At 42.4% G+C, this 57,671-nt stretch carries 47 protein-coding genes (1 of these 47 running past the window's edge); 24 read left to right on the forward strand and 23 right to left on the reverse strand.

The features are described 5' to 3' along the window. Positions 1–248 precede the first annotated feature (248 nt). From BUC07_RS13270 to BUC07_RS13280, 3 genes are all read right to left on the reverse strand, one after another. Positions 249–905, reverse strand: coding sequence for a NigD1/NigD2 family lipoprotein (locus BUC07_RS13270; RefSeq protein WP_073170266.1), 657 nt, complete (start codon positions 903–905; stop codon positions 249–251). Between the two features lie 66 nt (positions 906–971). Further along, complete coding sequence (locus BUC07_RS13275; RefSeq protein ID WP_073170269.1) at positions 972–2,213, reverse strand: serpin family protein; 1,242 nt, start codon at positions 2,211–2,213, stop codon at positions 972–974. An 86-nt stretch (positions 2,214–2,299) separates the two neighbouring features. Beyond that, complete coding sequence (locus tag BUC07_RS13280) at positions 2,300–3,529, reverse strand: serpin family protein (RefSeq protein WP_083578254.1); 1,230 nt, start codon at positions 3,527–3,529, stop codon at positions 2,300–2,302. 217 nt (positions 3,530–3,746) lie between these two features. Between BUC07_RS13280 and BUC07_RS13285 the strand changes: the two genes are divergently transcribed. The 9 genes from BUC07_RS13285 to BUC07_RS13325 all read left to right on the forward strand — a co-directional run bounded on the left by BUC07_RS13285 (position 3,747) and on the right by BUC07_RS13325 (position 17,860). Further along, positions 3,747–4,331, forward strand: coding sequence for an RNA polymerase sigma factor (locus BUC07_RS13285; RefSeq protein ID WP_139279584.1), 585 nt, complete (start codon positions 3,747–3,749; stop codon positions 4,329–4,331). Continuing rightward, positions 4,331–5,731 carry an outer membrane beta-barrel protein gene (locus tag BUC07_RS13290; protein WP_073170271.1) on the forward strand — a complete coding sequence of 467 codons (1,401 nt, stop codon included), beginning with the start codon at positions 4,331–4,333 and terminating at the stop codon, positions 5,729–5,731. The genes BUC07_RS13285 and BUC07_RS13290 overlap by 1 nt, the downstream gene beginning before the upstream one ends. A 118-nt stretch (positions 5,732–5,849) precedes the next feature. Beyond that, positions 5,850–8,597 carry a TonB-dependent receptor gene (locus BUC07_RS13295; RefSeq protein ID WP_083578255.1) on the forward strand — a complete coding sequence of 916 codons (2,748 nt, stop codon included), beginning with the start codon at positions 5,850–5,852 and terminating at the stop codon, positions 8,595–8,597. After that, positions 8,597–9,655, forward strand: a complete 1,059-nt coding sequence (locus tag BUC07_RS13300) for a DUF4249 domain-containing protein (protein ID WP_073170276.1) — start codon at positions 8,597–8,599, stop codon at positions 9,653–9,655. The genes BUC07_RS13295 and BUC07_RS13300 overlap by 1 nt, the downstream gene beginning before the upstream one ends. A 10-nt stretch (positions 9,656–9,665) precedes the next feature. Further along, on the forward strand, positions 9,666–11,333 hold the full coding sequence (locus BUC07_RS13305) for a hypothetical protein (protein WP_073170278.1): 1,668 nt from the start codon (positions 9,666–9,668) through the stop codon (positions 11,331–11,333). Beyond that, a complete protein-coding gene (locus tag BUC07_RS13310) occupies positions 11,330–12,064 on the forward strand; it encodes a hypothetical protein (protein WP_073170280.1) in 735 nt (244 codons plus the stop codon). Before BUC07_RS13305 ends, BUC07_RS13310 begins: the two co-directional genes overlap by 4 nt. 106 nt (positions 12,065–12,170) lie before the next feature. Beyond that, complete coding sequence (locus BUC07_RS13315; protein WP_073170282.1) at positions 12,171–13,091, forward strand: lytic transglycosylase domain-containing protein; 921 nt, start codon at positions 12,171–12,173, stop codon at positions 13,089–13,091. A gap of 14 nt (positions 13,092–13,105) precedes the next feature. Next, complete coding sequence (gene uvrA, locus BUC07_RS13320) at positions 13,106–15,979, forward strand: excinuclease ABC subunit UvrA (protein ID WP_217652702.1); 2,874 nt, start codon at positions 13,106–13,108, stop codon at positions 15,977–15,979. 216 nt (positions 15,980–16,195) lie between these two features. Beyond that, a complete protein-coding gene (locus tag BUC07_RS13325) occupies positions 16,196–17,860 on the forward strand; it encodes a nucleoside kinase (RefSeq protein ID WP_073170284.1) in 1,665 nt (554 codons plus the stop codon). Positions 17,861–17,862: 2 nt separating this feature from the next. Here the strand turns inward: BUC07_RS13325 and BUC07_RS13330 are convergent, their stop codons facing one another. From BUC07_RS13330 to BUC07_RS13345, 4 genes are all read right to left on the reverse strand, one after another. Further along, positions 17,863–19,131 (reverse strand): serine hydrolase domain-containing protein, encoded by a 1,269-nt coding sequence (locus tag BUC07_RS13330; RefSeq protein ID WP_175552534.1) that lies wholly within the window; start codon positions 19,129–19,131, stop codon positions 17,863–17,865. A 209-nt stretch (positions 19,132–19,340) separates the two neighbouring features. Further along, entirely contained in the window at positions 19,341–20,456 is a 1,116-nt protein-coding gene (locus tag BUC07_RS13335; protein WP_073170288.1) for a DUF6544 family protein, read from the reverse strand. A 6-nt stretch (positions 20,457–20,462) separates the two neighbouring features. Further along, positions 20,463–21,155 (reverse strand): aspartate/glutamate racemase family protein, encoded by a 693-nt coding sequence (locus BUC07_RS13340; RefSeq protein WP_073170290.1) that lies wholly within the window; start codon positions 21,153–21,155, stop codon positions 20,463–20,465. A 6-nt stretch (positions 21,156–21,161) separates the two neighbouring features. Beyond that, positions 21,162–22,253, reverse strand: a complete 1,092-nt coding sequence (locus BUC07_RS13345; protein ID WP_073170291.1) for a glycoside hydrolase family protein — start codon at positions 22,251–22,253, stop codon at positions 21,162–21,164. A gap of 86 nt (positions 22,254–22,339) precedes the next feature. Between BUC07_RS13345 and BUC07_RS13350 the strand changes: the two genes are divergently transcribed. Next, positions 22,340–22,987, forward strand: coding sequence for an O-methyltransferase (locus BUC07_RS13350; protein ID WP_083578256.1), 648 nt, complete (start codon positions 22,340–22,342; stop codon positions 22,985–22,987). A gap of 8 nt (positions 22,988–22,995) precedes the next feature. Next, positions 22,996–24,372: an APC family permease gene (locus BUC07_RS13355; protein WP_073170296.1), complete on the forward strand. Its 1,377-nt coding sequence runs from the start codon at positions 22,996–22,998 to the stop codon at positions 24,370–24,372. Here BUC07_RS13355 and BUC07_RS13360 read toward each other — a convergent pair. Further along, positions 24,358–25,110, reverse strand: a complete 753-nt coding sequence (locus BUC07_RS13360; RefSeq protein ID WP_073170297.1) for a lysophospholipid acyltransferase family protein — start codon at positions 25,108–25,110, stop codon at positions 24,358–24,360. The two genes, BUC07_RS13355 and BUC07_RS13360, sit on opposite strands and share 15 nt — an antisense overlap. Positions 25,111–25,489: 379 nt before the next feature. Here BUC07_RS13360 and BUC07_RS20950 point away from each other — a divergent pair, with 379 nt between their 5' ends. The 4 genes from BUC07_RS20950 (at position 25,490) to BUC07_RS13380 (ending at position 27,981) form a co-directional block, all read left to right on the forward strand. Next, positions 25,490–25,648 (forward strand): hypothetical protein, encoded by a 159-nt coding sequence (locus tag BUC07_RS20950; protein ID WP_175552535.1) that lies wholly within the window; start codon positions 25,490–25,492, stop codon positions 25,646–25,648. Between the two features lie 360 nt (positions 25,649–26,008). Further along, positions 26,009–26,236: a hypothetical protein gene (locus BUC07_RS13365; RefSeq protein WP_073170299.1), complete on the forward strand. Its 228-nt coding sequence runs from the start codon at positions 26,009–26,011 to the stop codon at positions 26,234–26,236. A gap of 236 nt (positions 26,237–26,472) precedes the next feature. Further along, complete coding sequence (locus BUC07_RS13370) at positions 26,473–26,928, forward strand: hypothetical protein (protein ID WP_073170301.1); 456 nt, start codon at positions 26,473–26,475, stop codon at positions 26,926–26,928. A 291-nt stretch (positions 26,929–27,219) separates the two neighbouring features. After that, positions 27,220–27,981: a Fic family protein gene (locus BUC07_RS13380; protein ID WP_073170313.1), complete on the forward strand. Its 762-nt coding sequence runs from the start codon at positions 27,220–27,222 to the stop codon at positions 27,979–27,981. A 57-nt stretch (positions 27,982–28,038) separates the two neighbouring features. On the opposite strand, the gene BUC07_RS13385 is transcribed toward BUC07_RS13380, so the two are convergent. Continuing rightward, on the reverse strand, positions 28,039–28,638 hold the full coding sequence (locus BUC07_RS13385) for a class I SAM-dependent methyltransferase (protein WP_073170326.1): 600 nt from the start codon (positions 28,636–28,638) through the stop codon (positions 28,039–28,041). Between the two features lie 92 nt (positions 28,639–28,730). On the opposite strand from BUC07_RS13385, the gene BUC07_RS13390 reads away from it, so the two are divergent. After that, on the forward strand, positions 28,731–29,597 hold the full coding sequence (locus BUC07_RS13390) for a ChaN family lipoprotein (RefSeq protein WP_073170333.1): 867 nt from the start codon (positions 28,731–28,733) through the stop codon (positions 29,595–29,597). Between the two features lie 103 nt (positions 29,598–29,700). Here the strand turns inward: BUC07_RS13390 and BUC07_RS21660 are convergent, their stop codons facing one another. The 7 genes from BUC07_RS21660 to mnmA form a co-directional block, all read right to left on the reverse strand. Continuing rightward, positions 29,701–29,853 (reverse strand): DUF6722 family protein, encoded by a 153-nt coding sequence (locus tag BUC07_RS21660; RefSeq protein ID WP_394333214.1) that lies wholly within the window; start codon positions 29,851–29,853, stop codon positions 29,701–29,703. Between the two features lie 85 nt (positions 29,854–29,938). Then, a complete protein-coding gene (gene nadD / locus BUC07_RS13395) occupies positions 29,939–30,553 on the reverse strand; it encodes a nicotinate (nicotinamide) nucleotide adenylyltransferase (RefSeq protein ID WP_073170340.1) in 615 nt (204 codons plus the stop codon). A 45-nt stretch (positions 30,554–30,598) separates the two neighbouring features. Then, entirely contained in the window at positions 30,599–31,162 is a 564-nt protein-coding gene (gene gmk, locus BUC07_RS13400; RefSeq protein ID WP_073170346.1) for a guanylate kinase, read from the reverse strand. Then, positions 31,162–31,548 (reverse strand): HEPN domain-containing protein, encoded by a 387-nt coding sequence (locus tag BUC07_RS13405; protein WP_073170348.1) that lies wholly within the window; start codon positions 31,546–31,548, stop codon positions 31,162–31,164. Before BUC07_RS13405 ends, gmk begins: the two co-directional genes overlap by 1 nt. Continuing rightward, on the reverse strand, positions 31,548–31,862 hold the full coding sequence (locus BUC07_RS13410) for a nucleotidyltransferase domain-containing protein (RefSeq protein WP_073170476.1): 315 nt from the start codon (positions 31,860–31,862) through the stop codon (positions 31,548–31,550). Before BUC07_RS13410 ends, BUC07_RS13405 begins: the two co-directional genes overlap by 1 nt. Before the next feature lie 74 nt (positions 31,863–31,936). Further along, positions 31,937–32,818 (reverse strand): YicC/YloC family endoribonuclease, encoded by an 882-nt coding sequence (locus tag BUC07_RS13415; RefSeq protein WP_073170351.1) that lies wholly within the window; start codon positions 32,816–32,818, stop codon positions 31,937–31,939. 100 nt (positions 32,819–32,918) lie between these two features. Beyond that, on the reverse strand, positions 32,919–34,097 hold the full coding sequence (gene mnmA, locus BUC07_RS13420) for a tRNA 2-thiouridine(34) synthase MnmA (RefSeq protein WP_073170352.1): 1,179 nt from the start codon (positions 34,095–34,097) through the stop codon (positions 32,919–32,921). Between the two features lie 205 nt (positions 34,098–34,302). Here mnmA and BUC07_RS13425 point away from each other — a divergent pair, with 205 nt between their 5' ends. From BUC07_RS13425 to BUC07_RS13445, 5 genes are all read left to right on the forward strand, one after another. Then, entirely contained in the window at positions 34,303–37,239 is a 2,937-nt protein-coding gene (locus BUC07_RS13425) for a serine hydrolase domain-containing protein (RefSeq protein ID WP_073170353.1), read from the forward strand. Between the two features lie 257 nt (positions 37,240–37,496). Continuing rightward, complete coding sequence (locus BUC07_RS13430) at positions 37,497–37,751, forward strand: DNA-binding protein (RefSeq protein ID WP_073170354.1); 255 nt, start codon at positions 37,497–37,499, stop codon at positions 37,749–37,751. Positions 37,752–37,838: 87 nt separating this feature from the next. Next, on the forward strand, positions 37,839–38,657 hold the full coding sequence (locus tag BUC07_RS13435; RefSeq protein ID WP_073170356.1) for a 3-keto-disaccharide hydrolase: 819 nt from the start codon (positions 37,839–37,841) through the stop codon (positions 38,655–38,657). 210 nt (positions 38,658–38,867) lie between these two features. Further along, complete coding sequence (locus tag BUC07_RS13440) at positions 38,868–40,070, forward strand: uracil-xanthine permease family protein (RefSeq protein ID WP_073170479.1); 1,203 nt, start codon at positions 38,868–38,870, stop codon at positions 40,068–40,070. Positions 40,071–40,367: 297 nt separating this feature from the next. Next, positions 40,368–41,048, forward strand: coding sequence for a hypothetical protein (locus tag BUC07_RS13445; protein ID WP_073170359.1), 681 nt, complete (start codon positions 40,368–40,370; stop codon positions 41,046–41,048). Between the two features lie 63 nt (positions 41,049–41,111). Here the strand turns inward: BUC07_RS13445 and BUC07_RS13450 are convergent, their stop codons facing one another. The 7 genes from BUC07_RS13450 to BUC07_RS13480 all read right to left on the reverse strand — a co-directional run bounded on the left by BUC07_RS13450 (position 41,112) and on the right by BUC07_RS13480 (position 51,440). Then, positions 41,112–44,591 carry a PPi-type phosphoenolpyruvate carboxykinase family protein gene (locus tag BUC07_RS13450; RefSeq protein ID WP_073170362.1) on the reverse strand — a complete coding sequence of 1,160 codons (3,480 nt, stop codon included), beginning with the start codon at positions 44,589–44,591 and terminating at the stop codon, positions 41,112–41,114. Between the two features lie 153 nt (positions 44,592–44,744). After that, positions 44,745–45,218 carry a DUF4494 domain-containing protein gene (locus BUC07_RS13455; protein WP_073170366.1) on the reverse strand — a complete coding sequence of 158 codons (474 nt, stop codon included), beginning with the start codon at positions 45,216–45,218 and terminating at the stop codon, positions 44,745–44,747. Between the two features lie 248 nt (positions 45,219–45,466). Continuing rightward, positions 45,467–46,681, reverse strand: a complete 1,215-nt coding sequence (locus BUC07_RS13460) for an ammonium transporter (protein WP_073170369.1) — start codon at positions 46,679–46,681, stop codon at positions 45,467–45,469. A 24-nt stretch (positions 46,682–46,705) separates the two neighbouring features. Then, complete coding sequence (locus BUC07_RS13465; RefSeq protein ID WP_073170371.1) at positions 46,706–47,062, reverse strand: P-II family nitrogen regulator; 357 nt, start codon at positions 47,060–47,062, stop codon at positions 46,706–46,708. An 18-nt stretch (positions 47,063–47,080) separates the two neighbouring features. After that, positions 47,081–47,725, reverse strand: a complete 645-nt coding sequence (locus BUC07_RS13470; protein ID WP_073170375.1) for a TorF family putative porin — start codon at positions 47,723–47,725, stop codon at positions 47,081–47,083. A gap of 397 nt (positions 47,726–48,122) precedes the next feature. Beyond that, positions 48,123–49,784, reverse strand: coding sequence for an ArnT family glycosyltransferase (locus BUC07_RS13475; RefSeq protein ID WP_073170379.1), 1,662 nt, complete (start codon positions 49,782–49,784; stop codon positions 48,123–48,125). 30 nt (positions 49,785–49,814) lie between these two features. After that, complete coding sequence (locus tag BUC07_RS13480; RefSeq protein WP_073170382.1) at positions 49,815–51,440, reverse strand: ArnT family glycosyltransferase; 1,626 nt, start codon at positions 51,438–51,440, stop codon at positions 49,815–49,817. Positions 51,441–51,522: 82 nt separating this feature from the next. On the opposite strand from BUC07_RS13480, the gene BUC07_RS13485 reads away from it, so the two are divergent. From BUC07_RS13485 to gltB, 3 genes are all read left to right on the forward strand, one after another. Further along, complete coding sequence (locus tag BUC07_RS13485; protein WP_073170385.1) at positions 51,523–52,206, forward strand: hypothetical protein; 684 nt, start codon at positions 51,523–51,525, stop codon at positions 52,204–52,206. 102 nt (positions 52,207–52,308) lie between these two features. After that, positions 52,309–53,640: an argininosuccinate lyase gene (gene argH, locus BUC07_RS13490; RefSeq protein WP_073170483.1), complete on the forward strand. Its 1,332-nt coding sequence runs from the start codon at positions 52,309–52,311 to the stop codon at positions 53,638–53,640. A gap of 227 nt (positions 53,641–53,867) precedes the next feature. Continuing rightward, positions 53,868–57,671: the 5' portion of a glutamate synthase large subunit gene (gltB, locus tag BUC07_RS13495; protein ID WP_073170486.1), read on the forward strand. Its footprint extends 717 nt past the window's final position; 3,804 of the gene's 4,521 nt are visible here — the first part of the coding sequence; the start codon lies at positions 53,868–53,870; its stop codon lies beyond the right edge, outside the window.

Raw genomic sequence — 57,671 nt, forward strand, 5'->3', positions numbered from 1 at the left:
AACCAAGCAGCATTTAAAGAAAAGCGTATTAAATTTCTTGAGAATCAACTCGCACAATTAAACAACGTTGCATGATTGTGTATAAGGTAGGTTAGGTTTTGTTTAGAATAAAATTCACGTTTCTGATGGTTAAGTTGTTAATAATAAATTTGCTGAGCCGGTTTCTGAAATACAAAAAGCTGCCTGTCATCCGACAGACAGCTCTTACAGAACTAACTAGTACAGCAAAATTAACTGAAATGCTGTTTTTATTTTATCTCAAATATTTCATTGTACACTTCGCCATTGTATAACCTGGCTTTCAGCACAAATTTTTTTTCACCTTCAATTATCAGTGGAGTTAAATCGAATCTGAACTCCCTGGTAACCAGTGCTTCGCAAACATCTCCGTTGGCATCGTGCCTGATTTCAAATGTGGGAATGTCGTTGCCGCCCGGGTTCCACTGGTGCATGTAGGCCAAATCAACGGTGTGATTTTTGCAACCACCACTGTACGAAATTTTTAGCTGGAGACAGTCGCCGTCAATAAAAGCTTCGTGCAGAAATATCGGGTCGCGGGCCAGGCTGTCGTAATTTTCAAAATAGAGATCTATCCAGGGTGCACAACTCAGTTCTTCAATGTAAGTAACGTCGGATGGGGTTCCGCGGTCGCAGGCAGGTATAACATTTTCGAGTTCTGAATATTCTACCAGAACGCGTTGGCCGTGGGCAAAATCAAAATCATCGGGTGAATGCAGCGGCTGGATGCGGTTGCCGTTGTCGAGTTCAATTACAAAACTGCAGTTTCCGGCACCGGCGTAGTCAATAACCACCCCGGTTTCCTGAAATGTTGTAACCTCGTTATTCTGCTGGCAACCAATAACCACGGCTGCAATTAACGACAAAAACACTATGAATCGTTTCATGGCTTATTGTTTTCTAATTTTCTTAGTTATAACGTGTTAATTGCCGGTTTAGTCTTTCGGTTTTTATTATTCATCGTATTCCGGATTTTGTACTTCTCCGATAAAAAGAATCGCATCCGTATTATTTTCAGTAATCGCAAACACAAACGGTTTGTTTACAAAAAATGGTACTTTTTGCGGTTCGTTACCAATGCTTGTTGTTGTAAATGTAATGGAAGTAACAGCCGCAGCTTCAGTGCCGGTTTCATTTACATCGATAAATGATTTGTGTTTCACCGCGCTGATGTATAATTCGACATCTGAAATTTTTGAAAAATCGGCCACTTCCGGGATAAATGCTTTTTGCATGCCCATTTTTTTCAGCAGATCGTTTAACCCGGCCTCGAATTCAAACTTAAATCGCGGCATGGTAATATCCACGCGGTCGGTTTTTTCAAACTCATCCATCCACTTTTTCCAACTGGCAGCCGACAATTCGTCGATTACATTCTGCGAATTTTTCCCGGTTTCGGGCAGAAAAATTACCATGTTGTACTGCCCGTTTCCGTAAGGCATTTTAATGGCTTTAAACAAACTGTTGGCGGTGTAGTCCAGGTTTTCCAGTTTGTTCATCATCGGAACTTTTATAGTTGTGCCGTCTGGTTTGTTGAAATCCAGTTCGTGGGTGCCTTCCTCGTCGAATTCGTTTGTCCAGATGCCGTTGAAATAAATGGCGTTTAGAAGCACCATCCGGTCAAGCGGATCAAGCAGCTCAATAATTTTTGTGATTTTGTCGTTGGTTTTTTCAGTCACCCAATCGTTTATTGTATTTACAGCTCCGGGCGAACTGAAATCGAGTCGTTCAATTTCTGCTTCGTAAACCGTTTTGTTTACATCGAGAAAACCGGGTTTTACCTCCATAATGTCAGCATAAAAAATGGCGTTGGCAATTTCAAAAAACACATCTTCATCCAGCGACTGCAACGCACTAATGAGCATTTTATACGAAGTGTTGATTTCATCGGTTGTCAATCCGTTCAGTTTCATTGCTTTTTCCATTTCAGTTTTTGTGTCACCATCGGCACCTTTATACGCCATGGCCAGTGCCACCGAAATGCTCAGCGGCGAAATCATGATGTTTTCGTCGTCGTTGTCTTCACGCACTTTCTGAAACATTTCCAACCCAAATTCATTGTCGGCTTCAATCAGTTTTGCCGATTTTTCATCCAGATCGATGATGTTGTTTTCCGGGGGCTGAACGTCGTTTTTCTGGCACGAACTAATCGATGTCAGCATAAATGCCAGCAACAGTAAAATAATTGTTTTCATAACTTTCTGTATTTTAATGTTTTTATTTTTTTGTCTTCTTGTCTTGGTACTTGTGTCTAATCGTCTTGAAGCTTCTATTTAAACCTCTAATTCTTCTGTGGATTTTTCACCGTTCCAACAAACAATATGGCACCGGTGCTTTTTTCCGTAATGGCGAAAAGAAACGGTCGGTTTGCGTTAAACGGAATACTACCACCGCCTCCGGCCGATAATTCGTTAACTGCCACAACCGTTACGGCAGCGGCCTCGGTCCCTTCCTCGTTTACTTCTATAAACGATTTATGTTTCACATAGTCAATGTACAAATCCGCATTTTTATTGATTCCTGTAAAATCTGCTCCGCCTGTAAAAGCAATTCTCATGCCCATTTCAGATAAAATATCGTTTAGCTTGATTTCATATTCGTACTTAAATTTGGGAAGTTGAATTTTTACATTGCGTTCTGAAAAATTTTCCATCCACGATTTCCAGTTTTCTTTATCAAGATTTTCCATAACATCCTGCAACGATTTATTTACTTGCGGAAGGAAAACCGACATGGAAAAGTTTCCCTGTCCGTAAGGAAGTTGAATTGCCTGAAACAAATCATTTTCATTGTACAAAACAGGATTTTCCTGTTGCATAAAATCGGTTTGAATGGCGGCACCGTTTTCCAGATGGAAATCTCTTTCCACTGTGTTTTTCTTTTCAAATTCCGAGGCCCAGATTCCTTTAAAATAGATGGCATTCAAAAGGAACATTACATTATCGGGGGTGATTCTATCCAAAATGCTTTCAATTTTATCTTTTGTCTTTTCGGCCACCCAACCGTTAATGGTTTTCAATGCATCAGGCGATTCAAAATCGAGCGCGGAAACTTCGGCATCGTAATAATTCTGATTGACACTCACAAAGTCGGGCTCCACCGAAAAATCGTCGCGATAAAAAATGGCATTGGCAATTTCGAGTACCACCTTTTTGTCGAGCGATTTCAGCGCCTCAATCAATGTTTGGTACGAGGTGTTGATTTCATCGGGTGTCAGTCCGTAAAGTTTCAGGGTTTCTTCCATGGCAATTTTTGTTTCGGCATTTGCCCCGTTGTAAGTCATTGCCAGCGCAAGTGAAACACTGAGCGGCGATACCATAATATTTTCGTATTTTTTTTCAGCACTATAAACTTTCTGAAAAAGTTCAAAACCAAATTCATTGTCGGCTTCCACCAGTTGAGCCGATTTTTCTGTGAGCTCAATTTCGGTATAAATGCCCTCGTCGTCTGCAATATTGCAGGCTGTAAAGAGAAGTGTCGCAATTAGGATAATGATTGTTCTCCGTTTCATTTTTACTTGTTTTTAAATTATTGAAAAGGCACACAAAACCATAGATGGTTTGGAAAGGAATAAGGTTGCGTAAATTTTTTTATTTTTTCACGCAACCATTGTTTAACCTGTTTCATCTAACAAGTGTTTTCATCGTAATCGAAAAAATTAATGTTACAGAACATTGGCGTGGTTTAAGGATGAATTTTAAAATAGAAGGCAGAATTTATCCTTACTTTTGAAGGAACATTTAAAGCTGGGTTTGGAAGAACTGAAAGACATTATAAAACAAAGTGCCTCGGGTGATGTGCGTGCGCAGGAAAAGCTTTACCGGATGTTTGCACCGAAAATGTTCGGGGTGTGCATGCGGTATGCAAAAGACCGCACCGAAGCCGAAGACAATTTACAGGATGGGTTTGTTAACGTGTTTACAAATCTGAAAAAATTTAGGCACGAAGGTTCTTTTGAAGGTTGGGTCCGCCGGATTATGGTGAATGTTTCGCTCAGCAAATACCGGAAACAGCATATTTTGTACCCGGTTGAAGATGTTGGGAAATACGAAACGCAATCGTTTACCGGCAATATTCTGGAAAAAATTTCGGCTGACGAACTGATAAATTTAATCCAGGAACTACCACCGCGGTACCGCATGGTGTTCAACCTTTTTGTAATGGAAGGATTGAGCCATCAGGAAATTGGTGAAGCAATGAAGATTACGGAGGGAACTTCGAAATCGAACCTTGCGCGGGCTAGGGATATTTTAAAACGTAAGGTGGAAAAACTTTACGGAAAGCGTAAAACAAATGCAAATTACACTGCATAATGAAAGAGGATAAAAATATGGATAATGCATTCCGCGATAAACTGGAAGGTTTTAAAGCGGAGCCACCTGCCTATCTCTGGGATGGCATACAGGGGCAGCTGGCTGCACAGCGCCGTAAAAAGCGGATAGCCCTCTACAGCTGGGTTTCTGTTGCTGCACTGCTGGTTCTTGCATTCTTGGCCGGTTGGTATTTCAATGAATCAGCTGAAAAACAGGTTCCGCAAATGGCCGAAACGGAAAAGGTAAGTCCTGAAGAAAAATCGAATATTGGGGAACAAGGCGGAATAGTTCCTGAAAAAGATAACCAACAAATGGATTTGGAACCGGTTGCATCTGAACAGTTTTTGGCCGAAGCAGGAAAAAGGAACCCAGAAACTCAACAGTCAGAAGAAGTTACATCGGGCTCAGAAGTGGATGAGGGAAACAGAATGCTTGCCGCGGCAGATTTGGAATTTATTCAACCCATTGAAATCAGTGAAATAAAAATACTGGAGGGAGAACAACCAACTGGTTTGTCGGTAAAAAGTGAATTGGTATCTGCCAATCAAATTTTCACCTGGGACCAGCCGGTAATGAACAGAAATGAGCAACAATTTTCAGCTGCACCAAAAAATAAAACCGGCTGGAAATTTGGGCTGAACGTTTCACCCGGGTATTCGTCTTACTCAGCCAAACATGGTTCGGCTTACTCCAGTAACATGACCCGGGAAGCCGATAACGGAAATACCAACCTCAGTGGTGGAGTTTCAGTTCAGTATAAAACCGGGAAAAGAGTTAGTATTGAAAGCGGTGTTTACTATGCGCAAAACGGGCAGCAAACCGGCAGTTCGCCACAGCTTTTTGGCAACAGGGCTCAAATGGATTATGCATCGGCTCCGGTCAACAAAAATTATTTTAACACCGCCGTTACCCTTGCCGATAACCGGATGGCCATGAATAGTACCGCCGGAGTGATTGATTTTGAGGGGGTTCCCAAAGGAGCGGAAATAGCTGCCAATCTGGAATCTTTTGGTTCCTACTCCAATTCGCTGCTTACGAGTGGCGAACTTTCCCAGGTTTTCGACTTTGTGGAAATTCCCCTTTACCTCCGCTATCTGCTTTTTGAAAGTAAAATGGATGTGGAACTGGTGGGCGGTGTAAACGCTGGCCTTGTGGTTGGCAACAATGCCTACATCGATAATGAATACGGTGTGCAGAACATCGGCAAAACCCGCGATATTTCTACTGTGAATGTTTCTGGTACTGTGGGTGTTGGGCTGAACTACGCAGTAGGGAAAAATCTTTCGCTGGCTGTGGAGCCGCGGTTCAGTTACTACCTGAATTCCATCAACCGCAACCCTGAAGTGGATTTCAGGCCCTATCGTGTGGGCGTTTATACCGGTTTGTATTATGAGTTTTGAAGCATTTAAATTGCGCTTTTGGTATGGAATACTTTTTTCGAATATTTTACTTTGTTAGTCAGATTTTATTAGTAATTATGCATCAAACAACCAATATCGCTTAGAAGAAAGAAATTTCATGTATTATCGACTAATCCAAAAGGCAAAATTATTTTCAATCAGGGTGTTTGTCTGCTCAATATTTACCATTGTTTTTATTTTGGGGACTACCAGAACTGCCAATGCCCAAAATCAGGGCGAAATTCTGATTGATGGCACTTTTCGTGATCAACCCATGTCGGTTTTTTTAGATTCGCTGGGAACCAAGTACAATTTGCGTTTTTTTTACAAACAGGAATGGTTGGCCCCGCATACCATCAGTAAAGAGTTCAGAAGCACACCGCTTATTCAGGCCCTGAACAACATTTTTCTCGACAATGAACTTACTTTTCGATTTTTCCAGGATAAAGGTGTGGTGATTTATCCTGAAGTGTCTGGGAATTTTTCCCGGTTGGATGAGTCGTCTCAGTTTTTGATTATTGGCAATCCGCTCAACCTGGGCCGTTACAAACGAGCCACTTTACGCGGGCGTGTGGTGGACGGGAAAACGGGTGAAACACTGGTGGGTGCCATTGTTTACCACACCGAAACCCAAAAAGGAGCCACAACTGATGAGAGCGGTGAGTTTGAAATGGAACTGCCAACCGGAGATCACCGGCTTCAGTTTTCGTTTGTGGGCCTGCAAAGTTCAAACTGGAAGATTCGCTTAATTGAAGACGGATACGAAGAATTCCAATTGTTTGAAGAATCACACGCCATTGAAGAAGTTACTGTTGTTGGCAAGGAAGCCGATTTGCCGCGGTCGCAAATGAGCATGGTGCAAATGTCGTCGGTGGAAATAAAAAAGTTGCCTGCTTTAATGGGCGAAGTGGATATTTTAAAGGGAATGACCATGTTGCCCGGTGTACAGACCGTAGGTGAATTATCATCAGGATTTAACGTGCGGGGCGGAAATACTGACCAAAACCTGATTCTGATAAACGGCAGTCCGGTGTTCAACTCTTCGCATCTTTTCGGATTCCTTTCGCTTATAAATCCCGATGTAGTTGAAAATGTGCGCCTGTTTAAGGGAGGAATGCCTGCGAATTTTGGGGAAAGAGTAGCATCAGTTATGGAAGTTGGGTTTAAAGACGGAAACACTGAACAAATCAGGTTTTATGGCGGAATTGGCCTTATCAATTCGCGGGTAACCATGGACGGGCCGCTGAGTAAAAATAAAAAACTGACTTTTGTGGCAGGCGGCAGAAGTTCTTACACCAACTGGATTATGAAAGAAATTCCTGAACTTGATTTTGCCCGAAGCGTGACCCAATTTTACGATGTGTCCGGGAAAATAACTTACAAATTCGATAAATACAACCGAATGAGCCTGATGGGGTATGTAAGTAACGATGAATTTAACACCAGTACTGAATCGGTTACCCAATACGGAAATATTCTGGCCAATCTGGAAGTGAGTAATCAGTTGACCGGAAAACTTTATGGCGATTTTGAACTAGCCCACAGTCAATACAGCTACAGGCTGACTGATTTTGCACGACAAAACCCACTGGAATCCTATTTCCTCGACAACCGGCTGATGTATTCTTCTGCAGGATACACCGTGCGCTGGCATCCGAACATTATGCATAAGGCAATTGGAGGAATAAAAGTGGTTGATTACCGAATCAATCCCGGAAAAATTTCCCCGGTGGAAGATACAACACGCATCGTTTCGCGTGAGTTGCCGGCAGAAAATGCCCTGGAAGCTGCTGTCTTTGTTGGCGACGAATTTGAGATCTCACCACAGTTTTCTGTTTCAGCCGGATTGCGTTTTAGTTTCTTCAAAAACAGAGGCTCAGCAGAAAATCCGGAAAACAATGAATCGGATGGATTTACCACTTTGGATCCTTCTCCTGATATTCCTGAAAAAGAAATCCGGGAAAAACATTACACAGGTTTTGAACCGAGGCTCTCTGCCCGGTACGATGTAAATGCAAATACCACCGTTAAGTGGAATTATCAGCGGGTACGCCAGTATATGTTTCAGTTGAGCAACAATGCGGTTGTTTCTCCGGCCGAAACCTGGAAACCTGCCAGCCCGGGGTTGAAGCCGCTTATCAGCGACCAGGTTGCGTTTGGCATGGAAAAAGATTCGTGGCTGAGAGGCATCGATTTTTCGTCGGAAGTTTATTTCAAATACTTACAAAATTTGGTTGAATATAAAAATGGTGCGCAGTTAATTATGAATGAAAACATAGAAGATGATTTGATTTCGGCCAGCGGATATTCAGCAGGAATTGAACTGAGCGCCCGGAAAAACACAGGCCGGCTCACGGGGTCTGTCAGTTATGTGCTTTCGCGAACCATGCAAAAAACAAATGCTGAAAACGCAGAAGATAACTTCTGGGATGGGAAATATTATTCTTCGTTGTACGACAAGCCGCACGATTTTTCGCTCGTTGGCACTTACAACATCAGCCGGCGGTGGCGTTTTTCTGCCAACTTTGTGTTTGTTTCCGGGAGGCCGGTTACGCTTCCTGAAATAAAATACAAATATGCCGGCGAAACGATGGTTTATTATTCCGACCGAAATAAATACCGCATGCCTCCCTATCACCGGCTCGACATTTCCATCACTTTCGATGAAAACCTGCGCCGTAAACGCATGTGGAAAGGAAGCTGGACACTTTCGGTTTACAATGCGTACGGCAGGGAAAATCCGTACTCGGTGTACTACCGGAAATCGGGACCGGGAGCTGGAAACGATTCCCGGAAATATTCGCTCTACAAACTTTCGGTTATCGGAATTCCGGTACCGTCATTAACCTATAATTTTAAATTCTGATGCTGAAGTCATTAAAATATCTGACAATACTGTTGGTGCTTTTTGCAGGCTGTGAGTCGGTTTATGAAGCCGAACTTGACGAGGTGGAGAGTGCTCTGGCTGTGGATGCACGCCTGGTTTACGGAGAGCCTCCCTATCAAATTATTCTGCAAAAATCAGCCGGTTTTAACGAGGCCGATTCTTTTGAACCCTTCACCAATGCCTTGGTGCAGTTGCTCGACAGCAGAGGTGAAGGGTACCTGACGCAGCAAGTGCAGCCCGGAGTTTATGAGTTGACCGGAACAATTGATTCAACCGAACAATACAAACTGCACATCATCGCCGAAGGTGAAACTTTTTCGTCAGACTATGAATCCGTTCCCGAAACTCCGGACATTGATAATTTTTATAGTGAAGAGTTGGAAAGATGGAGCCAGCCCGGAGGTGAAACCAATGTGGAAGAATTCAAAAAAACATTGGGACATCAGGTTTACGCCGACATAAGCAATGGAAACAAAAAAACGTATTACCGCTTCGATGCAAGAAAGGTTTTTCAATATACCTTTCCCTTCGATACTGTGATTAATGGTTTGCCCGCTACCCGTATGAAATACGGGTGGGAATCGTTTTATCCGGATGGTAATTTTAACATTGCTGCGCCCCCCGAATATGCAACGGATTTTAAAATCACAAATCACCCATTGGAATTTTTTCAATACAGCAATTCAGGAATTCTCGACTCAATTTCTGCACAGCGTGGGTGGATTTATATAATTTATCAGCACGCCATTTCTCAATCGGCCTGGAATTTTTATAAGGACCTGAACAGCCAGCTTGGTGCCGACGGGAAAATATTTGACCCGCTTTATGTGCAGGCACGAAGCAATTTAAAATGCACGTCCAATTCCAAAAAAATAGTACTGGGTAATTTTGAGATTTCCCGCCGCCGCGAGCATAGGGTGTATATTTACCTCAATCCCCACAGCGGAAATCATACCCTGCGCAGGATTAATGATTTATATGATATTCCTGAGCGGGGTGTGAAGTCGTTGTACCCGCCCGTGTTTTGGCAGAATTAAATAGGAAAGAATGAAGGTAAACTGGCAAAATATTAAATTGGTACTGCTCTTTTCAGTGATTTCGTTTTACGGATTTTCACAATCAGAAAATGAAATTACCCGGCACTACCTGTTTACTGACCGCGACTACTGTATTTCGGGCGATACAATTTGGTTTAAAGTAGCCGCTATAAACAGCGACAGTGCAAAAAGCAATGTGGTACATGTACATCTGACCCATGCCGCAAATCAGGTAATCGCATCGGTTATCAAAAAAAGCAGCGCCGGTTGGGCCGAAGGATATTTACATGTTCCCGACTCGTTAAGTACCGGTGTCTATTTTTTATCGGCTTTCGTTTATGAAAACCTTTCTGTACCGGACTTGCCTGTTGAGAAAAAATCGTTATTTGTTTACAACCGTTTTCAGGATGACCTGACGGAAATGGAAGTCCCCGGACAAAAACAGAATATTTCCAAAACCAATCTTGATAGCCGCGTTAAAATAATACCAAACAAACAGGAGTTCAAACCCAGAGAAAGAGTTACTGTTGAACTGGGCCTGGATGCCATTGAAACAAGTGAAACTGAATTTGTTGTTGTGAGAGCATCACGTGCAGATGAGATGGCTCGCAGTTTTGGAGGCAGATTTACTTCAGTTTCCACTCCGTCGGATTTGACAGTGCCCGGTTTTGCGGAAAAGGACGGTTTTATTCTTAGCGGAAAAGTGAAAAAATCAGCCGACGGTTTGCCCCCGGGGAAAGCGGTTGTATTTCTCTCCCTCATTGACGACCCAGGGTATTTCGACTATTATGTAACAGGACAAGAAGGAACATTTCATTTTTTTCTGAAAAATGCCGAAGGAGTTGGAGACGTGGTGCTGCAGGCGGTCACAGAGGATGGTGCCGAACTTGAAATTGAACTTGCCACCAACCATATGGAAAACCGCACACCCATAACATTGCAAAAAGAACCTCTCGGGCATGACCAAACTGAATTTATCAACCAGTCAGGCGATGCCGTGTTTATCAAACGGTTGTTTGGAGAAAACTACACCATATCTCCAACTGATTTTTCGATGCCGCCTCGCTTTAACGTGCCTTTTTACGGGCATCCCGACCAGTCTGTGAATTTGGATGACTTTTTTGAATTGCCCGACTTCCGGGAAATATCGAGGGAATTGCTTCATGGTGTGCAATACCGGAATCGCGATGGAAACATAACAATCAGGATGTTGAACCTTGATGAAAATGTATATTTTGAAAACGAACCATTCAGGCTGATAAACGGAATTCCTTTTTTCAGAAACCGGCTGCTCTCTTCATTCGGCTCAGCCGAAATTGATAAAATTGATTACGCCATGGAAGAACGGCTTTTTGGCGACCTGAAATTTACCGGGGTGCTTGCCATTTATTTAAAAGACAAGTCGAATCGCTGGCTGGCTCAGCAGTCAAACATTTTCAGATTTACCGTTCCTTTTTTACAGCCTTCTCACGAGCCGGGATACTTTTCTCCTCCTGAAAACGATAAAAATGTACCTGACCTGCGTACCGTATATTTTTGGCAGCGGGTACCAACCGGCGAAAAAAAACAGATTGAATTTTTACTGTCCGATTTAAAGGGGAAAGTTGAAATTTCAGTAACCGGTGTAACTAAAGAGGGAAAAATTTTCAACTCATCTGAAATAATTGAGATAAAATGAATTTGAAAACTGCATATCTGTTTTTGGGGGTACTGTTATTGATGCTGGCCAACCCGGCCCGTGCGCAAAAATCAACCTTTAACTGGGATGCCCTGAACGAAAATTCAAACCGGCTGGAAGGAAAACTTACCGGCTCTTTGTATTATATTTCCCCATTGGCAGACAGGACTCATTTTCTTCAGGACAAATGGGAAAATGGGACTATTTTGTTTGAAGACGGAGATCGTTTTGAAAACCAGCACCTCAGGTATCTCTCTTTTCAGGATGAACTGGTGGCATACAATCCGAATTTGAAGCAGCTTTTTGTTGTTGACAAAGAAAAGGTGAACAGCTTCACAATCGAAAACGAACAGAACAAGCAACAATTCGTGAAACTTTTCTTCGATGCATTTGTGGGTGCCGGAGACCGTTATTTTGAGGTGAAATATGAGGGGACACGCTGGCTCCTGGCTTTTCATTCTGTATTGGAAGAAAAAACCAGCATTTACCGGGACCGTTACGGAAAACTGAAGGATACCAAATTTAAGCCGAAAGTCACGTATTATATGTATTTCCCTGAAGAAAAAAGATTTCAAAGAGTTCAGGACAAACGACGCTCATTTATTAAATTATTCCCTGACCAAAAAAGGGAAGTTCGCCGGCTTTTCCGCAGAAATACCCTCTGGCGGTTTAACGAAAAAGAAATGATCCGGGCTTTTCAATTGTTAGACGAAGCCGGTTTTTTTGAATAAATCATATTCCGGCGAAATGATTTTCAATCAAAACATTTGCACTTCGATTTCGTTGTAATACAACGTTTAAAAATGTAATTTTGCATTTTTAAAAAATAAAAAAATAATGCAGAATAAGGGGTGGAGAATAATATTAACACTGGTTTTGGCAGTAAATGTGGGTGTGATTGTTTTTTTAGTAATGGGTTCGGCAAACTCAACTGAACCGGCTGTTGTAAACGTAGCGGAAACGGCCAAATTCAAATCGGTTGACATTCCCGATTCGGTTTCCTTCGCTGGTGAGCCCATGCCACTTCATCGTTTCGATGTGCGCGAATCGCTCGATCGCGAATTGCTGGTGAATTCCTATTTTCATTCGCAAACCCTGCGTCTGATAAAACTGGCGCCCCGCTATTTTTCGGTTATCGAACCCATACTGGAAGAAAAGGGGATACCTGACGATTTTAAATACCTTGCTGTGGCCGAGAGCGGTTTGAATCCCAGTGCCATTTCGCCGGCGCGCGCCATTGGATTCTGGCAGTTCATGCAGGGCACTGCCCGCGATTATGGACTGGAGGTTAGCAACGAAGTGGATGAACGTTATCATGTTGAAAAAGCGACTTACGCGGCCTGCGATTATCTGCTCGATGCTTACGAAAAATACGGAAGCTGGACACTGGTGGCTGCTTCTTATAATGCCGGAATGCGTGGAATCGATCGCCAGTTGGAACGCCAAAAGGCAGATGATTATTACAACCTGCTCCTGGTGACCGAAACCGGCAGGTACGTTTTCCGGATAGCAGCACTGAAATTAATTTTGGAAAACCCAGCCGCTTACAATCTTATTGTTCCTGAAGAAGAGAAATACCCGATTATTCCAACTAAGGAAATTGAAGTTACAGGGCCGGTACTCGATTTTGCAGATTTCTCGCATGCCCACGATATTAATTACAAACTGCTGAAAGATTTTAACCCATGGTTGCGCCAGGCGTACCTGACCAATAGTTTAGGAAAAACATACACAATAAAAATTCCGCAACTGAATTAGTTGAATAGAACAGGATGCAAGATATAAAATACACTGAAGAACAGGTGCTTGAGGAGTTGGTGAAACCCGAAGAAAAAATTGAAGTGCACGGTGCACGCGTACACAACCTCCGCAATATCGATGTGGAAATTCCACGCAACAAACTTACCGTAATTACCGGTTTGAGCGGCAGCGGAAAATCATCGCTGGCATTCGATACCATTTATGCCGAAGGGCAGCGACGCTATATTGAAACTTTTTCGGCCTATGCGCGCTCTTTTCTGGGCAACCTCGAGCGGCCCGATGTGGATAAAATTACCGGGCTCAGTCCTGTAATTTCAATCGAGCAAAAAGTAACAACCCGCAACCCGCGCTCCACAGTTGGCACAGTAACCGAAATTTACGACTTCCTGCGGTTGTTGTATGCCCGTGCCGGCGAAGCATTTAGCTACAATACCGGCGAAAAAATGGTGAAATACACCGAAGAGAAAATCCTGCAGTTGATTAAAAGCGATTTTGCCGGGAAACGGATTCATATTCTGGCGCCTGTGGTTAAAGGACGAAAAGGGCATTACCGCGAATTGTTTGAACAAATCAGGCGAAAGGGATTTTTGTATGCGCGGGTTGATGGAGAAGTAACTGAAATTAAGCACAATCACAAAGTAGATCGTTACAAAAACCACTTTATTGAAATTGTGGTGGATAAGCTGGTAGCTGATGAAGGAAGTGAAAAGCGGCTGAAGGAAAGCGTGCAAACTGCCATGAAACACGGTGGCGGCATCCTAATGATTCTCGATAACGATACCAACGAAGCCAAATATTACAGCCGGTTGCTGATGTGCCCTTCCACCGGAATTTCGTATGCCGAACCCGCCCCGCACAATTTTTCGTTCAACTCGCCGCAGGGGGCATGCCCAAGGTGTAACGGATTGGGTCGCGTAACTGAAATTGATCTCGATAAAATTGTGCCCGATAAAAATAAAAGCATCGACAAAGGCGGCATAGCTCCTTTGGGAGCGTACCGCAATTCCCTGATTTTTTGGCAGATTGAAGCACTGGGTGAAAAGTACGGGTTCACCCTGAAAACCCCGGTTAAAAATATTTCAGAAGAAGGTTTGAATGCCGTCTTGTTTGGAACCAACGAGCGTATTCAGCTCAAAAACACTCCGCTCGGAAGCAGCCTCAACTATATGATGAGTTACGACGGAGTGGTGAAATACATCGACAGTTCGCGCGATGACAATCCATCGAAAAGAGCACAAAAATGGGCCAATCAGTTTGTGAAAACAACGGTTTGCCCGGAATGTAACGGGCAGCGGCTGAAAAAAGAGTCGCTGCATTTTAAAATCGACGGGAAAAATATTTCGGAACTGGCTAATTTGGATTTAAGTGAACTGGGAAACTGGTTCAACGGCCTTGAAGAAAGACTGACAGAAAAGCAGCGCAAAATCGGAACTGAAGTCATAAAAGAAATTCGCGACAGGCTGGGCTTTATGCTTGGAGTAGGATTGAACTACCTGGCACTCGACCGTCCGGCCCAGAGTTTGTCGGGCGGCGAATCACAGCGTATCAGGCTGGCCACACAAATTGGCACACAACTGGTGAATGTGCTTTATATTCTTGACGAGCCCAGCATCGGTTTGCACCACCGCGACAATATGAAACTTTTGCAATCGCTGGAACAATTGCGCGATAACGGGAATTCAATCATTGTGGTGGAACACGACAAGGAAACGATGCTCCATGCCGACTGGCTCATTGATATGGGACCACTTGCCGGCCGGCATGGCGGGGAAGTGGTTGCTGCCGGCGCTCCTGCCGAAGTGCTGAAAACAAAGACCCTCACTGCAGATTACCTGAATAACAAGAAAATGATTGCCGTTCCTGATAACCGCAGGAAAGGGAGTGGCGAAGTACTGAAAATAACCGGCTGCAAAGGAAACAACCTGAAAAATGTGACGGCTGAAATTCCGCTCGGAAAACTCATTTGTGTAACCGGAGTTTCAGGAAGCGGAAAATCAACGTTGATAAATGACACACTGCAGCCCCTGCTCAGTCAGTATTTTTATAAATCGGTGCAGGACCCGTTGCCATATAAATCGGTAAAAGGATTGGAATTGGTTGACAAAGTAATCCGTGTGGATCAGTCGCCAATAGGTCGCACCCCGCGTTCGAATCCGGTGACCTACACCGGCGTTTTTTCCGATATCCGCAGCCTGTTTGCCCAACTGCCCGAGGCCAAAATCAGGGGGTACAAGCCTGGCCGTTTTTCCTTCAATGTGAAAGGCGGCCGCTGCGAAGAATGCCAAGGCGGGGGAGTGAAACTCATCGAGATGAATTTTCTGCCTGATGTGTATGTACACTGCGATAAATGCAACGGCAAACGCTACAACCGCGAAACACTGGAGGTCCGTTACAAGGGAAAATCAATCAGCGATGTGCTGGAAATGACCATCAACCAGGGTGTGGAGTTTTTTGAGAGCATTCCGTCGATTTCGGTAAAATTAAAAACCCTCCAGGAGGTTGGGCTGGGCTACATCACGCTTGGGCAGTCGTCCACCACGCTTTCAGGAGGCGAGTCGCAGCGTGTGAAACTGGCTTCAGAACTGGCCAAACGCGACACCGGTAAAACACTTTACATTCTGGATGAACCCACTACCGGATTGCATTTCGAAGACATCCGCGTGCTGCTTGATGTGCTGAATAAACTGGTTGACAAAGGGAATACCGTGATTGTTATTGAGCACAATATGGATGTGATTAAGGTGGCCGACCATATTATTGATTTAGGCCCCGAAGGAGGGAAAAACGGGGGTAAAATTTTATGCACCGGAACACCGGAGGAGATCATCAAAGTGAAAAAATCATACACGGCAAAATACCTGAAAGAAGAGCTGAATGCCAGATGAGTGTTGAATCCCTAAGGGTTACGAAGTTCCCTTTGGGTTCACTGATTTAATTTTTCCACGCAAAATTCGCGAAATTTAAGAACGCTAAAATCGCAAAGTAGTTACTATGTTAAGGTTTAAATCTACTTTGCGTCTCCGCGCCTTAGCGGTAAGTGATTCAAATTATTTTTTTCCTGATTCAACCACAATTATTACTTTTATGAAAAATACTCAGAAATGAAGAACATTGAAATTTACTGCCACAACACACGTTCAAAACATTCATACCCGCTGGGTACTTCACTTCTCGAAATAAGCCGCGACCTGGATATTAAAATGAAAAACACGGTTTGCGGGGCCATAGTAAACCATCAGGTCAGGGAACTTTCATTTTGTCTGGTAAAACCCAAACAGGTTGAGTTTTTCGATGTGTCGCATCCCGACGGTATCCGGATGTACATCCGCAGCCTGATTTTTGTGCTGTATGCTGCTGTAAAAGAGGTTTATCCGCACGTTTCGCTGCGCATCCAAAAAGGCATTTCCAATGGCTATTTTTGTGAGTTGACAGGATTTGGAAGAGAAATTACCGACAAAGACATTGAGTTGGTGAAAGCGGAGATGAAGGAAATAATTGCCAAAGAAATTCCTTTTATTAAACGCGGATTGCTTACCGAAGACGCTGTGGAACACCTCATGCAGGAAGGCCTGGAAGATAAAGCACAGCTATTTGAACAGCAAGGGCATTTGTTTACCAGCCTCTATTTCCTTGAAAATTTGGGAAACTATTTTTACGGGCATTTGCTGCCTTCCACCAACTATATTTCAAATTTTAACCTTGAAAAGTATTTTGACGGTTTGCTGCTTCGAATTCCTGATTCCGATAATTTTGATAAGCTGATGGAGGCGCCGAAGCAAAAAAAATTGTTTGAAATTTACGAGGAACACAAAGACTGGGCGCAACTTCTGAACGTTTCCACTATCAGTAACCTGAATGAATTTACGCTGAAAAAGCAAGGTGGCGACATCATTAAAATTGCCGAGGCGCTTCATGAAAAGAAAATTGCTGAAATAGCCAATATCATCCATTCGCGCAACAGCGATATTAAGGTAGTTTTGGTTGCCGGGCCGTCGGCTTCGGGGAAAACAACCTTCAGTAAACGGCTTGGGGTGCAACTGGCTGTGAACGGTTTGCATCCCTACCAGATTTCGCTCGACAACTATTTTGTTGACCGCGAACACACGCCCCGCGACGAGCACGGCAACTACGATTTTGAAGCGCTCGATGCCATCGATATCGGTTTTTTTAATGAGCAGCTGCTGGAACTTTTCCGGGGAAAGGAAGTTCAGCTGCCCAAATTTGATTTTCACCGGGGCCGTCGTTACCTGAATGGCGACAAATTGCGGTTGAAACATGGCGATATTCTTATTGTGGAAGGAATTCACGGCATGAACCCGCGATTGCTGACCGACGTGCAGGAAAAAAATACCTTTAAAATATTCATTTCTGCTCTCACCCAGATTTCGTTCGATGAACACACCCACATCTCCACTTCCGATAACCGGCTGACCCGGCGAATTATTCGCGACAGCAAATACCGCGGCTACGGCGCTTCCGAAACGATTAAACGCTGGCCGTCGGTGCGGCGCGGAGAGGAGAAAAATATTTTTCCTTACCAGGAAAATGCCGATGTCATGTTTAATTCCGCCACGCTCTACGAACTGGCAGTATTGAAAAAATATGCTGAACCACTGCTGAAACAAGTACTCGAAAACCAGCCTGAATACATGGAAGCCATGCGGTTGCTGAAGTTTCTGTCGTATTTTAAACCCATTGATGACAACGAAATTCCACCCACATCGCTGTTGCGTGAATTCCTGGGAGGCAGTAGTTTTGTCTATTGAATTTAACTTTTATTCGTGGTTTCAAGCTCTTCGGCATCGGTAAGAATGCGCCGTGTATCCTGAAATTCGAAAAGTAAATCGAGATATTGGGGTACCGTTTTGGTTGCCAGGGTGTTGGGTGAATTGGTGAGAAATACAATGCCTGTTTTTTCATTTTCACACAAAGCAATTTCTGCTTTGTAACCGTTTACGTATCCTCCGTGATAAGCTACTTTCCGGCCTTTGTAACCAACAATCCGCCAGCCAATGCCATAGTGTTTCGATTCCACCCGGTTCCAGTTTCTGAAATATCTGCGCGAAAGGTGCGAAACAACCTGCGGGGTAAATACGGCGCGGTGGATGTCTTCGGTTAAAACGGGATCGTCCTCTTTCAGTAAAGCCATTAAAAAGTTCGACATATCCGAAATACTTGCATTCACTCCCGCTGCCGGTGCGGTGCTGTAATACCTGTCGTTTAGTTTTTGCGCCCAGTAGCCACTTCTCCCTTTTACATGTGGATAGGCCTTGTTAGGATTATTTTTAAACGAAAGAAAATCAGTTGAGGCATCAGTCATCCCGTAAGGGGCAAGTACTTTTTCATAAAGCAGTTCGCCGTAGGTTTTCGATGTTTTCGCGCGTAAAACGGTATCAATTAAACTGAACATTACGTTTTGATAACCATATAGTTGTCCGGGTTGGGCAGAAACGTCAACTTCAGCTAACCGTTGCATGATCACATCCATCGGGACTTTACTTTCAACCATATTGTCGTAAGCATGGGGCACAATTCCTGAAGTGTGGCTCAGCAGGTTTCGCACTTTGAGATTTTTTGTGCTCACCGGATTTTTCAACCTGAACCCCGGGATATAATCAACAACCCTGTCGTCGAGGCTGAGAACCTGTTCATTATCCAGAATTCCGGCCAGTACGCCGGTGATTGTTTTTGAGACCGATGCCAGGCGAAATACCGTGTGTTCGTCAATGGAATCATTTTCGCCGGCTTTTTTTACACCAAAACATTTTGTAAAAGCAACCTGATCATCATATATAATTGCTACAGCCGCGCCAACTGTTTGCGAGGCAGTAATTTCTTCGCTAAGCCAATGTGAATAATCATCAACAACTTCCTGGATTTCAAGTGGTGCCGGAGGAGGCTGAACTTTATAGCCGAAGGTGTCAATTTTTTCGTCCAAGTTTTGTGCGCTAGTTGACGAAGTGAGCTGATTTTGGCTAAAAGCCACTAAAGCCAGTAAAACTGAAATAAAAAGAATAAACGATATAGGTTTCTTCATCCAAATACTGTTTTTTGTCTCCTGAAGAAGAAGGAAAAGATCAAATTTTGTGTAATCGGAGCGCAAAATAGAAAAACTGAGTTTAATATGGAAGTATTGAATGAATTTTTTATTCAAAACCTTTTGTTTTGAACTTTTCATTTTGATTGTTTTCTGAAAACAATCCTTTTTATTGAACTAATTGACACTGGCAAAGTAACGAACATATATTAATTATCCAGCGGTTTTCCGGAAGGGGCGGTATTGTACAGAATGTCGGTTATTTCGAGGATGAGCCAGGTCCACGGGCCGCTTTCCAGCATCCAGGTCGATTCCATTTTTGTGGGAATCCTAATGCCGTTCATTTCCGATGTTTCTTTTACAGCAATTATCCATTCATGACGTTGTGCGTCAGGTTCATTTCCTTTGTAGCGGAGGGCGGTGAATTTTTCAAGATCGCCGTTTTTGTTGAAATGAAAAGTGCCTGAACCTTTGGTTTCGTTAATTTTTAAAGTAGCTCGGGCAGTAAGTGAATCAATTTCTTCCCAACTGATGTTTGGATGAAGTGCGGCAGAGGGAAACCAGACAATTTCACCCAGAAAACGCTGAAGACTGCCTTCGTCAATCTTTTCACCTGTTTCATTTACAATGTTGAATAGCGAATTCATTTTAATGCGCATTTCACCTTTTCCGCCTTCAAATTTATCGCGGCCTCTGATTTTTATCAGAGGGTTCATTTTCAGGTTAACTGTCCAGTTGAAAGCCGCTGGTTCTGTTGTAAAATACTGATCTGCTTCAGCTTCAAACCACTCGTTTTGCTCAGGTTTTAGTTTCATTTTGGCTTTTTGTTTCAGCAAAACTGTGCAGATGTTCTCTTTGCCTGTAACACCGGAGTTTTCCAGCCAGTTTTTTACGGGAACAGGCAGGTTGCTCCATTTTTCGGGACTGATTTTTTCAAAATTATGCGGCAGGCTATTCTGAAGCATGGCTGACCGTTCACTTTCAATTTTGCGGGTGAAAACCTGTCCGGAGAAAACCATAAGCGAGGCAATCAGCAAAATCACATTTGGAATGGTTCCCCAGCGGGCATCGCTCCAAAAACAGATTATCAGCAGTTGCGAAAGCAATATTCCCCCAAACATTAAAATCCACCAGTATCGGAATTTCAGCAATAAAAAAATGGCAGCGGCAACCAGGAGTAAAAAAGCGGCCAGCCAAAGCATTCCCCAATTCCTGGAAATTGGCAGCGAAAGTTCCCTGGTTTCTGCAATGCCAAATCCTTTAATAAAACCAAACAGGTGAATAAAAGCGTGTAATAGGGATAGAATGATGATGGTCAGTCTCATGATTTTTTAATTTACAGCCCATTCAGCCAAAGTTTCAGCATGAATTTTTGTGGTATCGAAAACCTCAATTTTAACATCTTTGTCCGAGATTAGCAAAGGAATTTCGGTGCATCCCAAAATTACCCCTTCGGCACCGTGAGTTTGCATGTTTGCAATAATGGTTTTCAGTTTTTCTCTCGATTCATCCCGTATTTCCCCGTGCACCAGTTCGTTGTAAATAATCTGATGAATACGTTCCCGTTCGGTTTTATACGGGACAATAACTTCGATGCCGAAATTTTTTTTCAAAACGGTTTTGAAAAAATCTTTTTCCATGGTGAATTTTGTGCCCAGCAATGCCACTTTCCCGATTTTGTTTTTTGAAATTTCGTTGCCCGTGGCTTCGGCAATATGTAAAAACGGCACCGAGATAGTTTCAGCAATAGATGAACTGCACAGGTGCATTGTGTTGGTACACAGCGCAACCACGTCAGCTCCTGCATCCTGGAGCCGCCGGGCAGACGCTGCCATGAGCGAACATAGTTTTTCCCAGTTGCCTTCGTGTTGCAGTTTTTCAATTTCGGCAAAATCCACTGAATGGAGAATAATTTCAGCCGAATGGAAACCTCCCATCAGGTCATTCACTTTGTGGTTAATGTATTCGTAATAAACTTTTGTCGACTCCCAGCTCATGCCGCCAATCAGTCCGATTGTTTTCATTGAAAATTAGTTTTTGTAGATATCTTTCATTTTTTCAACTTTCTTTTCGCTTTCGGCCATTGCCCGCGTGGTGAACATCATGACGCCCTCTGAACAGCCTGTCATTCCACCGGTTAAAACGGTTTCAAATTCTTCGGCCGAAATGGTGTACGGATTGTTGTACGCCTGAACTATGGGCCAAACTTTTGGCGAAGTTTCTTTTTCGATGTTCATCCGTTTACAAAACCAGTTGATGTTTTCTTCCACCCATTCGGGTTGCCTTCCCATGCGGGCATGGTAAACCATTGGCGAAAAAACATCGAAGTGTTCACGCAGCAAATCGTAGTCGAGCCCAAGGATGCGGCGTCGGGCACCGTCAAATTCTTCGTCGGTCCAGGGGCAGTGGTACAAACCCAGAAGCGCATCGGGTTTAAGTTCGTTTATTATGCTTCTGATTTCCAGTGTCCAGTCCAGAATTACCTGGCAACGCCAGTCGCGCCATTCCTGATCACGGTTTTTAAGAATCCAGGCAGCTTTTTCCGGGGTGTTGCCTTTGGGGATTTCAATGCCGTTGTTTTTTGAGAAAGAGGCCAGGCAATGGTCGCAAAAGCAGGTTTCCGGCAGAATGGGGTCAGGTTCTTCAAACTGGGCATGCCAGTGCACATAATCCATCCAAATGCCATCGAGGTCGAAATCGGATAGCAAAACGCGCAGCTGGTTAAAACGGTATTCCCTGAAACCGGGCTCGGTGGGGCAAACGCCTATAAACCACGAGGCTGCTTCCACTTTTTCTCCTTTTTCATTTATCGCCCATGCTTCGGGATGTTTTTCAACATAGTTTTTGCCGTTTAGGGTGGCAAATTCAGCGTAAACTTTCATGCCCTCAGCTTTTGCGCGTACCATCATCTCGTGTGTTATGGAACCGCTGTGGACAAATACCGCGTTAATACCCAGTTCAGATAATTTGTAGCCTTCTTCCCATAAAGGCCCGGGATGGCCGTATATTCCTTTGGTAAAAGCCCGGGTTTCGGTTATCTGGCCGGTTGTGGCCAAAAAAGCGAAAAGCGCGACTGAAAGAATTAAAAGTCGTTTCAGGTTATGTATTATGGCTTGCTGCATTACTAAATAAGTTTCGTATTCGGATATAAAAATAAGAGGTTTTCTTCATTTTTTTTATCTTTATGCACTATCATTTAAAAAGAAATATGGAAAGAATAAAATGTGTTGCCATTGTTTTTTTGATGATTTTCTGGGGCTGCAAAGCGCAGGGACAGTATCCTGAGATTGAAAACAACACCGACAAACGGGTTAAGGCATTTTTAGAAGAGAATGCCAATAACTGGCGCGACATGAATGTGTCAATCACCGACGGCCGGATTCTTTATGATCTTGTTTTGGAAAACGATTTTAAAAGGGCAGTAGAGATTGGTACGTCCACGGGCCATTCGGCTGTTTGGATTGCCTGGGCCCTGAGTAGAACAGGCGGCAAACTTATTACCATTGAAATTGATAAAGAACGCTACCTGAAGGCAAAAGCCAATTTTAAAAAAGCCGGACTGGAAGATTATATTGATGCACGGTTGGGCGATGCCCATCAAATTGTGCCGCGGCTGCAGGGTAAATTCGACTTTGTGTTTAACGATGCCGATAAATACTGGTATAAAAATTATTTCATCGACCTGGATCCAAAACTGAAAATTGGTGGTTGTTTTACGGCACACAACACAGCCATGCGGGTTTCCGGCATTCGTGAGTTCCTGGAATATGTGGAGGCGCTCGATAATTACGAAACCACTTTTGCTCCCAACAGCCGGTCGGGGATTTCCATCAGTTGCAAAAAATCAGATAAGTAAGATAAGTTTTGAACTTTTCAAACGATAACCTGGAGCGGAAACTGGGAATTTTCCCGGTTACCAATATTGTTGTTGCCAACATTATTGGCGCAGGAATTTTTACTACCACGGGTTATTTAATGGACTTTTTGGGAAACCCGGTACTGATGCTGGTGCTTTGGCTTGTAGGAGGAGTAGTTGCGCTATGCGGGGCAATGGCATTTGGAGAGCTGGGGGCTGCTTTTCCCGAAGCTGGCGGAGAATACACTTTTATTTCAAAACTGTTTCACCCGATGCTGGGTTTTTTAAGCGGCTGGCTTTCCCTGATTGTGGGGTTTTCGGCTCCCATTGCAGCGTCGGCCATCGGTTTCAGTAATTATTTCATCTGGGCATTTCCTTCTTTTCAGTCGTGGTTTTTGTTCGACCAAATTATGAGCCCCGATATGTTTAGCCGCCTGCTTGCGGTTTTGGTAATTGTTATTTTTTCGTTGCTTCACGCACGAGGTGTGGTTTTGGGGGCGCGAATTCAAAACGGGCTGACAATTTTAAAAGTAACCCTTGTGGTAGGTTTAATTATTGCCGGTTTTGCTTTTGGGCAGGGCGACTTTGGGCACCTGAAAGCTTTTCCGAAATCGGGGCAGGGGTTCAGTTTTAATTTTACTGAACTTAAATCGGTAGGGTTATCGCTCATGTTCATTATGTTTGCATACAGTGGCTGGAATTCGGCAACCTATATCGGTTCCGAAATTAAAAATCCATCAAAGGTAATTCCCCGTTCGCTGATTATTTCCACAGTGCTTGTTACGTTGCTTTATTTGTTGCTGAATTTGTTTTTTGTGTATGCCATTCCTCCAGCAAAAATGGCCGGAGAACCAGAGATTGGAGGTGTTGCCGTAGGACTGGCATTCGGCGATTTTGCCGGCACTATAATTTCATTGCTCATCTCTTTTGCCTTGTTTTCATCGCTCAGTGCATTTATAATTTTAGGGCCACGGGTTTATTTCTCCATGGCCCGCGACGGGTATTTTTTTAAATGGGTATCCGTTGTGCATCCAAAGTTTAAGGTGCCGCAAAACGCGTTGCTTTTGCAAAGCGCTATTGCCATTGTGCTGGTTTTATCAGGCACTTTCGAGCAGATAATTGCCTACATGGGATTTTCTTTGGGTATTTTTCCCATCATTGCAGTGCTTGGTGTTTTCAAACTGCGAATGAAGGGCGAAAGCAAACTGAAACTTCCGGGATATCCTGTGGTTCATATCTTTTTTATTTTAATAAACCTGGCCATTTTGGTGCTGGCCTATTTCGAGCGCCCTTGGGAATCAACCATTGCCATTCTTACAGCACTCTCCGGAATTCCGTTGTTTTACTGGTTTAAAATGAAAAAAGGAAAGCTACCCGGTTCCTGAAAGGATGGCATTCAGCATGGAATCAATCTGGTTTCGTGTTTCTTTCTGAAGGACTTTGTAGTCGCTGTTGCTGAGCGGTTTGCCATAACGCACTGTTGCCTTTGTAACCGGTTTGCTCATTTGCCGGAAAAAATGGCCGACGAACGTATCATCGTCTATCCACGCATCATTTTCATCTTCAAAATGAATGGCCATGGGGATTACTGGGATTTTGGTGTCGGCAGCAATTTTGAAACTGCCGTTTTTAAACGATTTTGTGAGCGGACCTTTCGAGGTAGTGCCTTCAGGGAAAAGCGCCACTGGTATGTGGTTGTTCACCGATTTTTTGATTTTATTCATGGTGGCCACCAGGCTTTGCAGTTCAGCCCGGGAAACGAAAATAGTATTGGTGATTTTTGCGCCGGTTTTCAGAAATGGCCAGTTTTTTAATTCAGCTTTTGCTACAAAAGCTGCCGGAGTAAATGCCGCCACAATAAAAATATCGATGTAACTGCGGTGGTTGGGCATGAGAATAAAATGCGAATTATCCGGAAGCTCATTCTTGTCAACTTTTATTCCGCAAACAAACAGGATGCTTTTCCCCCAGGTGCGCATGGCCCAGTTTTGCAACGGCATGCTGAATCCTTTCAGTTGGAGCCAAAACCAGCCAACAACCACCACGTAACCCGAAATGAGTAAAATTAAAACCAGCCGCAAAAAAGCGAGCGGAAAAAGGAAGATGATTCGTGCGGTTTTCATACTGCAAATATGGAGATTTTAGCCGTATAATACCATTCAGCAATTGGATTGGGCCCAAACCCGGATTATTCACAAATAAACCCAACCTCCGAAAGCGGCCAAACCTTTGAAATGAGCGACATTTCAAAATCCAATGGGTAATATTTGGAATCTTCAGGAAGGGGCACTAACTTTATAAACATAAATTAAACAAAAACCCGGGCCGTTTATGAAACCCGAAATCAACAAAGTAATCAAGTTAATAAAACAACCAAAAGGTGAACAATACATTCGTTATTTGGGTGTATTGTGCACTTTTAGTGAATATATATTACGTTGGCGGTAATTAAAAGCAACGAAACTGAACTTAAATGCATCTAACAATAAAAAATGAGCAAAAATGAAACAGACAATTATTTTAGGCATAATCATATTGATTAGCTTTCAATCATGTGAAAAAGATGATGATATTTTAGAAAATGATTATTCAATTAAAAGTGAAATTACATTACCAACAGATTCGCCAAGAGGATTAGCATTTGATGGAGAATATTTGTGATACAGTGATGATTCAAATAATAGTTTAAATAAAATATCAAATAACGGTACGATTTTAAAAACCATTGACCTTCATGACTGTAAAATCACGGGTTTTGACTTTTATGACAATTATATCTGGTGCATAAATGATACAACAGTATTAAATGACACAACAATTTCTCATTATCCATTTTCAAGTATTTATAAATATTCAAAAACTGGAGAGCGAATTGACTCTATTTTAATTCAAGCATCAGTAAATCCACAACGACCTGAATTCTTAGGGATAACAATCAATGATTCAAAGATTTTTGGTTCTACAAATCAAGGGTGGAGCTCCTGTCTATACAGCGTTGACTTTGGAAATGAAGAAAAAACAATGTTACAATACCATTATTTGACTGGATTGACAACACATAACGATACGATTTTTGCAGTAGATATAAGTTATAGTAATAATAATAGGATTGTGTGCTTTGACTCAGAATATAAAACCATTGATGACAAAACGATAGATATTGCTTATGATGCAAGTGATTTGGCTTATGCCAATAATGACTTGTGGATTTGTGATAGAGAAAATAAAATGTTGAGAAAAATAGAATAACTACCGCCAACATGCGGTCATAAAACATTTGGGGTGAAGTGGTTATTCGAGCATCCTGCCACGCATCAACTTTCTGCAACGGTGGATACGAACGCAGCCCGCTCTCCCAAACGTTTCATACCGCAAAACCGTTATGGTTAATTGTAAAAAAAATGAATACGGTAATTATTTACAAAATTTAAATACAACGCAACCTTTAGGGCGGAAAATTAATCATTCCAATAAAAACAAAAATCATGAAAACTAAACTAATCTTTTTATTATTCATCATTTCATTGACTATCTCATGTAATAAAGATGATAGTGAAAATGAAAATCTACTTCCCCAATATCAATCCATTATTGGCACTTGGGAGCCTTTGACAATTAGCTATGATAGCTCGGAAGTAAGAGTAACGCATCCAATTCAATATGACAGATTAGTAATTAATAATAATCTTTCGTATAAAATATATATTGACTCAGACAATCCTTCAATCGAAGATGGAACAATATCAATAATTTCTCAGAATGAAGAGAATTTGGAATTATTTTTTGATGCCGTATATCCTGGTTATAGTTCATTTGCGGGGTCACATATTTTTGGTTTTTCGAATGTTGTTTTAGATTCTCAAGACAATGATGGATTAATATTCAAATCAATTGACAATCCATATTTTCAGAATATTGAGTTTCGATTCATAAAATATTGAAAAGCGATAAGTATAAAAATAAATGATGGTTTTTAAGTTTCAAATTTCGAGATTCAGGCAATAAAAAAAGAAAACAACATAACCATAACAAAGTACATATTGCAGGGCGGGGTTGGTGCGGTTTGTAACTGCGGCTCTCGTATCATCGTTCCGTCCTCGCGGACAGGAACGAGCTCCGAAATCCGCCCCGAAAACTTGCACTTGCCCGTTGAGCTTCATGTCAATAATGCTCACTAATACAATGATTTGACACTTAAAATAGGTATATTTGTGCTTAAATAATTGATCTTTATGAGAATAACCGAAAGAAAATATTTAGACATATATAAAGAGGAAATTGGCAATGAAATTTCCAGCTTGATTAAAAATTTTGATTTTTCGGAAAATAGTGGAGGATTTGAATATTTGACAAAGTCATCAGCTGTTTACTCGTCTAATATTGAAGGGAATAGCATCGATTTGAATTCTTACATGAATTATGAAATGAATAAGGATAAATTCAAAGCAGGAAAAGAAATTGAAGAAATTGAGGATTTAATTGAAGCATACGGATTTGCACAGAATAACAGGCTCAATGAGAAAAACTTTTTGAATTGTCATAAGATTTTTTCGGACACTTTACTGATTAGGAGCAAACGTGGAAAATACCGAATTGAACAAGTTGGTGTTTTCGGAAAATCAGGATTGGCTTATATGGCAATTGAGTCTGAATTTGTTGAGAAAGAAATGAAAATGTTTTTTCAAGACATAAATGAATTAATTTCAACTGACCTTAATGAGACTGAAGTATTTTATTTTGCATCATTGATTCATTTAAGATTAGCTCATATTCATCCATTCAGAGATGGCAATGGCAGGGCTGCCAGATTAATTGAGAAATGGTTTGTTGCAGAGAAATTAGGACGGGATTTTTGGAAAATGCCATCTGAAGAGTATTATAGGAAAAACCAGGCAAAATATTATGAGACAATCAATCTTGGTGTCAATTTTTATGAATTGAATTATGATGAATGTATTGGATTTCTGAAAATGTTACCGAATTGTCTGAAATAAAGCACGAAAGCAGACTCGCATCGCAGGTCCGTGTCCGCCAGGAAATAACTCTCCGGTTCACGCTGTACATTCCACCAGGTGAAATGCTCCTTGTGCAAAGAAGACCTGGTTTTTGATGCGCAGGTTATTTGCTGCCAGTAAAGCAGGCAGACCGCCCAAACGCATGTATCTTTTAAAATTCCGGTGGTGCTCCCGCCCGGCAAAAAATTCGGCCACTTTGCTGCCGGTACCTGTAATATTTTTGGGCAACGGAAAGGCATAATCAATTATGATTATTTTACGGGCTACACGTTTCATTTCGCTTAAAATTGTTTCATGCATTTCGGGTGGGAACTGGTGCAGGGCAAGCGACATGGTGGCTACATCAAATTCTTTGTTGTTGAATTTTAGTTTTTCCGTGGCATCGCACAAGCAGAAGCTCACATTTCCGGGCTTTTTTTTCTTCAGTGTTTTTAAGGCCTTTTTGTACATCGATTCCGAGAGGTCGGCCCCCACAACTTCCCGGGCTGTTTTTGCCATTTCAAAAACCTGGGCTCCTGTTCCGCAGGCCACGTCCAAAACCTTTTCGCCGGGGTTTATCTGGCGGGCAATACGTTTTCGCATTCCGGCAAGCACCGGGTCGATAACCGTGCTGTAAAATATTCCTGATTCTACCATCTGTTGTTTTTTGGTAATTTTAGCTAAATTCACTTTTCGTTTAAACTGATTTATTTCGTTTTTGTTTTACATCGCAGCAATTAACAACAATTATGAAGAACTTTTATATTCTGCTCGTCATTTTATTTGTTTTAACCACCTCGTTTAAAACCAAAAAACCGGCCTACCTGCTTTTTAATGAAAAGGGGAAAACGGTAAAGTATGAAAAAATGGTACGGCAGCTGGAAGATGCCGATATCGTTTTATTTGGCGAATTGCATAATAATGCTATCGCTCACTGGCTTCAGCTGGAACTCACAAAAGATTTACACGAACTGAAAGATTCAAACCTTGTTTTGGGGGCCGAAATGTTTGAAAGTGACAATCAGCTTGTTCTCGATGAATATTTTAGCGGGCTCATTTCGCAAACCCGTTTTGAGGCCGAAGCGCGGTTGTGGAACAATTACAAAACCGACTACAAACCGCTGGTGGAGTTTGCACGCGAAAATCAACTTCGGTTTGTTGCGACCAATATTCCGCGGCGTTACGCTTCGCTGGTAAACTCCGAAGGATTTGAAGGTCTGGAAAAACTTTCTGACGAAGCCAAAGCTTTCCTTCCCCCGCTTCCGGTTCTTTACGACCCCGAATTGCCCGCTTACAAAAGCATGATGAACATGGAAGGAATGGGCAGCCATGTGAGTGAGAATTTTCCTAAAGCCCAGGCCATTAAAGATGCCACTATGGCGCATTTTATTTTGGAGAACTGGTTGCCCGGGAAATTACTGATCCATTACCACGGCGCTTACCACTCCGATAATTTTGAAGGCATTTACTGGTACCTGAAACAGCACAACCCCAATTTGAATATTGTAACTATCACCACTGTTTCGCAGGAAGATGTTTCGGAACTAACTGAAAAGAATACAGCGAGAGCAAATTTTGCTATTTGCGTGGATGAGGATATGACTAAGACGCATTAAGATTGAGAATGTGTTGAATGTTTCTCTTTTTTAACTACATAAATTGTAGCAATCACAGCAAAAAGAACCATTCCTCCTGATAAGATTAAAACTGTTTCCATATTTAACTCTTTTTTATAAGGTATAAACCTAAAAATGAGAAAATTACTATTACAATAAAACTAACTATGCCAAGCAAAACTTTGTTTATTGAGTCTGTTAGAATTGCACCTAAAAATGCTGTCCCAAAAATAATTTTTGAAAAGTCTAATAACAACTTACCTAGTTCTTTTCTTATTTACCAAATTTATAAATTAATTCTTTCGCTTACAAAAATTGCAACTAAAAAGAATTAATAATCTTTAACGGTAAAATCCCATTTTATCCATATACTCCCAAACTTTTGGCGGTAAGAAATGGCGCACATCTTTTCCTTTTTTGATGGCTTTACGGATGAATGATGAAGAAATTTCCATCTGCGGGGCGTTATCGGCAATCACAATGTTTTTATGCTGCATTGCTTTCGATTTGTCGAAACCCGGCCTGGGGTAAATAACCACACCGAAATTTTCCACAATGGTGTCGTAGTTTTTCCATTTATGAAAGTTTTCGAGGTTATCGGAGCCCATCAGAATTTTGAAGTCCCGGTTTGGATTTCTGTCTTTCAGGTAAGCCAGTGTATCCACTGTATAGCTTGGTTTTGGCAGAAAAAATTCAATATCGGAAACCTGCAGCCTGTCGTCATCTTCCACAGCCATTTTTACCAGGTCTATCCGGTCGTAATCGTTTAAAAGATTTTTTTTTGTTTTGTGCGGATTTTGGGGGGTAACCACAAACCAGAATTCATCCAACCCCGTAAATTCCACCATGTAGTTGGCAATGGCGAGGTGGCCAATATGCACCGGGTTGAATGACCCGAAATACAAGCCTGTAACTTTTGTGGGATAGGATTTGGATGTTGAATATTTTTCAGGCATAATTCAATTTAAAATCTTTAGAGTCAGGTCATCAGCCAGTGGTCATTAGGTAAGAAATCCGGAAACCACTTTCTCTGCCTCCTTTAAAGCTTTTGGCAATTCTTTATTCACAATAACGACATCGAATTTATCAGCGAATTTTAGTTCTTTTTCGGCCTTGGCAATGCGCATGTTTATTTTTTCTTCGCTTTCAGTGGAGCGGTTCCTAAGCCGGTTTCTCAGTTCTTCAACCGACGGAGGCTGTACAAAAACCGCCAGTGCTTCATCTTTGTAATAATCTTTGATATTCAATCCGCCCACCACATCCACATCAAAAATCACATTTTTGCCCGAATTCCGGATGCGTTCCACTTCACTTTTCAGTGTGCCGTAAAATATTCCTTTGTACACTTCTTCCCATTCCAGGAATTCATCGTTCTCAATTTTTTTCCGGAATTCTTTTTCAGAAAGAAACAGGTAGTCTTTTCCGTGCGTTTCGCCGGTCCGCGGTTTGCGGCTGGTTGCCGATACAGAAAAATTCAGGTCGAAATCTTGCTGGAGCAGGTGTTTTACAATTGTTGTTTTGCCGGCACCCGAGGGCGCTGAAAATATGATGAGTTTGCCTTTCATTAAATTTGAATGTGTTTCTTAATTTCTGCTAAAAACTCAGGAACTTTTTTGATTAGCGGCGAAACCTGTTCTTCGGTGAAATCAAACATGTCTCCGTAATCTCCCTTCAAACGGTAATCGAATAGGAGCGAGAAAAACCTGCCGTATTCTTTTTCAATTTTTTTTGTTTTTATAAAATGAAATCCAAATTGATTCCTAACTCCGTCGTGTGTAGTAGTTTTTATGTTGTGCTGTAGTAATAAAGCAACCACTGCATAAAAGCAAGAATAATATATGCGGTTAATTGTAGCATTCCATTTTTTGTTATTATACAAAATAGTGGCTTCTTCCAGCGCCTCCTTTGAGCGCTCTAACCGGTATATTATATGAGCTTTTTTGTTATCCATTATAAACGAATACCTTCTTTTTTTACATTATCATAAAGCGGAGAATACTTCAGCTTATTTTCCCAGAATTTTTTCGGATAGATTATCAGCGAAATGACCTGGTTGTTATCGATTTCAAGCTCATAAAGTTCCTGTCTGAATTTTTCATCTATTTCATTTGTGAATTCCGGGTCATCCACTAAAATTAAAATATCCCAGTCTGAATCAGTTTTGTGGTCGCCCCTTGCCCGCGAACCAAACAAATAAGCTTCTGCGTTAGGATCTTTTGTGTGAATTGTATGTGCAATTTTATTTTGAAGTTCCTTTGCCTTCATAATCATCCGTTTTCTCTAATCAAAGATACAATGATTAAATAAAATTTTGAAATGCCTGCCATGCACATAATGGTTCAAAGCACATTCAGTAATTGCTCCTTAATCCGCTCCAAATGATCTTTCATTTCCACCACCACCCGCTGGATGTTGCTTTCGTATGCTTTGGAGCCAATGGTGTTGATTTCGCGGCCCATTTCCTGCGAGATAAAAGCCAGCTTTTTACCGTTCGCTGATTGTGAATCCTGATTCAGGGTTTCCAGAAAATAGCTGCAATGGTTCTCCAGCCGCACTTTTTCTTCGTTCATGTCCATCTTGTCGAGGTAATAAATCAGTTCCTGTTCAAACCGGTTTTTATCTACATTTTCGGTCATGTTCGATTTGCCGAGGCTGTCGTTTAACCTGCTTTTAACTGTTTCGATGCGCTGCGTTTCAAACGGACCAATTTTTTGCAGCAATTCGCTAATGGAATTTACGTTTTCCGAGATATCGTTTTCCAACGCTTTGCCTTCCTGAAGGCGGAATTCAATTATTTGTTGTATTGCTTCGCGAATATTTTCGAGAATTACCTGCCACTCTTCTTCATCGAGTGTTTCGTATTCGGTTTTAACCACATCGGGAAGCCTGAGGGCTGCGTGCAATGTGGAGTTGTCGGTTAATAATTTAAGGTCGTCGTTAATTTTTTTGAGATGCCCGAAATAGCTTTTCAGAATGGGCTCGTTAATTTTTGAGTTCGATTCCTCGCCATGATTTTCGAGGTAAATGGTCAGGTCGATTTTTCCACGTACCAGTTTTTCCGACAATTCTTTCCGGATTTCAATCTCCTTTTCGCGGTAGAGCGAAGGAATACGTGTGTTTATGTCAATCTGTTTGCTGTTCAGTGATTTGATTTCCAGCGTAATCTTTTTATTGTTTACTTCGAATTCGGCCCTGCCAAATCCGGTCATCGATTTTATCATGATGCAAATAATTTTTTGCGAATTTAATACAAAGTGGTAAGATGGAAGACGGAAGATGGAAGTTTTCTTACCAAACAGCTTTCATTCATTCCGAATACCTTTATTTTATTACTCCCGAACCAATTAATTCATCGTTCAGGTACCAGGCTGCAAATTGCCCTGAAGTAATGCCTCGCTGTTCTTTTTCAAAAAGAATGTAAGCACCTTCCTCTTTCATGTGTATAGTACCTTTTTCGAGCGGCTGCCGGTAACGAATGCGAATATCGAAATCTTTTTTATCGCCTGGCTTCATGTGAAATCCCGGGCGAATCCAGTGGATATCGTCCGCTTCAATAAAAAGTCCCGGCCGGAACAGACCGGGGTGTTCTTTCCCTTCGCCTACGTAAACAATGTTTCGCTGCACATCGGTCCCAAGTACAAAAAGTGGTTCCTGATGGCCTCCAATATTCAATCCTTTTCGCTGCCCGATGGTATAAAAATGAGCTCCCTGGTGCTCGCCAATTACTTTGCCATTCCAGGGTTTGTACGGAAAAGGAAAACAAATTTTGCGGTAGTTTTCTTCCGAAATTTCTACCTGCTTTTTTTTCTCCATGAATTTTGCCGGAATTTCAATCACATTGCCGGTTTTGGGTTTTAGCTGCTGTTGCAAAAAAGTTGGTAAATCCACTTTCCCAACAAAGCAAATGCCCTGTGAATCTTTGCGGCCGGCGGTGGGGAGGTTTTGCTCCCGGGCAATTTCCCTTACTTCTGGTTTGGTAAGGTGCCCGATTGGGAACAACGATTTCGACAGCTGTTCCTGGTTGAGCTGGCAGAGAAAATAACTCTGATCTTTGTTGGTGTCTTTTCCTGCAATCAGTTTATAAATTTTTTCCCCGTTAATTTCTGTTTCTCCTTTTTGGCAATAATGTCCGGTGGCCACATAATCGGCATCAAATTTTAGGGCTTCTTTCAGAAATGTGTCGAATTTAATTTCGCGGTTGCAAAGTACATCGGGGTTGGGAGTGCGGCCTGCCTGGTATTCAGCAAACATATAATCAACCACCCGTTTTTTGTAATCTTTGCTTAAATCCACAATGTGAAACGGGATGTCCAGTTTTTTGGCCACCATTTTAGCAATCAGGGCATCTTCTTCCCAGGTGCAGGCACTTGTAACAGCGCCTACCCGTTCGTGCCAGTTTACCATAAACAGTGCTGTTAAATCGTAGCCTTGCTGTTTTAGTAAAAATGCAGCAACACTTGAATCAACGCCACCTGAAAGTCCAATTACTACCCGTTTCATGAGGACAAAAGTAGGAAGTAAAATGAGATTTTTAAAAAGCAGGGGAATGAATTGGTTATTTTTTTAATTTAGGATATTTTTGATGCTTACTTCATTAGATAAAATTTAAATTTGCTGGTTGATTTTAATAAATTGATTAACAGTATTTTATTCTTAATGAACATGCATTTTTTAATATAGTTTTACTAATTCAGACGAAAATAGAATGAGAATCAGAATACTCCTCCTTTTCATCGTATTTTTTACAGGTATCCACTCGCTTAAAGCTGCTGACCCTCCGTTTTTGCAGCTGGTTAACGACCATTGGGTAAATGAAAAACTGGAAGCCATGACGCTGGATGAAAAAATTGCCCAGCTAATGATGGTTACTGTATATCCTCGGCAAGATGAATTAGCCAGGGGGCAAATGGAACAGCTGATAAGCCAAAATCAGCCCGGGGGAATTCTGGTTATGCAGGGCGATCTGGTAAAAACAGCACGCTGGATAAATCATTTTCAGGAAAAAGCAACTGTTCCATTGTTGGTGGCAGTTGACGGTGAGTGGGGGCTTTCTATGCGCATTGATAGTACGGTGAAATATCCCTACGCCCAGGCACTGGGAGCTGTTCAGGATTCAACATTCATTAAACAAATGGGGCGCGACTTTGGCTATCAGATGAGAGAAATGGGTATTCACATGAATTTTGCGCCTGTGGCCGATGTCAGCACCAATCCTCAAAACCCGGTAATTAATTTCCGGTCGTTTGGCGAAGATAAAATTGATGTTTCGCAAAAAGCGTGGTATGTGGCCAGTGGAATGCAGGAAGCCGGTGTTGTTCCGGTAGCCAAACATTTTCCGGGGCATGGCGATACACACACCGATTCGCACAAGGAATTGCCCGTTGTTGATCATCCGAAAACACGTATCGACGAAATTGAAAGTTTTCCTTTCAGGTACCTTACCGAAAGAGGAATTTCAGGAATAATGACTGCGCATCTGGATGTACCTGCCCTCGACAATTCAGGAACACCTTCGTCGCTTTCAGAAAAAATAGTTGACGGATATTTACGCGATGAAATTGGCTATTCGGGCCTCGTGGTTACCGATGCCATAAATATGAAAGGTGTTCAAACCGGAAAAGGAAATGCCGAACTGGAAGCTTTGAAGGCGGGCAATGACATGGTAGAATTTGTACCCGACATTGAAAAAGCTATTAGTTCAGTGAAGCTGGCGGTGGCGAAAGGGGAAATTACGTTGGATGAAATAAACCTGAAGTGTCGCCGGGTTTTGGCTTTAAAACGCTGGGCGGGGCTGCATATTTCCGAACCTGTAAATACTAAAGGGCTCACTTCAAGGCTAAATTCACCTTATTACGAGGTTACCAACCGCAAGTTAATAAAGGGCGCGCTAACTGTACTGGTAAATAATGACAGATTGCCTGTACAGGATTTGGGAAACCAAAAAATTGCCACGGTAATGATTGGAGCCTCGGCAAAATCATCTTTTCAAAAGATGGTGGACAAATACGTGAAGGCAGATCATTTTACACTCAGCAAGAGTGATCCGGAGAGGGAACTGGTCAGCCTCCGCAGCGAGCTGGATAATTACGATTTGGTTATTGTCGGAATTCAGGGGGTAAATATTTTTCCGTCAGGTGCTTATGGTACCACCCGGATTCAGCGAAATGCGGTGGCCGAACTTGTCAGGGAAAATAAAACAATTACCGTTTTTTTCGGCAATGCCTACGCTTTAAAACATTTTGAAAATATTCATCAGTCGGGCGGCTTAATTTTAGCTTACCAGAATAATCTGTTAACACAGCAACTGGCCGCACAACTTGTTTTTGGTGCCTTTAATGCTACCGGGCGATTGCCTGTAACCGTTGATAACCGGTTTAAGCTGAAGGACGGGATTTCAATGCCAAAAAACAAATCCCTGGCTTTTTCTATACCAGAAGAAGTGGGAATTAATTCAGCTCTTCTTCGCCGTAAAATTGACTCCATTGCCCGGCTGGGGATTGATTCCAAAGCTTTCCCCGGCTGCCAGGTTTTAATTGCCAAAGAGGGGAATGTGATTTTTCATGAATGTTACGGTTTCCATACTTACAAAAAAGAACAGAAAGTGGAGCCTTCGAATATTTATGACTGGGCTTCGATAACCAAAGTTACCGGGCCGCTGCCACCGATTATGAAACTGCGAGATGAAGGGAAAATTAATTTGGATGAAGCTTTTAGCCATTACTGGCCCGATTTTCAAGGGACAAATAAAGACGGGATTTCCTTTCGCGAAATTTTAGCACACCAGGCTCGGTTGGCATCCTGGATTGCCTACTGGCAAATGGCCCTGGATGATGATGGAACCCTTAGCGGTGAAGTTTTTAAATCGCACCCTACTGAAGAATTTGATGTGCGGGTTTCAGATCACTTGTATATGAACCGGAATTTCAGGAAAACGATGTTTGATACTATCCGAACCTCAAAACTGTTGCCGCGGAAAAGATATGTCTATTCCGGCTTGAGTTTTTACCTATTCCCGGACATGATTTCAAACCTTACAGGCGAACATTACGAAACATATTTGAAAACAAACTTTTTTGATCCTTTGGGAGCCTATTCGGTTACTTACAATCCTTATCTGCATTTTCCTTTAAATCGCATTGTTCCTACCGAGAATGACGATTTTTTCAGGAATGAGAAATTGCGCGGTTTCGTACACGACGAAGGCGCAGCCATGATGGGGGGCATTTCGGGGAATGCAGGTCTGTTTGGCACCACCACCGATTTGGCTAAAATTTTTCAAATGTATTTACAAAAAGGGTATTACGGTGGCAAACGTTTTATTTCTGAAGAAACCGTTAATGAGTTTACCCGAGTTCAGTATCCTGAAAATGATAACCGGCGTGGATTGGGTTTTGATAAACCATACATTGACAACCATAAAAAAAAGCTGAAAAATGCCTATCCGGCAGTTGATGCCAGTAAAAACAGTTTTGGGCACAGTGGTTACACCGGCACATTTGCCTGGGCCGATCCCGATAACGAACTGCTCTTTCTGTTTATGTCGAACAGGGTGCATCCAACCCGGAACAACGCGGAGCTATTCAACCTGAACATTCGTCCTGCAATGCACCAGGCAATTTACGATTGCCTCGATAATAATTGAACCCCAATTCTTAAAAAAGGTTAATTAACATTCAGCTGTTTTCTTCTTGAACCATAGTTAGATAGTCTCTTTTTGCTCAATTTCAGGATTTTGCAAATGCAAACTTTTTGCTGTTCGAAAACGTAAAAATAACCAGGTTGAAAAACGCTAAATAACTTAACGCTGAACTATGTATTATTTAATTATTAATTTTAATTTTACAGGTTCAGACGTTTTTTTAATAATAGGAGTAAACAACAAAATAAAATTTTAGCATTATGGAGCGTAAAATCACTTTTAACGAGCTGCGTAAAATTAAAGACAGCTTACCTGACGGTTCTATCAAAAAAATGGCTCAGGAATTTGACCTTACCGAGGAAACCGTCAGGAATTATTTTGGAGGAGCAAACTATACCAGTGGTAAGGCTGTTGGAATACACATGGAACCCGGTCCAAACGGAGGCATTGTTCTTCTCGACGATACGAAAATTCTTGAGCGGGCTAAGCAATTAGCTGAAAAAGAAGCTGTTTAATTGAAAATAAATCAATTTTTTAAACTGTCCTAATTAAGCAGGGCAGTTTTTTTATATTCATTTTTAAAACCATTAACCAACTATTTTATGAAAAAATATTTATTCTACTTTCTGACTGCTTCCCTGGTTTGGTTCTCATCGTGCCAAACCGAAGAGCCCTGGCAACCCCTTTTTAACGGCGAAAATCTTGATAACTGGGATAAATATCTTGGATCGGCAATAGATGGGCAGGACAGCCTGGCGCAGGCAGCCACCGTTGAAAAGGTGTTTTCGGTAGTGGAGGAAAACGGCGAAAAACTCATCCGGATTTCGGGCGAAATTAACGGCTCGCTCGCTACCCGCGACACTTTTGCCAATTACCACCTGCAGCTCGTTTTTAAATGGGGCGACGAAGTGCATGCTACCCGAAACAGCGGATTGCTTTACCACAGCTTTGGTGATTTTGGTGCTGCCTTCGGGACCTGGATGACCAACATAGAATGCCAGCTGATGCACGACCGGCTGGGCGATACTTATTTGATGAATAATACTTACTGCGAAACTTCAGTGGAAGAAGTGGAAAATGGATTTCGTTATTCAGAAAACGGTGAAGTAAAAAAATTCAGCACCGAGCATAACGGACAGGGTATTCAGAAAAGAGTGGATGCCGAAAAGCCGCTGGGCGAGTGGAATACTGTTGATTTATATACTGTAGGCAACACTGCCGTACACGTGGTGAATGGAGAAATAGTTATGGGGAATACCAATACAGGAACTGTAGAAGATGACGGAACTGTAAAGCCGCTTACGAGTGGTAAAATACAGTTGCAGTCCGAAGGTGCCGAACTTTTTGTTAAATCGGTTAAAATTAAGCCCATTAATAATCTTCCCTCTGAATTGTTGAATGATCTTCCCGCTGATTTTTAAAGTAGAACAAGAATACATTTCTGAAAAAAATCCGATTCAATTTTTTGAAGCGGATTTTTTTTACGTGAAATTTTTCAATGTTTCCGGCAGTAACTTTCTGCTTAACAGCACTAATGCCCGGTATTGTGAATTTGTCCTGATATCTTTTTTTTGAAAAAAATAGAAGAAAAGTGTATTCTTGCACAAATTTTTTTAAAAAAACTATCAGAAATGGATAAACAATCCTTCCGTGAACAGCTCACGCTAAAAAATTCAGTTTTAGGTATTCAGTTTTTATTTGTGGCTTTCGGGGCCACAGTTCTTGTGCCTTTGCTGGTGGGTATCGACCCTTCGGTAGCACTTTTTACAGCCGGCATTGGCACGTTGATATTTCATTTAATTACCCGCGGTCGGATACCGGTATTTTTGGGCAGCAGTTTCGCGTTTATTGCGCCATTAATCGAGGCCACAAAATTGTATGGCTGGGCCGGAACGCTTTCGGGGATAATTGCAGTGGGGGTGGTTTACGGTTTGGTTTCAGTGTTGGTAAAAATGCGCGGAATTAAGTTCGTGGAACGGCTGTTCCCTTCAGTGGTTGTTGGACCGGTTATCATGATTATTGGTTTGTCGCTGGCATCGGCTGCAGTGGATATGGCCAAAACCGACTGGCTGCTCGCAGTTATTGCCTTGTTTACGGCTATTGTTGTGGTTATTTTTGGGAAAGGCCTGGCCAAACTGATTCCGGTATTTATTGCAATCGTGGTTGGTTACGTGTTGGCCGCTGTGTTGGGAAAAATAGATTACACTCCTGTTAGTGAAGCTGCGTGGCTGACTCTGCCGGAGTTTACAGCGCCTCAGTTTAACTGGCAGGCCATTTTATACATGATTCCGGTGGCTATTGCCCCCATCATTGAACATGTGGGTGATATGTATGCCATTGGCGGAGTGTGCAATAAAAACTTTATTGAAAAGCCCGGATTAAACCGCACGTTGCTCGGCGATGGAATTGCAACCGCTTTTGCCGGATTTTTCGGAGGCGTGCCAAACACCACTTATTCGGAAGTAACCGGCGCTATCACGCTCACAAAAATTACCAATCCGTTTGTTTTGCGTATCGCCGCTGTAACGGCCATATTGTTTGCTTTTGTGGGAAAAATCAGTGGTTTTTTGAAAACCATTCCGGAAGCGGTATTGGGTGGAATTATGTTGCTGTTGTTCGGAATGATTGCATCTATTGGGATTAAATCGCTGGTAGAATCGAAAACCAACATGGCTGAAACACGCAACCAGGTTATTGTCTCTGTGGTTTTAACGGTTGGAATTGGTGGTGCCATTATTCAGTACGGAACATTTTCGCTGGCCGGGATAGGTTTGGCAGCGCTGGTTGGAATTATGCTGAATATAATTTTACCGCAAACGAAAAAGGAAGAATAGGAAAGAAAAAATTACTTCCCGTTTCCATAGATTCCCTGACCGAAAAGAGGTGGTGATAAAATCAATAGGTTTAGTGCATTGGTTATATTTTTATCAAACTACAATGGTTTTTAGGTCTATCTTGCTTTTTCAGAGCCTGTTGAAGATTGATTTCTTTTAAACGTTTTTCAGAACATTGTTTTGTAACATAGTTTCATAACATAACTGTAAAACATTCAATATTTTGCGACCCACATCAGGGAATTTTGCGTATAAGTTGGTAGATTTGTACATATTGTAAACTAAAAAACCGATACAATGGAAACTGAAACTTCTTGTCTTACCAGCACTGCAACAATTTTGGCCTGCCAGAAAATCGCTAAATCATTTAAAGAAAATATTTATGAATTATCGCGCATTCGCAATGAATGGGATCTTGAATTTGCGACCTCTTTAAATGTATGGATTGAAGATACTATTGAAAAATACTACAAGGAAAACCTCGATAGTATTTACGAAAAAAAATACCGCGACTGGCATGAAGTATTGGTCGCCGGACTGCAAAGCCTTAAAATTTTGCGTGCTTCAATTAAGGTCGATTTCAAAGACGATAAACAGTTTCAGAAAGATACGTTTAAAAAACTTGGTTACTCTGATTATTTCAGTGATGCCAAAAATGGCGATCACCTGAGTCTGTTTAAATTTTTAACCACCTTTGCCAAAAACCTCGATGAAAATACCCGTAAGAAAATTGTAAAAAGAGGAGCGCCCGATTCACTTTTTGAAAAAATACTGGAGGCCGCCGGCCAGATTAACGATTACAAAGATTGTTTCCAGCGGCTTGAAAGTGAAAACGAGTTAGGAACTTACGGACAAAAAGAGGTGGCCGAAATATACCAGACAATTCAGGATATCTGCCGTATTGCAGTTGCCTATTATCAATTCGACCCCGAAAAGCGGGACAAATTTAATTTTTATAAAGTACTTGTGAACTTGTAAACTACCTAATAGTTAGCTTTGTAAAACGGCCGGCTGATTTTTCAACCGACCGTTTTTTTTTTATCATTTCTTATTTGTGAACAGCGGATCGGCGCCAATTGTACCGGTAAGGTCGGCAATATATTTTCCCGATTTCACATAAGCTAACTTTTGCATTGCTTTTTCGATACGTGAATTAATCTGCATTTTATCGACCAGTGAATTGTTGGCCGGATTCTGTTTGAACTCTTCCAAATATTGAAGTTGATTTTTCAAAAATGCTGCTTCTTTTTGCTGTTTCAATTTCAGCCTCTCTTGGTACCATTCGGTTTTAAGCACGTAGCCTCTGTCGAATTCTTGCCGGAGCTCCTTGTCGCTCAGGTCTTTCCCGTTGTAGTGCCCGTATGCCATAACATGAAGCAGTATTTTTAGCGGAGGAATAGCGGCTTCAACGCTGCCGTCTTCAAAGTATTGCAAAGCGACTTTTTTCTGGGCTTCAGCAATGTTTTTAATGCCATCAACATAAACTTCCATGTCCTGAAGTTCCGGTTTTAACATGTCTTCGTTGAAAACGGCCAGAGGCTCGTCAAAAAGCCGGTTCATGCACCGGAAAGCAAAATTTTGGTTAATACGATAACCCAATCGGCTGGCAAGTATTCTCTCTCCTTTGTATTCAAAATCTTCCAGTTTGTCGAGGCATTTGTTCTGAATGAGTTTTTTTGCGTCTCTGTCTTCAGGTTCAAGGCGTGCCCATATTTCCGGGATGAGGATACTGATGTCATGATCGAACCGGTTTTTCTGGCCCACATAACCCGCAGCTGAGGTAAAACCCTGGTATTCTGACAGGATGTAGGAAAGCAATGCGTTGTTTAAATCGCTTGTTGGCACCAGCATATTAAAAGGGCCTTTGGTGAGCGCACCTTCAGAGCCTGCTCCTGTTGTGGAGGGCGATTTGCCGGTAAGGCTGCAAATAAAATCCATGAACAGCTCAGGTATTTCCTGGTAGTGAATAGGATTATAAACACTTAACGAACGAATTCCTTTTTCTTTGTCGGCCGGATTGTTTCTTCGGCCGGGCAAAATTGCGTTAACCGGAAAATGGACCGGTTGGCCGGGCGCTACTTTGCGAAACAGCCGGGCACCGGTTTCGGCAAGGTACGAATCCTGGTTCTCGTTTTTAAACCTGTTGCGTTGCAAATACCGGGGGTTGTTGGTGGGAACACCTTTTACCACGCGAGTGTGCGAAGGTGCCACAAAATAGCCCTCTTTTGGGCTGTCCATTACTTTAATGATTAAATCCTTTACCGGTTGGGTGTATTCATCAAAACGAATGGAATTTTCATACAGGTTCCTGGCGTCTTCGCGGGTCAATGGCTCATAGTTGGTGAGGAATGTATTTTTTTCAACAATATCGGCTTCAGCTTCCTTGTCGTACCCTCTGATTATTGCCTCGTCGGGCCGCTGGAAAAGGTAGCTTTCACAATTTGTTGTCAGTTTTACACTTTTGTTGGTGTACTCCGGATTTAAATTGTTAAGCTGACTTGCCGGAACCGTAATTGAGGCTGTAATGTCATCTTCAGTCTGGATTTTTTGGCTCGGGATAAAATCAGAACGTAATTTGTGCAAATACCATTTCCCTTCCGGATTAAATCCAATACGCACATAACTTGCCATAATTTTGTTGTGCTTGTAGCGGAGGGCGTTTCCGTCGCGTCCGTTTACAATTTCAACATTTAAAAAGTCTTTCCACGAACCTTTGTCCTGGTGTGTGCGGTACATCCTCTTAATGTAAAGGGCAAGTGTTCTGATATGAACAGGGATGCTTTCCAGGAAATTGTTATACTCCTCGTTATACAAATCGGAAGGAGTGAGCAATTTTACGGCTGAGCCCAATGTGCGGTGCGGACTTAAAAATGGCCGTGATTTGGCATTGGGATGAATATTTTTCCAGCGGTTGGAATAATCGTAGTTGATTAGTTTATCAACCATTTCGTAATCTTTATCCAGATCCTGAATGTAGAACGGACCATATTTAATGGCATTTTGCATCGACTTTGAAATCTCCGATTTCCCGCCACCGGAAACCGTACTTGGCTTATGGCAGAAAATACCTTCGGGAGCAGTGTCGATAATTCTCCACAGTTGCTGCTCCGGATGCTTTACCAGCCGGAATTTATGGCCGGTTGGGTGAACGTAGGTTTTGTAGGGAGAAAGCTTTAAGCTTTGCTCTTCCCCGTTATGCATCCACGAAACTGTTCCTTTTTCAATATCGATATCAGCATGCTCGTGAATGTAAATAATATCGGGATATTTTTTGTCGATGGCATAATTTTCGGGCATCACATCAATTTTCCCATCAAGCAGCTTTTTTACTTCCTCAAAAGAGTAGTTGTTGCCGAATTTCCCGGAAAAGGGCTCACCGTAAATATTGTCGCCCATATTTCCGCGCGAAAAAGCAATGGCGCCACCCGCGTGTTCTTCTTCGGCAAGGCCATACAAATTGGCAGAGTAACCGATTTGGGTTTTAATTTCTTTTTTTGAATAGCCGAAGTAGTTGTCTGCAATTAGCGTGACCACCACACCACGCTCGTCGCGGCAGGTAACTTTAAATGCACCTCCATCGTTATACAGTTCATTTTCATCTTTCCAGTACATGCCGTCTTTGCGCTGCCTTTCGGTAGCATCATCGAAGTGTGGCAGCCCAACATCTTTCTTTTTAAGTTTTGTGAGTTGCGGGGCCAGTATTATGCATCCGGTATGTCCGGTCCAGTGTTCAATATCCAGTGCTGCATCATTAACTGCAGGGTTGTGGTCGCCGGCATTGCCGAAAATGGATTCAACAAAATCGAGATTACTCACCAGGCTTCCCGGCGCAAAAAACCGGATTTCCATGCTTTTCTCGCTCATCCATCCTTTTACTTCGGGGCAAACTACCGGGCGAAGCAACAAAGATACCATGGTTTTGGCTTTTTCTTTTTGATTGGCTGTAAATGGCAGAATTGTTAATTCTTCGGGTGGATTAAGCGCACTGTGAAGCATGTGGGCGAAAGCAATTTTGGGTACTTCTTTCTTGTCGGGTGCCACCGGGAGTCCTCCTTCCACAATGTGAAAAGTTCCTTTGGTGGTGCGTTTGTCAGCAGCCGGGTTGTTTAAAATTCCCTGCTTAATCCGGAACGAGCTGACCAGTTCGTTTTTAAAGGAATTTCCGTTGGGCGGGAGACTTACTTCGCGCGCCATTCCGGGCTGGTTGAGCACAAAAGTTGAACCGGGCAACCGATAGGGTTTGTCGCATTCAACATCTTTTAAATAGTCGTTAATGTAATTTTGAATGCGTGTATCGACCGGCGAAAGGTGGTCCGAAAGCAGTCTCGATTTTTCGCGGAAACTGCTGATTAAACTTTCAGTTAAGGAAATAAACCGGGCATTTGCAAGGCGTGTCCCTGAGTCTGCATCGTCGCAATACAACGGTTGGTCGATTGCTGCCAGTTGAAGATTGATATATTGAATCAATTCTTTCCGGTCTTTTTTTCCTGGCTTTAATTTGTTTTTTGTATTCTTACTCATATTGTGGATTTTTCTTGTTCTTCCACTAAAATACAAAATAAAGCCATAGGAAACCAAAAAATCAGTTAGCTCCTTTTCAATATTAGCCAAAAGATAAGTTGGCCGGAGCAGCGGTGTTTGACAGTTCAATAAAATTTAAAAAAATACGATTTGCTATTCCTCGGAAACCGGAGTGTAGCCCTCGGGCACAACCGATTCTGACGGATTATACGGAAAAACATCTACAATAGTGCTGACGGCGAGGGCAGAAACTACGTAAGGAATTACCAGGTACGAAAGGCTTTCGTCGAGCCGTTCCAGGGCTTGTTTGATGTCGTCGGCCATTATCAGATAGTAAGTGCGCATTTTTTTCTCTTTCCCGGCTTCTTCGTCAACAGTAACAAGGTTGATGGTTGCTTTAAACCACCATTCTCCCATGTCATAGGGAAACACTTCCCCAATGCGCGATTTTTTGATGTCCGTAACCGAGAACTCTCCTCTTACCATTTCCTGCATTTGCCTTGTAATGCGTGTTTCGGCATCGGTAAACGAAACGGCATCCAGCAGAAAATTTTCGGTAACAGTTTGCTCTTTACCACTTTCGGTAACTTTCGTGTATTTTACTTTACATTCGAACCAGGTTTGCATATTCAATCTATTTTAGGACTGCAAAATTAACATTCCGGTTAGTATTTCAGTTCCGGCCCTGAATTAATTCTGAATAATTTTTCAACAAAAAAACCGGCTGCTTTTTTGCAGGCCGGTTCTGAAGTAAACTAAACAGACGTAAAAAACCTTTCTCTGGATTTGTTTTTTTGAATTTTAAAGAAAGGATCCGCGCCTACGAACGGACCCTTTACAGACAGCTACAGACTAAAATTCAGAAGAAGGCGAAGTTAATTGTAGGCATTTTCTCCATGTTCATAAACATCGAGTCCTTCTTCTTCTATGCGCCTTGAAACGCGCAATCCAATTGTTGATTTAATTATTTTGAAAAGAATTAATCCCGTTCCGAAAGCCCAGGCGAAAACTGCTGCCACACCTATTAATTGCGATAGCAGCAAACTAGCTCCGCCTCCGTAAAAAAGGCCTCCCTCGGTGGCAAAAAGCCCAACGGCAAGTGTCCCGAAAGCGCCGTTTACGCCATGCACCGAAATTGCACCAACGGGGTCATCAACTTTAAATACCTGGTCGAACAGTTCAACGCTGAAAACGAGGATAATTCCGGCAATGATTCCAATAATTAATGCTCCTCCCGGACTCACAATATCGCAACCCGCAGTTATCGCCACCAAACCTGCAAGTGCGCCGTTAAGTGCGAGAGACAAAGCCGGTCGTTTGTAGCGCATCCACGAGGTAAACAGCGCAGCCATCGCTCCTCCGGCTGCTGCCAGATTGGTGGTTAATGCTATGTGGGCAATGGCAAGGGTGTTTTCAGTTCCGGCAGCACCAAGTTGCGAGCCGGGGTTAAAGCCAAACCAGCCAAACCAAAGGATAAAAACGCCGAGTGCCCCAAATGCAAGGTTGTGCCCGGGAATAGCCTTTGCTTTTCCTTTTACATATTTTCCATGACGGGGGCCAAGCATAATTGCACCAGCCAGTCCGACCCAAGCGCCCACTGAGTGAACGATTGTGGAACCTGCGAAATCGAGAAATCCAAGCTGATCGAGCCAGCCGCCGCCCCATTTCCAGTGTCCCGAAATAGGGTAGATTAAAACAGTAATTACGATTGTGAAAATTATGTAAGCATTGAATTTTGTCCGCTCGGCAACCGCTCCTGAAACAATTGTGGCCGCTGTTGCTGCAAATACAGTTTGAAACATCAAATCGGTTTTGTTGGCATAATCGCCAATGCCGTTATCGTTGATGAAAAGCGACGGTGTTCCTATCAAGCCTGCAATTGATTCGCCGTACATAATGGTGTATCCGATAATCCAGAACAAAATAGCCCCCACCGAGAAATCCACCAGGTTTTTGGTGAGAATGTTGGCGGTATTTTTTGAGCGGGTGAAGCCGGCCTCCACCATTGCAAAACCGGGTTGCATAAACATGACCAAAAAAGTGGCAACCAAAACCCATATATTGTTAATTGAAATCGATAGTTCTTCCATGATAAATTCTTTTTTGTGTGGTTATTACTCTTCTTTTCCTTTAATGTAGAGCGATTCGTCGCCCGTTTCGCCGGTGCGTATGCGATAAGACTCTTCGATGGGGATAATGAAAATTTTGCCATCGCCAATTTCACCGGTTCGGGAAGACTCGAGAATCGCATTTACTGTTTTTTCCACATTTTTATCACGCACAATAATGGAGAGTTTGATGCGCTCAATGGTGCTGGTGTCGTAAACAATTCCGCGGTACACACGTCCTTCGCGGGCCTGGCCGACACCTCTCACGTCCCAAAATGAATAGAATTCAATTCCGGCATCGTGAAGAGCTTCGTTTACCTCGTCAAATTTTGTTTTGCGAATAATTGCTTCAATCTTTTTCATGCTATTCTGTTTTTAAGGTTAAAGTGTGATTCCTGCTACAATGTGAAATTGTTCGGAGGAAGGGTTGAGAATGGCTGCCCCTGTAACCGGCAGCGAAAAAGAATCGGTAATTTTAATTTCTTTCGATGTGCTGATTCCGATGTTGCACACATTGAAATCACCGTCAACAGTATAGGCACCATCGCCGCCTCCCAGTGTTATATCGACAGCGCCGGCAGAAAGGGCTGCTTCGAGGTAAATGTCGCCTTCGCCATCGTTCATCATATAAGCGCCGGTAAGTGAGAAACTGCCTATGCCCAGGCTTACCATCGGTTCAATGTAGTGCGAAGTGCCCTCCAGCCACATGTCGCCGGGGAAGTAGTAATCAGTCACTGTTAAACTCAGCGAAGCATTGTCGCCCAGCCCGAGCCCGTAGCCAACGTAAAGGTCTGCTTCAGCTGCTTCGTTGGTCGATGCGTTGTACGAACCCCAGGCACCTATTGCAAATCCGCTGGTGCTAAATTCAATACCCGGCTGAAAGGCGGGCCCCGAACCAAACTTTGTTCCGCGCCAAACATAGCTGCTGTAAATGTCGAGACTCGTGTTCCATTCCTGTGCTTTTAGTGTTGGGGTAATTGCTGTCAGAAATAATAAGATTACCCCGGGAAGTAGAAATTTTTTCATGTTGATAGTTTTTAAGTTAAACAATGTTTTTTTAGTGAATAATATAACGGTGGATAATATGTATATTTTTAAGTGAACCCCATTATTTTATTATTTGTGTTGTTTAAATTGCACGTATTTTTAAATTAACCCCTTTAAAAATGGGTTGTGGTTTCAAAAATGAATGTATTTTATGATTATGGCCCCTGTTTTTGTTTTTGATGAGCGGTTGTTAACAAATATTTAATATATGGGGCGTATTGTGCCTAAAAGGTTATTTTTTATAAATAAAATAGAAAAATGTTTTGGATAAGCAGGTTTTTGTTTCTGCGTGATTAAGATGTGAGATTGGGTTTACTTGAAGGATTTTGCGAAAAAGTTGGGGGCTGGGGAGAAAAAATGAAGGTTAACGCAATTGTTATTTGAATAAATCGTCGTACCGAAGCGGCAGAACTTCGCCTCTAATCATTTTTTTCGAACGTGTGAAAAAAGTTACGGGAATGTTTTTTTGAAGTATCTCTTTGGCCACTGTTAATTTTATTGATGCTATTTCCCCTTCCCTGATAACCGATTTTTTTGATGAGGTTGTCAGCGGGGCAGCATATATTTCTTCCCTGTTTTGAATAATACCGAGCACAGGTTCCGAAATATGGTTGGTGTAAACGGGGTGGCCCGAATTGTTGGTGAGGCTAAGATCAATTTCGTAGCCTCCTTCATTCTTATTTACATTCAGTAATGCAATTTCAAGTTTTTTCAGAGACTGGAACTCTTCAATTTCAGTAATTCCTTCCACTTTTCCGTTAACCAAAACTTTTTGGTTGGCCGGGTTTAATTGCACAGGTTTTATGGCCAGAAGCGGCTCTCCGTTGGCATATTGTTCATATTCCCTCAGGTCGTACTGGCAAAAACGGTAGGTTGGGGTTGAAAGCAAAACTGCCGAATCGCCGGTGTAAAAAATATAGTTGCTGATGGATGCATAGTTGTTGTAAAATCCCACTTTTTTTCCGTTTGCCATTGATTTTATTTCTTGTGCAACAGCTTTTTTGTTGTAGAACACGCTTTTTGATTTTCCAATGCTGGGGATAACATCCAGGGCCACGTAAAAACGGGCAAGTATGGAAATTACAATAATGGGCAGGGTCAATCTTTTAAACCACAATTTTAACTTTTCGCGGCCTTCAAAATAGGGGTAGATAATTATCATTAACATCGGAATCATGGCTGCGCTCCAGTGGGCTTCCACCCTGGTTTTAAAACTCAAGAAAAAGAATATGATATAAAAACCCAGGATGTTGAAAAGGAGCGTCCGCTGAAAAAGGTTTTGGATTTTAACCTTGCCGATCAGCCAAAAAATAATGATTCCGGTGAGCGGGCCGGCCATCAGGAGCTGGCTGAAGATGTTGGGGAATACATATTTCATGCGGATGGGATTGGTGCGCTCGAGCAGGTGGTATTTAAATCCGGGAAATTCGTTTTCAACCAGCCACCAGATGTGGGGTGTGAGCAATATAAGTGCAAGTACAACAATTGTCCAGAAATATTTATTCCGAAAGAGTTTCAGGTTGGAAAGTACCGTTAACCCGATTACCAAAAAGGCGTGGTACTTGCTGTAAATCATAGCGGCAACAACTATGGCCAGCAAAATACTCAGCTTAAAATTTGGGTGGAGAATAAATTTCCGGTAGAGGATCAGGAAAATCAGTGTGAAAAATACCAGTGGGACATCCGGAAGTGCAATAAACCCGGCTATGTGGGTGTGGATTAGAGGAAAAGAAAAAACAAAAATTGTCTGGAAAAAAAGGTCCTTTCGTTCATTTAGTTCGTTAAAAATTAATGCCAGTGTTAAGGTGGAGAGTAATACAAAAAACAGGCGCACGCCCAATTCGCCGGGGAGCAGTTGCCCCAGCCAGATAAAAAGGGCCACCATGGGCGGGTGCTCAAAATATCCCCAGGCCAGTTCCTGCGAATACATCCAGTAGTATGTTTCGTCGGAATGAAGTCCGGTGAAAGCTGCTTGCAGAAGGTTAATTATAAACCAAATCCCTAAAATATAATAATGCGTTTTGCCCAGGTTTTTCATTTTATTTCTGATTTTATCATTGCCAGGTTGTTACTCAATTCTTGCAAGTATGAGATGTTTAAAATGCTGCTCCCTTGTTTTGGGGTTCAAAAACGGCAGCGACTGCCGGGTGACTGTTTTGTGCTGAAATATTTTTTCGACAATTACATTTTTTTCCATCTCCCGCAGTTCTTCCAACCCTTCAGAATTGGTGAAATACCAGCCTGTTTCTTTCCGTTCATAGTTTTGAAAATCTTCTTTTTCCAACAGGTACCTTCCGGGGTTTTTCGAGTAGAGAAACAGCTCCCAGTACCTGGCTCCCGGTCCGTAAATGTTTAATGTGGCATTTTCGGGTGCATGCTGGTTGAAGTACCGGCTGGCATCAATCGACGACTGGTATTGAAGCATCGAGGGAAGTATGCTGGTGTTCAGCGAAAACAGAAGGAACACAGTAGAAATGGTGAGCATGACTATTTGTTTTTTTAAACCGGTTGGCCGGAAAAACAAAAAGAAAAAAACAATCAGCAGAATGCCACTGAAAATCCAGTAAAAAATAGTTGTTTCAGGATAAAAATAGGTGGTAAACACCAGGCTCAGGAAGATTAGAATAATTGCCAAAACCCGGTTGGCCGAAAAAACAAATCGCTTTAATTTTGAGGTTTTGTCGCTGTTCAAAACTTTTAGTGCCCATTTAGCCGAAAGAATAAAAATGAATGGGACAACTGCCAGCATGTAGTGCGGATTCTTTTGTTTGGCAATACTCAAAATAATAAGGTAAAGTAAAATGGCTCCAATGGTAAAGAACTCTTTGCTTTTGGCTTTGGTTTTTATCAGTTCTTTTATTTCCAGAACGATTGCTGTAAATGCAAAAAAGGTCCAGGGGGCCAGCACATACAGTGCAGTGTGAATGTAAAAAGTAGGGTCGGTGTTGCTTCCCACGTAGCTTCCGGTAATGCGCCCCATGTTGTTTGTCCAGAAATAAAAAATGATTCCTTCAGCGCCAAACTGGTTTACCAATCCGATTAATGCCGGTGAAATAATTATCCCGACAATTAAAATAGCAGCAAGCCATCGCAGGTTGAAGATGTCTTTAAAACGTTTATGAAACAAAAGGTCGGCTCCAATGGCAAATGCCGGAATGGCCATTCCCACCGGGCCTTTGGTGAGCATGGCCAAGCCTATGCCAACCGAGCCCCACACGAATTGATGCCACTTTCGGTTTCTGAAAAACAGGGCAAATTGCCACACCGAAAAAACAACAAAAGTGGTTAAAAGCGTGTCGGTGTGAATATCGTTGTGAAAGTGCAGGTAGGCTACCGAAGTGATCCAAAATGCTGTGGCCAGTAGTCCGGTTTCCTTTCCATATAAAAGTTTTCCCAGTTTGTAGGTGGAAAAAATTCCCAGTAACGAAATGAGAATTACGGCCAATTTATAGGCAACAATCGAAAAACCGAACAATTGAAATGAAAAGGCTCCAGCCCAGAAAAGAAGCGGTGGTTTCTGGTCGTAGGGAGCTTCGGCAATGGTCAGGTTTATCCAATCCTGGTTGGTAAGTATTTCGCGGCTCACCTGCGCATATTTGGCCGCGTTTGAAATTAACTCAACCGGCAGGCCTGTTATGCTTATCAGAATTGCTGCAAAAAATGCAAGTATTATGAAAGAGCGATTAAAAGTCATTTAATATAGATTAATTGGCATCCTGATTTCTAAAAATATTAATTTTGGCGCAAAAATACATTCTAATTCAATAATTCAGGCCATGAAAAAGGAGAATTCTCTTGTTACCTTACTCGATATTGTTGTTTACAGCCTTGTTTTCGGGATCATTATTGCGGGAAAAATGCTTGGGCTCCGGAGCTACGATTTATTTTTTGAGCTGGTGCAGGAGGATGGTCTGGCCGAGTACCTCACTGCCTTTTTTTTATTTGCCGTGGCTGTTGTTTTTGCATTCAGGGCCGTTCGCTCAATAAAAATGAAAAACAGGTACCATCTCATTTTCAATATACTCATGTTTCTTGCGTTTGTTTTTGGGGCAGGCGAAGAAATCTCATGGGGGCAGCGGTTGCTCAATACCGAAACCGGGGAGTTTTTCCAGCAATACAACTACCAGGGCGAAACCAACCTGCACAACCTGGAAGTGGGTGGCGTTAATTTGAACAAGCTGATTTTTTCGCAACTCATGCTGGTGGCGCTGGTTTTTTATTTCATGTTGCTGCCGGTTCTTACCCTGAAATCTGATTTCATCCGGAAGCTGGTAATTCGTTTCGATGTTCCTGTGCCCAAACTTCACCATGCCACAATTTTTATTTTTCAGAATATTTTTATTCTCTGGATAAACCTGCTTAAAGTTGATGAACTGCACGAACTTTCGCTTGCCAGTATTATGTTTCTCATTTTAATGGCGCCCGCTACCGAAATAAAAGGGAAAGCGGTTCGGGAATGATTTCAGCTTAAAACAGCTTTCACCATTTAATTTTCATGCATTTTGCCCCTTTTTAAATAATGTGATGTAATTTTGGTCAAAATTGAAATTGAAAATTTTATCATGAAACTTTGGGAAAAAGGAATTCCGGTAAACGAGGCTATCGAAAAATTCACTGTTGGAAAAGATCGCGAACTTGATTTGTACCTGGCGCCTTACGATATTTTGGGTTCCATGGCGCATGTAACCATGCTCGAATCAGTTGGACTGATTGAAAAAGAAGAACTTCCTGTTTTGCTGGAGGCTCTGAAAAAATTGTATCGGCAGGCTGCTGACGGAAATTTTAAAATTGAAAACGGTGTGGAAGATGTCCACTCGCAAGTAGAATTCCTATTAACCAAAGAACTGGGCGATTTGGGCAAAAAAATTCACAGCGGGCGGTCGCGAAACGACCAGGTGCTGATCGATTTAAAACTCTTTACCCGCGATGCCATTAAAGGAATTGTTCTGTCGGTTGAGCAGGTTATTGAGACGTTGCTGGCCAAAAGCGAAGAAAATAAAGACGTTTTAATGCCCGGCTACACTCATCTTCAGGTGGCTATGCCATCGTCGTTCGGGTTGTGGTTTGGCGCTTATGCTGAAAGCCTGGCCGACGATTTGGAACTGCTGTTATCGGCTTTTAAAATTGTGAACCAAAACCCGCTGGGCTCTGCAGCCGGCTACGGATCTTCGTTCCCTCTGAACCGCCAGATGACAACCGATTTGCTCGGTTTCAGCAACCTCAATTACAATGTGGTTTATGCACAAATGGGGCGCGGGAAGATGGAAAAAATTGTTTCGTTTGCGCTGGCAAATATTGCCGGAACGCTGTCAAAACTGGCATTCGATGTTTGTTTGTTCAACAGCCAGAACTTTAATTTTGTCTCCCTGCCACCCGAATTTACGACCGGTTCGAGCATAATGCCACATAAAAAAAATCCCGATGTTTTTGAACTTATTCGTGGTAAATGCAATAAAATACAGGGAGTTCCCAATCAAATTACTTCGGTGGTAAACAATTTGCCATCCGGCTATTTTCGCGATTTGCAGGAGGTGAAGGAACTGTTTCTTCCGCTTTTTTCGGAGTTGGATAATTGTCTTTCGGTTGCCGGCCTGGCACTGGGGAAAATCGTAGTGAACAAGAATATCCTTTCAGAAGAAAAGTATAATTACCTGTTTAGCGTGGACGAAGTAAACAGGCTCGTTGTGGAGGGAATTCCGTTTAGAGAGGCCTACAAACAGGTGTCCGAAAAAATAGGGAAGGGTGAATTTGAGCCCGTTAAAGAAGTTGTGCATACCCACGAGGGCAGTATCGGAAACCTGTGTCTCGATAAAATTTCCGCAAAGAAAACACAGGTAATTGAAGCGTACCGTTTCGAGCGAATGGAGAAAGCGATAAATAAACTACTCAGTTAATTTTGCTTTTAATTGCAAAAATTTTCATTCCTTCTGCATAAAAATCAAAGTTAATTGTATGTTACGAAACACATTTTTTTTAGAGTCAAGTAGCAAAACATCATACTTTTATCTAAATTTGATTTCACTTCGTTAGTAAAAGCAGTGTTTTGCTTTCATTTTTACACAAAAGTTTAATTGCACTGTTTGGCACCGGAGAAAACAAGTAACTTAAAAAATTAATGACTATGCAGATGAGATTACCTGAAGCAAAGGGATTATATAACCCGGCTAATGAGCATGATAACTGTGGAATTGGATTTGTAGCCCATATAAAAGGTAACCCATCACACGATATTATCAGAAAAGGTCTCGATGTGCTTCGGAATATGGATCACAGGGGGGCAATCAGCGCGGATAATTCAACCGGCGATGGGGCAGGAATGTTGTTGCAAATTCCTCACGACTTTATTACCCGGGAACTGAAACTCGATGTGGGTGAACCGGGCAAATATGGCACCGGTTTAATCTTTTTACCCAAAGACACCAAAGAAGCTGAATTGTGTATCGAAGTTTTGTCGAAACATATTAAAACAGAAGGATTAACACTGGTAGGCTACCGCGACGTGCCGGTAGATAGTTCGGCCCCCGGCGAAATTGCCAAATCAAATGAACCGTTCATCAAACAGGTTTTTGTAAAGGCTGATCTGGAAAGCGATGTGCTGGAAAGAAAATTATATATCGTACGCAAACTGGTTGAAAAGGAGATTTTAAATTCGAATTTGAAATGTAAAGAAAACTTTTATCAACCAAGCCTTTCGGCAAAGGTAATTGTTTACAAGGGAATGTTGACACCCGACCAGCTTGCTGCTTACTATATCGATTTAAAAAACGAGCAGTTTAAAAGTGCCATAGCATTGGTGCACTCGCGGTTTAGTACCAACACATTTCCCACGTGGGATTTGGCGCAACCCTTCCGGATTGTGGCCCACAACGGCGAAATCAACACTGTAAAAGGAAACCGCCTCTGGATGCAGGCACGCGAAGCCCTCATGAAATCTGAGGTTTTTGGGGAAGATCTAAAAAAACTTCTACCTGTGATTGAACCGGGCAAATCCGATTCAGCTTCGTTCGACAATGTGCTCGAATTTTTGCACATGGCTGGCCGGACCCTGCCGCATTCGCTTTGCATGATGATTCCCGAATCGTTTAACGAGAAAAACCCGATACCAGAAAGTTTAAAAGCTTTTTACGAATACCATTCCACCATTATGGAGCCGTGGGACGGGCCTGCTTCTATGGTCTTTTCCGATGGCCGCTACATAGGCGGAACACTCGACCGAAACGGATTGAGGCCTTCGCGCTACGTAATTACCAAAAATGATTTGATAGTAATGGGATCGGAAGTTGGGGTTCAGGCATTTCCGCCCGAAGATATAGTTTCAAAAGGAAGGCTGCGCCCGGGGAAAATTTTGCTTGTGGATACGCAACTGGGGATTATTATTCCCGACGAAGAAGTGAAAAGCCAGCTTAGCCATCGGAATCCTTACGATATGTGGCTCAAAGAGAATCGCCTGTTGATGGACGACATCAAAGTGAAAAAACGGGTGCCTTCTGCAATCGATAATTTTGCCACCTACTCAAAAGCTTTTGGCTATTCGAAAGAAGAAATGTACGACCTGATTAAGCCAATGAGCGAAAAAGCAGCAGAGCCAACCAGCTCGATGGGAAATGATGTACCACCTGCAGTTTTTTCTGATAAGCCAAAACGTTTCTTCGAATATTTTAAACAGATGTTTGCACAGGTGACCAACCCAGCCATCGACCCCATCCGAGAAGGATTGGTAATGGCGCTGACAAATTACATTGGTTCGCTGCATTCCAATATTCTGGTAGAAACGCCGGAGCACTGCAAGCTTATTAAGTTTAAAAGCCCGATTGTTACCAATACCGACCTTGGGAAAATTAAAGATTTGAAGGATGAAATGTTTTCACACAAAGTAATCCAGATGGTATTCCCCGTTAAAAAAGGGGTGAAAGGATTTGAAGCAGCCCTTGATAAAATGTTGAAAGATGCCGAATGGGCTGTGGACAACAACAAAAACTACATTATTCTCAGCGACCGGAAAATCAGTGAAGAACAGGCTCCAATCCCGTCACTGCTTGGAGTTGCAATGGTACACCACCACCTCATTAAAAAACAAAAACGCATGCAGGTGGGGATTATTGTTGAAACCGCCGAAGCCCGTGAGGTTACTCATTTTGCGCTTCTGTTGGGATATGGTGCCAGTGTGATTAATCCGTACCTTGCTTTTGCCGCTATCGATTATATGGTGAAAGAAGGTAAAATTGACCTGGAATACAAAGAGGCTCGGAAAAATTACATCAAAGCAATCGATAAAGGGTTGTTGAAGGTATTTTCGAAAATGGGGATTTCAACGCTGCGCAGTTATCACGGGGCCCAGATTTTCGAATCGATAGGCGTTAGCAAAGCGTTAATTGACAAATATTTTACAGGCACGGCAGCAAAAATCAGTGGAATCGGTCTTGAGGAAATTTGCAAAGAGGCTACGCTGTTCCACGAAAAAGCCTACAAAAAAGAAGCTGCACCCAAACCGTTCAGTTTTGAAAACAATGGAGTATATGCCTGGCGGAAAAACGGAGAACATCATGCCTGGAATCCCGAAACTATTGGGTTATTGCAATGGTCAACCCGCACCAACGATTTTGCAAAATTCAAGGAATTTACCAGTTTGGTTGACAAGCAAAACAGGAAACCGGCGTTTATCAGAAGCCATTTCAACTTTAAAAAGAACCCGATACCAATTGAAGAGGTTGAGCCGGAAGAGGCAATCATGAAACGTTTTGTAACCGGCGCAATGTCTTACGGTTCAATCAGCAAGGAGGCCCACGAGGCACTGGCCATTACGATGAACACCATTGGCGGGCGCAGCAATACCGGCGAAGGAGGTGAAAATCCCGAACGTTTCGGCACCAACCGCAACAGTAAAATCAAGCAGGTGGCATCGGGCCGTTTTGGTGTGACCAATAATTACCTCATTAATGCCGAAGAGTTGCAAATTAAAATAGCACAGGGAGCCAAGCCGGGAGAAGGCGGCCAGTTGCCGGGCTACAAAGTGGATAAAATAATTGCCAAAACAAGGAACTCCACACCGGGAATTACACTCATTTCTCCGCCTCCTCACCATGATATTTATTCAATAGAGGATTTGGCGCAGCTGATTTATGACTTGAAAATTACCAATCCAAAAGCTGCCGTTTCAGTAAAATTAGTTTCCGAAGATGGGGTGGGGACCATTGCTGCAGGTGTATCTAAAGCATTTGCCGATGTCATTACCATTGCAGGTACTTCCGGTGGAACAGGTGCCAGTCCGGCCAGTTCTATTAAACATGCCGGAATGCCCGTTGAACTGGGAATTGCCGAAACTCAACAAACGCTTGTTCTTAACAACTTACGCGGAAGGGTAAAACTCCAGGTTGACGGACAGTTGAAAACAGGACGAGATGTTATTTCGCTTGCCTGCCTGGGAGCCGAAGAGTTTGGTTTTTCAACCGCTCCGCTGATTGCACTGGGCTGCGTTATGATGCGTAAATGCCACATGAATACCTGCCCGGCAGGTATTGCAACCCAGGATGAGTCGCTGCGGAAGAGGTTTATTGGAAGGGCAGAATATACCATTAACTTTTTCAGGTTCCTGGCCAAAGAAGTCAGGGAATACCTTGCTGAAATGGGATACCGGAAATTTGAAGATATTGTGGGACGCACCGACTTGCTGGAGGTTGATCCTGAGGTAGTAAACTGGAAATCAAAAAATGTTGATTTCTCAGATTTGCTGTACATGCCCGATGAAGCGAAACAATTCCCGATTCATAATATTCATCCCAATACAAAGAAAATTGAAGGGCACATTGATTTGGACCTGATTAAGGAAGCCAAAAAAGCCATTAAAGGGGCCGAAAAAGTTTGGATTTCACACAAGATTATAAACGTTGACAGGACAACCGGAGCGATGTTGTCGGGCGAAATTTCC

The sequence above is a fragment of the Tangfeifania diversioriginum genome, from assembly GCF_900141875.1.
GTDB classification, from domain to species: Bacteria; Bacteroidota; Bacteroidia; order Bacteroidales; family Prolixibacteraceae; genus Tangfeifania; species Tangfeifania diversioriginum.

What these genes read in the sequence shown, in the direction of transcription:
- BUC07_RS13340 (WP_073170290.1), bottom strand. Translation starts at nt 21,155, where the DNA reads ATGAAAACAATCGGACTGATTGGCGGCATGAGCTGGGAGTCGACAAAA.
- BUC07_RS13315 (WP_073170282.1), top strand. Translation starts at nt 12,171, where the DNA reads ATGCAGAATAAGGGGTGGAGAATAATATTAACACTGGTTTTGGCAGTA.
- BUC07_RS13350 (WP_083578256.1), top strand. Translation starts at nt 22,340, where the DNA reads ATGGAAAGAATAAAATGTGTTGCCATTGTTTTTTTGATGATTTTCTGG.
- BUC07_RS13310 (WP_073170280.1), top strand. Translation starts at nt 11,330, where the DNA reads ATGAATTTGAAAACTGCATATCTGTTTTTGGGGGTACTGTTATTGATG.
- BUC07_RS13335 (WP_073170288.1), bottom strand. Translation starts at nt 20,456, where the DNA reads ATGAGACTGACCATCATCATTCTATCCCTATTACACGCTTTTATTCAC.
- nadD (WP_073170340.1), bottom strand. Translation starts at nt 30,553, where the DNA reads ATGCCTGAAAAATATTCAACATCCAAATCCTATCCCACAAAAGTTACA.
- BUC07_RS13445 (WP_073170359.1), top strand. Translation starts at nt 40,368, where the DNA reads ATGGAAACTGAAACTTCTTGTCTTACCAGCACTGCAACAATTTTGGCC.
- BUC07_RS13465 (WP_073170371.1), bottom strand. Translation starts at nt 47,062, where the DNA reads ATGAAAAAGATTGAAGCAATTATTCGCAAAACAAAATTTGACGAGGTA.
- argH (WP_073170483.1), top strand. Translation starts at nt 52,309, where the DNA reads ATGAAACTTTGGGAAAAAGGAATTCCGGTAAACGAGGCTATCGAAAAA.
- BUC07_RS13290 (WP_073170271.1), top strand. Translation starts at nt 4,331, where the DNA reads ATGAAAGAGGATAAAAATATGGATAATGCATTCCGCGATAAACTGGAA.
- BUC07_RS13380 (WP_073170313.1), top strand. Translation starts at nt 27,220, where the DNA reads ATGAGAATAACCGAAAGAAAATATTTAGACATATATAAAGAGGAAATT.
- BUC07_RS13365 (WP_073170299.1), top strand. Translation starts at nt 26,009, where the DNA reads ATGTTACAATACCATTATTTGACTGGATTGACAACACATAACGATACG.
- BUC07_RS13415 (WP_073170351.1), bottom strand. Translation starts at nt 32,818, where the DNA reads ATGATAAAATCGATGACCGGATTTGGCAGGGCCGAATTCGAAGTAAAC.
- BUC07_RS13475 (WP_073170379.1), bottom strand. Translation starts at nt 49,784, where the DNA reads ATGAAAAACCTGGGCAAAACGCATTATTATATTTTAGGGATTTGGTTT.
- BUC07_RS13410 (WP_073170476.1), bottom strand. Translation starts at nt 31,862, where the DNA reads ATGAAGGCAAAGGAACTTCAAAATAAAATTGCACATACAATTCACACA.
- BUC07_RS13455 (WP_073170366.1), bottom strand. Translation starts at nt 45,218, where the DNA reads ATGCAAACCTGGTTCGAATGTAAAGTAAAATACACGAAAGTTACCGAA.
- BUC07_RS13360 (WP_073170297.1), bottom strand. Translation starts at nt 25,110, where the DNA reads ATGAAAACCGCACGAATCATCTTCCTTTTTCCGCTCGCTTTTTTGCGG.
- BUC07_RS13390 (WP_073170333.1), top strand. Translation starts at nt 28,731, where the DNA reads ATGAAGAACTTTTATATTCTGCTCGTCATTTTATTTGTTTTAACCACC.
- BUC07_RS13485 (WP_073170385.1), top strand. Translation starts at nt 51,523, where the DNA reads ATGAAAAAGGAGAATTCTCTTGTTACCTTACTCGATATTGTTGTTTAC.
- BUC07_RS13430 (WP_073170354.1), top strand. Translation starts at nt 37,497, where the DNA reads ATGGAGCGTAAAATCACTTTTAACGAGCTGCGTAAAATTAAAGACAGC.
- BUC07_RS13385 (WP_073170326.1), bottom strand. Translation starts at nt 28,638, where the DNA reads ATGGTAGAATCAGGAATATTTTACAGCACGGTTATCGACCCGGTGCTT.
- BUC07_RS13295 (WP_083578255.1), top strand. Translation starts at nt 5,850, where the DNA reads ATGTATTATCGACTAATCCAAAAGGCAAAATTATTTTCAATCAGGGTG.
- BUC07_RS20950 (WP_175552535.1), top strand. Translation starts at nt 25,490, where the DNA reads ATGAAACAGACAATTATTTTAGGCATAATCATATTGATTAGCTTTCAA.
- BUC07_RS13435 (WP_073170356.1), top strand. Translation starts at nt 37,839, where the DNA reads ATGAAAAAATATTTATTCTACTTTCTGACTGCTTCCCTGGTTTGGTTC.
- BUC07_RS13345 (WP_073170291.1), bottom strand. Translation starts at nt 22,253, where the DNA reads ATGCAGCAAGCCATAATACATAACCTGAAACGACTTTTAATTCTTTCA.
- BUC07_RS13425 (WP_073170353.1), top strand. Translation starts at nt 34,303, where the DNA reads ATGAGAATCAGAATACTCCTCCTTTTCATCGTATTTTTTACAGGTATC.
- BUC07_RS13460 (WP_073170369.1), bottom strand. Translation starts at nt 46,681, where the DNA reads ATGGAAGAACTATCGATTTCAATTAACAATATATGGGTTTTGGTTGCC.
- BUC07_RS13270 (WP_073170266.1), bottom strand. Translation starts at nt 905, where the DNA reads ATGAAACGATTCATAGTGTTTTTGTCGTTAATTGCAGCCGTGGTTATT.
- uvrA (WP_217652702.1), top strand. Translation starts at nt 13,106, where the DNA reads ATGCAAGATATAAAATACACTGAAGAACAGGTGCTTGAGGAGTTGGTG.
- BUC07_RS13330 (WP_175552534.1), bottom strand. Translation starts at nt 19,131, where the DNA reads ATGAAGAAACCTATATCGTTTATTCTTTTTATTTCAGTTTTACTGGCT.
- BUC07_RS13280 (WP_083578254.1), bottom strand. Translation starts at nt 3,529, where the DNA reads ATGAAACGGAGAACAATCATTATCCTAATTGCGACACTTCTCTTTACA.
- BUC07_RS13370 (WP_073170301.1), top strand. Translation starts at nt 26,473, where the DNA reads ATGAAAACTAAACTAATCTTTTTATTATTCATCATTTCATTGACTATC.
- BUC07_RS13325 (WP_073170284.1), top strand. Translation starts at nt 16,196, where the DNA reads ATGAAGAACATTGAAATTTACTGCCACAACACACGTTCAAAACATTCA.
- BUC07_RS13275 (WP_073170269.1), bottom strand. Translation starts at nt 2,213, where the DNA reads ATGAAAACAATTATTTTACTGTTGCTGGCATTTATGCTGACATCGATT.
- mnmA (WP_073170352.1), bottom strand. Translation starts at nt 34,097, where the DNA reads ATGAAACGGGTAGTAATTGGACTTTCAGGTGGCGTTGATTCAAGTGTT.
- BUC07_RS13470 (WP_073170375.1), bottom strand. Translation starts at nt 47,725, where the DNA reads ATGAAAAAATTTCTACTTCCCGGGGTAATCTTATTATTTCTGACAGCA.
- BUC07_RS13405 (WP_073170348.1), bottom strand. Translation starts at nt 31,548, where the DNA reads ATGGATAACAAAAAAGCTCATATAATATACCGGTTAGAGCGCTCAAAG.
- BUC07_RS13440 (WP_073170479.1), top strand. Translation starts at nt 38,868, where the DNA reads ATGGATAAACAATCCTTCCGTGAACAGCTCACGCTAAAAAATTCAGTT.
- BUC07_RS13450 (WP_073170362.1), bottom strand. Translation starts at nt 44,591, where the DNA reads ATGAGTAAGAATACAAAAAACAAATTAAAGCCAGGAAAAAAAGACCGG.
- BUC07_RS13480 (WP_073170382.1), bottom strand. Translation starts at nt 51,440, where the DNA reads ATGACTTTTAATCGCTCTTTCATAATACTTGCATTTTTTGCAGCAATT.
- gmk (WP_073170346.1), bottom strand. Translation starts at nt 31,162, where the DNA reads ATGAAAGGCAAACTCATCATATTTTCAGCGCCCTCGGGTGCCGGCAAA.
- BUC07_RS13300 (WP_073170276.1), top strand. Translation starts at nt 8,597, where the DNA reads ATGCTGAAGTCATTAAAATATCTGACAATACTGTTGGTGCTTTTTGCA.
- BUC07_RS13305 (WP_073170278.1), top strand. Translation starts at nt 9,666, where the DNA reads ATGAAGGTAAACTGGCAAAATATTAAATTGGTACTGCTCTTTTCAGTG.